The 56119-nt window shown below is 67.5% G+C and carries 54 protein-coding genes, 1 tRNA gene and 1 pseudogene (2 of these 56 running past the window's edge); 26 read left to right on the top strand and 30 right to left on the bottom strand.

What is annotated here, in order from left to right:
- On the bottom strand, positions 1 to 529 hold the 5' portion of the coding sequence (locus tag DFR72_RS17215; protein WP_090066216.1) for a MarR family winged helix-turn-helix transcriptional regulator. 23 nt of this gene lie to the left of the window's left edge; 529 of the gene's 552 nt are visible here — the first part of the coding sequence; it begins with the start codon at positions 527 to 529; its stop codon lies beyond the left edge, outside the window.
- Between the two features lie 556 nt (positions 530 to 1085).
- Here DFR72_RS17215 and DFR72_RS17210 point away from each other — a divergent pair.
- Positions 1086 to 2066, top strand: a complete 981-nt coding sequence (locus DFR72_RS17210; RefSeq protein WP_090066351.1) for a cation diffusion facilitator family transporter — start codon at positions 1086 to 1088, stop codon at positions 2064 to 2066.
- 98 nt (positions 2067 to 2164) lie between these two features.
- On the opposite strand, the gene dcd is transcribed toward DFR72_RS17210, so the two are convergent.
- Complete coding sequence (gene dcd, locus DFR72_RS17205; RefSeq protein ID WP_090066217.1) at positions 2165 to 2746, bottom strand: dCTP deaminase; 582 nt, start codon at positions 2744 to 2746, stop codon at positions 2165 to 2167.
- 72 nt (positions 2747 to 2818) lie between these two features.
- On the opposite strand from dcd, the gene DFR72_RS17200 reads away from it, so the two are divergent.
- The 5 genes from DFR72_RS17200 (at position 2819) to DFR72_RS17180 (ending at position 5353) form a co-directional block, all read left to right on the top strand.
- Positions 2819 to 2889, top strand: a tRNA-Gly gene (locus tag DFR72_RS17200).
- 95 nt (positions 2890 to 2984) lie between these two features.
- Complete coding sequence (locus tag DFR72_RS17195) at positions 2985 to 3416, top strand: PH domain-containing protein (protein WP_114773697.1); 432 nt, start codon at positions 2985 to 2987, stop codon at positions 3414 to 3416.
- Between the two features lie 351 nt (positions 3417 to 3767).
- Positions 3768 to 4406, top strand: a complete 639-nt coding sequence (locus tag DFR72_RS17190) for a hypothetical protein (RefSeq protein ID WP_143086723.1) — start codon at positions 3768 to 3770, stop codon at positions 4404 to 4406.
- Complete coding sequence (locus DFR72_RS17185; protein WP_245983082.1) at positions 4406 to 4822, top strand: roadblock/LC7 domain-containing protein; 417 nt, start codon at positions 4406 to 4408, stop codon at positions 4820 to 4822. Before DFR72_RS17190 ends, DFR72_RS17185 begins: the two co-directional genes overlap by 1 nt.
- 159 nt (positions 4823 to 4981) lie before the next feature.
- Positions 4982 to 5353, top strand: a complete 372-nt coding sequence (locus tag DFR72_RS17180; protein WP_170176301.1) for a hypothetical protein — start codon at positions 4982 to 4984, stop codon at positions 5351 to 5353.
- An 85-nt stretch (positions 5354 to 5438) separates the two neighbouring features.
- Here the strand turns inward: DFR72_RS17180 and DFR72_RS17175 are convergent, their stop codons facing one another.
- Positions 5439 to 5855 carry a hypothetical protein gene (locus DFR72_RS17175; RefSeq protein ID WP_090066222.1) on the bottom strand — a complete coding sequence of 139 codons (417 nt, stop codon included), beginning with the start codon at positions 5853 to 5855 and terminating at the stop codon, positions 5439 to 5441.
- A gap of 117 nt (positions 5856 to 5972) precedes the next feature.
- Here DFR72_RS17175 and DFR72_RS17170 point away from each other — a divergent pair, with 117 nt between their 5' ends.
- Positions 5973 to 6335, top strand: a complete 363-nt coding sequence (locus DFR72_RS17170) for a hypothetical protein (protein ID WP_143086724.1) — start codon at positions 5973 to 5975, stop codon at positions 6333 to 6335.
- On the opposite strand, the gene DFR72_RS17165 is transcribed toward DFR72_RS17170, so the two are convergent.
- Positions 6295 to 7803, bottom strand: coding sequence for a sodium:solute symporter family protein (locus DFR72_RS17165; protein WP_090066224.1), 1509 nt, complete (start codon positions 7801 to 7803; stop codon positions 6295 to 6297). The two genes, DFR72_RS17170 and DFR72_RS17165, sit on opposite strands and share 41 nt — an antisense overlap.
- A gap of 242 nt (positions 7804 to 8045) precedes the next feature.
- On the opposite strand from DFR72_RS17165, the gene DFR72_RS17160 reads away from it, so the two are divergent.
- The gene (locus tag DFR72_RS17160; protein ID WP_090066352.1) at positions 8046 to 8684 is read left to right on the top strand and encodes a LuxR C-terminal-related transcriptional regulator; all 639 of its coding nucleotides are present in this window, start codon (positions 8046 to 8048) and stop codon (positions 8682 to 8684) included.
- Here DFR72_RS17160 and DFR72_RS17155 read toward each other — a convergent pair.
- Positions 8646 to 9221 (bottom strand): TetR/AcrR family transcriptional regulator, encoded by a 576-nt coding sequence (locus DFR72_RS17155; RefSeq protein ID WP_211335451.1) that lies wholly within the window; start codon positions 9219 to 9221, stop codon positions 8646 to 8648. The genes DFR72_RS17160 and DFR72_RS17155 overlap by 39 nt on opposite strands.
- Before the next feature lie 81 nt (positions 9222 to 9302).
- Here DFR72_RS17155 and DFR72_RS17150 point away from each other — a divergent pair, with 81 nt between their 5' ends.
- Together DFR72_RS17150 and DFR72_RS17145 are read left to right on the top strand one after the other, a co-directional pair.
- Positions 9303 to 10337, top strand: coding sequence for an FAD-dependent oxidoreductase (locus DFR72_RS17150; protein WP_090066226.1), 1035 nt, complete (start codon positions 9303 to 9305; stop codon positions 10335 to 10337).
- Between the two features lie 151 nt (positions 10338 to 10488).
- Positions 10489 to 12324 (top strand): acyl-CoA dehydrogenase, encoded by a 1836-nt coding sequence (locus DFR72_RS17145; protein ID WP_090066227.1) that lies wholly within the window; start codon positions 10489 to 10491, stop codon positions 12322 to 12324.
- 68 nt (positions 12325 to 12392) lie between these two features.
- Here the strand turns inward: DFR72_RS17145 and DFR72_RS17140 are convergent.
- Positions 12393 to 13424, bottom strand: a pseudogene (locus DFR72_RS17140) (Cmx/CmrA family chloramphenicol efflux MFS transporter); the annotation flags it as partial.
- 172 nt (positions 13425 to 13596) lie between these two features.
- Between DFR72_RS17140 and DFR72_RS17135 the strand changes: the two are divergent.
- Positions 13597 to 14043, top strand: a complete 447-nt coding sequence (locus DFR72_RS17135) for a hypothetical protein (RefSeq protein ID WP_090066229.1) — start codon at positions 13597 to 13599, stop codon at positions 14041 to 14043.
- On the opposite strand, the gene DFR72_RS17130 is transcribed toward DFR72_RS17135, so the two are convergent.
- The 6 genes from DFR72_RS17130 to DFR72_RS17105 form a co-directional block, all read right to left on the bottom strand.
- The gene (locus DFR72_RS17130; protein ID WP_245983081.1) at positions 14033 to 14824 is read right to left on the bottom strand and encodes a DUF1206 domain-containing protein; all 792 of its coding nucleotides are present in this window, start codon (positions 14822 to 14824) and stop codon (positions 14033 to 14035) included. The two genes, DFR72_RS17135 and DFR72_RS17130, sit on opposite strands and share 11 nt — an antisense overlap.
- Positions 14825 to 14870: 46 nt before the next feature.
- Complete coding sequence (locus DFR72_RS17125; protein WP_425459897.1) at positions 14871 to 16658, bottom strand: VanW family protein; 1788 nt, start codon at positions 16656 to 16658, stop codon at positions 14871 to 14873.
- A 283-nt stretch (positions 16659 to 16941) separates the two neighbouring features.
- Entirely contained in the window at positions 16942 to 17235 is a 294-nt protein-coding gene (locus tag DFR72_RS17120; RefSeq protein WP_084401587.1) for a GroES family chaperonin, read from the bottom strand.
- Between the two features lie 36 nt (positions 17236 to 17271).
- The gene (locus DFR72_RS17115; RefSeq protein WP_090066231.1) at positions 17272 to 19131 is read right to left on the bottom strand and encodes an NHL domain-containing thioredoxin family protein; all 1860 of its coding nucleotides are present in this window, start codon (positions 19129 to 19131) and stop codon (positions 17272 to 17274) included.
- Entirely contained in the window at positions 19131 to 19556 is a 426-nt protein-coding gene (locus tag DFR72_RS17110) for a DUF4259 domain-containing protein (RefSeq protein ID WP_211335450.1), read from the bottom strand. Before DFR72_RS17110 ends, DFR72_RS17115 begins: the two co-directional genes overlap by 1 nt.
- A gap of 12 nt (positions 19557 to 19568) precedes the next feature.
- On the bottom strand, positions 19569 to 20093 hold the full coding sequence (locus tag DFR72_RS17105) for a hypothetical protein (RefSeq protein WP_090066232.1): 525 nt from the start codon (positions 20091 to 20093) through the stop codon (positions 19569 to 19571).
- Positions 20094 to 20251: 158 nt separating this feature from the next.
- On the opposite strand from DFR72_RS17105, the gene DFR72_RS17100 reads away from it, so the two are divergent.
- On the top strand, positions 20252 to 21304 hold the full coding sequence (locus tag DFR72_RS17100) for an NAD(P)-binding domain-containing protein (protein WP_090066233.1): 1053 nt from the start codon (positions 20252 to 20254) through the stop codon (positions 21302 to 21304).
- On the opposite strand, the gene DFR72_RS17095 is transcribed toward DFR72_RS17100, so the two are convergent.
- Entirely contained in the window at positions 21301 to 21969 is a 669-nt protein-coding gene (locus DFR72_RS17095; protein ID WP_090066234.1) for a dienelactone hydrolase family protein, read from the bottom strand. The genes DFR72_RS17100 and DFR72_RS17095 overlap by 4 nt on opposite strands.
- A gap of 27 nt (positions 21970 to 21996) precedes the next feature.
- Positions 21997 to 22914: an SDR family oxidoreductase gene (locus DFR72_RS17090; RefSeq protein WP_090066235.1), complete on the bottom strand. Its 918-nt coding sequence runs from the start codon at positions 22912 to 22914 to the stop codon at positions 21997 to 21999.
- Positions 22915 to 23011: 97 nt separating this feature from the next.
- Between DFR72_RS17090 and DFR72_RS17085 the strand changes: the two genes are divergently transcribed.
- Positions 23012 to 23674 carry a TetR/AcrR family transcriptional regulator gene (locus DFR72_RS17085; RefSeq protein WP_211335449.1) on the top strand — a complete coding sequence of 221 codons (663 nt, stop codon included), beginning with the start codon at positions 23012 to 23014 and terminating at the stop codon, positions 23672 to 23674.
- Positions 23675 to 23695: 21 nt separating this feature from the next.
- On the top strand, positions 23696 to 24469 hold the full coding sequence (locus tag DFR72_RS17080) for an HAD family hydrolase (protein ID WP_211335448.1): 774 nt from the start codon (positions 23696 to 23698) through the stop codon (positions 24467 to 24469).
- Positions 24470 to 24501: 32 nt separating this feature from the next.
- Here the strand turns inward: DFR72_RS17080 and DFR72_RS17075 are convergent, their stop codons facing one another.
- The 5 genes from DFR72_RS17075 to DFR72_RS17060 form a co-directional block, all read right to left on the bottom strand.
- A complete protein-coding gene (locus tag DFR72_RS17075; RefSeq protein ID WP_090066237.1) occupies positions 24502 to 24846 on the bottom strand; it encodes an NTP pyrophosphohydrolase in 345 nt (114 codons plus the stop codon).
- A gap of 14 nt (positions 24847 to 24860) precedes the next feature.
- Positions 24861 to 26231: a S28 family serine protease gene (locus DFR72_RS17070; RefSeq protein ID WP_245983077.1), complete on the bottom strand. Its 1371-nt coding sequence runs from the start codon at positions 26229 to 26231 to the stop codon at positions 24861 to 24863.
- A gap of 52 nt (positions 26232 to 26283) precedes the next feature.
- Positions 26284 to 27135, bottom strand: a complete 852-nt coding sequence (locus DFR72_RS17065; protein ID WP_211335447.1) for an NAD(P)-dependent oxidoreductase — start codon at positions 27133 to 27135, stop codon at positions 26284 to 26286.
- A gap of 231 nt (positions 27136 to 27366) precedes the next feature.
- Positions 27367 to 27513, bottom strand: coding sequence for a hypothetical protein (locus DFR72_RS45570; protein WP_169746017.1), 147 nt, complete (start codon positions 27511 to 27513; stop codon positions 27367 to 27369).
- 159 nt (positions 27514 to 27672) lie between these two features.
- Complete coding sequence (locus tag DFR72_RS17060; RefSeq protein WP_090066239.1) at positions 27673 to 28866, bottom strand: ATP-binding protein; 1194 nt, start codon at positions 28864 to 28866, stop codon at positions 27673 to 27675.
- A gap of 154 nt (positions 28867 to 29020) precedes the next feature.
- On the opposite strand from DFR72_RS17060, the gene DFR72_RS17055 reads away from it, so the two are divergent.
- The gene (locus tag DFR72_RS17055) at positions 29021 to 29635 is read left to right on the top strand and encodes an SIMPL domain-containing protein (protein WP_090066357.1); all 615 of its coding nucleotides are present in this window, start codon (positions 29021 to 29023) and stop codon (positions 29633 to 29635) included.
- Here the strand turns inward: DFR72_RS17055 and DFR72_RS17050 are convergent.
- Complete coding sequence (locus DFR72_RS17050) at positions 29632 to 29892, bottom strand: hypothetical protein (protein WP_114773695.1); 261 nt, start codon at positions 29890 to 29892, stop codon at positions 29632 to 29634. The two genes, DFR72_RS17055 and DFR72_RS17050, sit on opposite strands and share 4 nt — an antisense overlap.
- A gap of 79 nt (positions 29893 to 29971) precedes the next feature.
- Complete coding sequence (locus DFR72_RS17045) at positions 29972 to 31177, bottom strand: acetyl-CoA C-acetyltransferase (RefSeq protein ID WP_090066241.1); 1206 nt, start codon at positions 31175 to 31177, stop codon at positions 29972 to 29974.
- A 53-nt stretch (positions 31178 to 31230) separates the two neighbouring features.
- Here DFR72_RS17045 and DFR72_RS17040 point away from each other — a divergent pair, with 53 nt between their 5' ends.
- Positions 31231 to 32466: a 3-oxoacyl-ACP reductase gene (locus DFR72_RS17040; protein WP_090066242.1), complete on the top strand. Its 1236-nt coding sequence runs from the start codon at positions 31231 to 31233 to the stop codon at positions 32464 to 32466.
- Positions 32466 to 33227 (top strand): MaoC family dehydratase, encoded by a 762-nt coding sequence (locus DFR72_RS17035; RefSeq protein WP_090066243.1) that lies wholly within the window; start codon positions 32466 to 32468, stop codon positions 33225 to 33227. Before DFR72_RS17040 ends, DFR72_RS17035 begins: the two co-directional genes overlap by 1 nt.
- Here DFR72_RS17035 and DFR72_RS17030 read toward each other — a convergent pair.
- Positions 33216 to 33851, bottom strand: coding sequence for a TetR/AcrR family transcriptional regulator (locus tag DFR72_RS17030; RefSeq protein ID WP_090066358.1), 636 nt, complete (start codon positions 33849 to 33851; stop codon positions 33216 to 33218). The two genes, DFR72_RS17035 and DFR72_RS17030, sit on opposite strands and share 12 nt — an antisense overlap.
- 103 nt (positions 33852 to 33954) lie before the next feature.
- Between DFR72_RS17030 and DFR72_RS17025 the strand changes: the two genes are divergently transcribed.
- Positions 33955 to 34584, top strand: a complete 630-nt coding sequence (locus tag DFR72_RS17025; protein ID WP_090066244.1) for an SCP2 sterol-binding domain-containing protein — start codon at positions 33955 to 33957, stop codon at positions 34582 to 34584.
- Between the two features lie 10 nt (positions 34585 to 34594).
- Positions 34595 to 35809 (top strand): acyl-CoA dehydrogenase family protein, encoded by a 1215-nt coding sequence (locus tag DFR72_RS17020; protein WP_090066245.1) that lies wholly within the window; start codon positions 34595 to 34597, stop codon positions 35807 to 35809.
- A 125-nt stretch (positions 35810 to 35934) separates the two neighbouring features.
- Here the strand turns inward: DFR72_RS17020 and DFR72_RS44990 are convergent, their stop codons facing one another.
- From DFR72_RS44990 to DFR72_RS17010, 4 genes are all read right to left on the bottom strand, one after another.
- Complete coding sequence (locus DFR72_RS44990) at positions 35935 to 38481, bottom strand: nucleoside triphosphate pyrophosphohydrolase (protein ID WP_143086725.1); 2547 nt, start codon at positions 38479 to 38481, stop codon at positions 35935 to 35937.
- Positions 38482 to 38516: 35 nt separating this feature from the next.
- On the bottom strand, positions 38517 to 39158 hold the full coding sequence (locus DFR72_RS44985) for a hypothetical protein (RefSeq protein WP_143086726.1): 642 nt from the start codon (positions 39156 to 39158) through the stop codon (positions 38517 to 38519).
- 1447 nt (positions 39159 to 40605) lie between these two features.
- Positions 40606 to 40932 carry a hypothetical protein gene (locus DFR72_RS17015; protein WP_143086727.1) on the bottom strand — a complete coding sequence of 109 codons (327 nt, stop codon included), beginning with the start codon at positions 40930 to 40932 and terminating at the stop codon, positions 40606 to 40608.
- 69 nt (positions 40933 to 41001) lie between these two features.
- Positions 41002 to 41922 (bottom strand): helix-turn-helix domain-containing protein, encoded by a 921-nt coding sequence (locus tag DFR72_RS17010; RefSeq protein WP_090066247.1) that lies wholly within the window; start codon positions 41920 to 41922, stop codon positions 41002 to 41004.
- A gap of 187 nt (positions 41923 to 42109) precedes the next feature.
- On the opposite strand from DFR72_RS17010, the gene DFR72_RS17005 reads away from it, so the two are divergent.
- Positions 42110 to 42631, top strand: a complete 522-nt coding sequence (locus tag DFR72_RS17005; RefSeq protein WP_090066248.1) for a hypothetical protein — start codon at positions 42110 to 42112, stop codon at positions 42629 to 42631.
- A 61-nt stretch (positions 42632 to 42692) separates the two neighbouring features.
- On the opposite strand, the gene DFR72_RS17000 is transcribed toward DFR72_RS17005, so the two are convergent.
- From DFR72_RS17000 to pdhA, 3 genes are read right to left on the bottom strand one after another with little or no spacing between them, the layout of a single operon-like run.
- Entirely contained in the window at positions 42693 to 44072 is a 1380-nt protein-coding gene (locus DFR72_RS17000) for a dihydrolipoamide acetyltransferase family protein (RefSeq protein WP_090066249.1), read from the bottom strand.
- Positions 44073 to 44086: 14 nt separating this feature from the next.
- On the bottom strand, positions 44087 to 45112 hold the full coding sequence (locus DFR72_RS16995; RefSeq protein ID WP_090066250.1) for an alpha-ketoacid dehydrogenase subunit beta: 1026 nt from the start codon (positions 45110 to 45112) through the stop codon (positions 44087 to 44089).
- Positions 45112 to 46308, bottom strand: a complete 1197-nt coding sequence (gene pdhA, locus DFR72_RS16990; protein ID WP_090066251.1) for a pyruvate dehydrogenase (acetyl-transferring) E1 component subunit alpha — start codon at positions 46306 to 46308, stop codon at positions 45112 to 45114. Before pdhA ends, DFR72_RS16995 begins: the two co-directional genes overlap by 1 nt.
- 354 nt (positions 46309 to 46662) lie before the next feature.
- Here pdhA and DFR72_RS16985 point away from each other — a divergent pair, with 354 nt between their 5' ends.
- Positions 46663 to 48081 carry a M20/M25/M40 family metallo-hydrolase gene (locus tag DFR72_RS16985; protein ID WP_090066252.1) on the top strand — a complete coding sequence of 473 codons (1419 nt, stop codon included), beginning with the start codon at positions 46663 to 46665 and terminating at the stop codon, positions 48079 to 48081.
- Here DFR72_RS16985 and DFR72_RS16980 read toward each other — a convergent pair.
- Complete coding sequence (locus tag DFR72_RS16980; protein WP_090066253.1) at positions 48032 to 50092, bottom strand: hypothetical protein; 2061 nt, start codon at positions 50090 to 50092, stop codon at positions 48032 to 48034. The two genes, DFR72_RS16985 and DFR72_RS16980, sit on opposite strands and share 50 nt — an antisense overlap.
- Before the next feature lie 147 nt (positions 50093 to 50239).
- Here DFR72_RS16980 and DFR72_RS16975 point away from each other — a divergent pair, with 147 nt between their 5' ends.
- The 5 genes from DFR72_RS16975 to DFR72_RS16955 all read left to right on the top strand — a co-directional run.
- Positions 50240 to 52894: an MGH1-like glycoside hydrolase domain-containing protein gene (locus tag DFR72_RS16975; protein ID WP_090066254.1), complete on the top strand. Its 2655-nt coding sequence runs from the start codon at positions 50240 to 50242 to the stop codon at positions 52892 to 52894.
- A 241-nt stretch (positions 52895 to 53135) separates the two neighbouring features.
- Positions 53136 to 53954, top strand: coding sequence for a transporter substrate-binding domain-containing protein (locus tag DFR72_RS16970; protein WP_090066255.1), 819 nt, complete (start codon positions 53136 to 53138; stop codon positions 53952 to 53954).
- Between the two features lie 72 nt (positions 53955 to 54026).
- On the top strand, positions 54027 to 54824 hold the full coding sequence (locus DFR72_RS16965; protein ID WP_090066256.1) for an amino acid ABC transporter permease: 798 nt from the start codon (positions 54027 to 54029) through the stop codon (positions 54822 to 54824).
- On the top strand, positions 54821 to 55588 hold the full coding sequence (locus tag DFR72_RS16960) for an amino acid ABC transporter ATP-binding protein (RefSeq protein WP_090066257.1): 768 nt from the start codon (positions 54821 to 54823) through the stop codon (positions 55586 to 55588). The genes DFR72_RS16965 and DFR72_RS16960 overlap by 4 nt, the downstream gene beginning before the upstream one ends.
- 30 nt (positions 55589 to 55618) lie before the next feature.
- Positions 55619 to 56119: the 5' portion of a hypothetical protein gene (locus DFR72_RS16955; RefSeq protein WP_245983074.1), read on the top strand. It continues 1608 nt past the right edge of the window; only the first 501 of its 2109 coding nucleotides appear in the window; it begins with the start codon at positions 55619 to 55621; its stop codon lies off the right edge, out of view.

Below are 56119 nucleotides of genomic sequence, written 5' to 3'. Positions count from 1 at the left end.
GCCTCGTACGACGGTGAGCCGGACCGAGTTCGCCGGACAGCACCTCCATCACCTGCCGCAACAGGTCGCGCAGGTGCTCCAGGTCGGCACCGGGCAGCACCGTGAAGAGGTCGCGCTCCCGTTCCGCCTGACCCGCGACGATCCGCAGGAAGACCTCGCGACCCGCGTCGGTCAGCGTCGCGGGCAACGAGCGGCGGTCGCTCGGGTCGAGCGCGCGGACCACGAGGCCCGCCTTCTCCAGCCGGTCGAGGCGGCTCGTGATCGTGGTGGCCGGGCTCAGGGTGCCGTTCGCGAGTTGCTTGGGCGTGAGCCGGTGCGGCGGCCCGATCCAGAAGAGCCGGGCGAGGATCTCGTAGTCCGCGCGGTTCAGCCCGTGCGGCGCGGCGATCTCCGCGGCGAGGAAGTCGAGGTACTTGCTGATCTGGTGCACCCGGTCGACCACGCCTTCGACCACCGGATCGATCGCCGGAACCATGGCCCTCCACGACTCGACCTCGGCATCGGTGTCGTCCGCACCACGCTCGCCCATTCCGCGATGTTAGTTCCGTCAGCCGAGGACGGTGACGTACCCGTGGGCGACGCTGCTCCCTGGGCTGGAGTCACCCACGACACGTTGCCGGCACCGCCAGTGGCGGCTCGCCCGCCTGACCAACGCCGTCCTCGTTGACGTCGAACCAGATCTCGCCGTTGATGGTGCTGGCCGCTCGGCCAACGCCGGCGAACCGGCGAGCAGAACGGACACGACCACGACGAGACCGACGGTGAACTTGCGCATTTCTCCCCCAGAGACCCGATGTCCGCAAGCTCTCCCCGAGCTCGCGGAACCCGGGTCGCACGAGCGGGCCGGCCGGTCGCCGCGGTGATCCAACTGTGATTTCCCTTGGCACAGGACGGAAACGCAGAACGGCCCGCGTCTCTCCCGGACGCGGGCCGTTCCGTCTTACCCCCTGGTGATCAGCGTCCCCCCGGTGCGGATCCCGCCTGTAAGACACCTCAGACGCGCTCGATGTTGCCCCCGCCGCCGGATGTCACTCGAATGCAGTAGTGAACGGGTGCTCCGCGCCGTGCGGCCTAGGCTGATCGACATGAGCGAGAAGCCGCAGAGCTCGGGCGAAAGCAACTTGACCGTCGTCCTCGCACTGCTGGTCAACCTGGCCATCGCGGTCATGAAAGCCGTCGCGGGCGTTTTGACCGGATCGGCCGCGATCCTCTCCGAAGCCGCGCACTCGGTGGCCGACACGTTCACCGAGGCGCTCCTGCTGACGGCCCTGCGCCGTTCGGACCGGCCGGCTGACCGCCGCCACCCGTTCGGCTACGGCAAGGAGCGCTACTTCTGGTCGTTGCTCGCCGCGGTCTCGATCTTCGCCTCGGGCGCGATGTTCGCGTTCTACGAGGGCTTCCGCACGGTTTTCGGTGAGCCGGAAGAACAGACCCGGCCGCTGGTCGGCTACGTCGTGCTGGGCCTGGCGTTCGTCCTGGAATCCATCTCGTGGACGCAGGCGTTCCGGCAGGTCCGTTCCGAGTCCGCCGCGCACGGCCGCGGGTTCTGGGACTTCCTGCGCGTCTCCGACGACCCGACCGTGAAGACCGTGTTCCTGGAGGACTCGGCCGCACTGATCGGCCTGGTGCTGGCGTTCGCGGGCCTCGGCCTGCACCAGCTGACCGGCTCGTCGGTGTGGGACGGCGTCGCGTCGCTGGCGATCGGCGTGCTGCTCGCGACGGTGGCCTACGTGCTGGCGCGCACCAACCGCGGCCTGCTGATCGGGCAGCAGGCAGACCCCGTGGTGGTCAAGGCGATCTGGCGCCGGCTGAGCGAGGTGCCCGAGGTCGACGCCGTCGTGGACGTCCTGACGATGTCGATCGGCACAGACCGCGTGCTGCTGTGCGCGCGACTCGACTTCGACGACGCGCTGACCGCGCATCAGCTGGAAGACGCGTGCGTGCGCATCTCCTCGGAGCTGCGCACCCAGTTCACCGACCTGGACGAGATCTTCCTCGAACCCGTCCCGCGCACCGATCCCGACCTGCGCCGGCGGGTGCTGGAGCGGTACGGCGACCTGAGCTAGTGGCGTGGCCCGGAAGGCCGGCTGGGTGATTCACGCTCAGCAGGGCACCTCGCGGCGTCTGACCGCGAATTCGCCCGGCTACCTTCCGAGCCACACCACTAGCGGCGCGTGTCGGTCTGGTGGAAGTTCAGGTAGGCGCGGCTCGGCGTCGGCCCGCGCTGGCCCTGGTACCGGCTGCCGGCCTGCTTCGAGCCGTACGGGTGCTCCGCCGGGCTCGACAGCTTGAACAGGCACAGCTGCCCGATCTTCATGCCGGGGTGCAGCGTGATGGGCAGGTTCGCGACGTTCGACAGCTCCAGCGTGATGTGGCCGGAGAAGCCGGGGTCGATGAAGCCCGCGGTGGAGTGCGTGAGCAGACCGAGCCTGCCCAGGCTGGACTTGCCCTCGAGCCGACCGGCGAGGTCGTCCGGCAGCGTCACCATCTCGTAGGTCGACCCGAGCACGAACTCGCCGGGGTGCAGCACGAACCGCTCGCCCTCCGGCGTCTCGACCAGGCTCGTCAGCTCGTCCTGCTGCTGTGCGGGGTCGATGTGGGTGTACTTGGTGTTGTTGAAGACCCGGAAGAACCGGTCCAGCCGCACGTCGAAGCTCGACGGCTGGAGCATCTCGGCGTCGAAGGGGTCGAGGACGAGACGGCCTGACTCGACCTCTTTGCGCAGATCCTGGTCACTCAGCAGCACCCGGACAGGCTAACCGAAGCGGGCGCACCGCTGGTTCCCGCGCTGTGTATGATCGGCGGCGAGCTTGCTCACGCGGGTGTAGTTCATTGGTAGAACGACAGCTTCCCAAGCTGTAGAGGCGGGTTCGATTCCCGTCACCCGCTCGAATCCGAAGCCGGTGCGGCCTGCGTTTTCCGCAGGCCGCACCGGCTTCGGTGTTTTTCTCCTGCCGCACATGCCGCGCCACTAGCCTGCGGCCATGGGGGAGAACATCACATTCGTCAGGCAAGGGGCGCGCTGGTTCATCACGATCATGCTGGTACTGGGCGTGGTGGTGGTGCCTTGGCGGCTCGCAGCCAACTTCGGTGACTCGCTGTGGGTCACCATGGCCGGCAGCGTCTACGTCGTGGTCGCGCTGCTCGGCATCTGGCAGGCGTGGCGCATGTGCGTGACGCTCACGCCGGAGAAGATCATCGTGCGCAACCCGGGGCGCGACCACCACATCACCTGGGACCGGGTCGCCGACGTCGAACGCGAGAACGTCTTCGGCGTGCAGCGCGTCAGCGTTGTGCTGACCGACGGCTCGAGCGTGCCCTGCGCGATCTACAACGGCATTTCGCTGAGCAACGCACCACTCGGTGAGGACTTGGTCGAAGCGGTTCAGCAGCGCATCAGGTCGGTCGAGCGATAGTTCGCGCGATTCATCTATCGCGAATGAAACGCTTGCCGTCTCAATTGGAATGCTTCACTCGATCAGGTGACGCTTGGCATGGGTTGGCAGTGCCGGAAGGTAAGAAGTAGCCCTGGCGGTCGCTCTTTCGATTCGAGTTCCGCACTCGATCGGATGATCAGTTCGCCAGATAGTCCCGCTCTGTAAGTCCGAATTAACCCGGAGTCACCCCTGAGACGCGACAATCGAGCCGCATTCGACGTCCTCGCGCAAGCCCTGGCGCGGTGTCACGCGGATCGAGTCACCGGCACGTTGCGCATTGTGGGCAATGCGGGCGGACTGTTCCATTTCCGCGACGGTGTGGTGATCTCGGTGGAAAGTCCCGGCTCACCCGGAGCGGAGATGGTGCTGCTGAGTTCGGGCCGGATCGAGGAAGGGGACTGGACCGCGGCTCTGGTGGAGAGCGTCGAGACGCGATCCCTGCAGGCGGCTCTCGTCGCCCGCGGGATCGGCGCCACCGAGCTCCAGGGCCTGGTGATGGCCGCCATGCAGGACGGGGCGTTCGCCACGGCCGTCGGTGAGATCGAGCGATACGTCGTCGACGAGTGCATCGATCCGCCGCTGCTACCTGCGGCGCAAGGCGTCGCGCCGGATGTGCTGCTGGACGGGACCGCCCGAAGGCTGGACGCGATCGCCGCGTTGTCCCTGTCGCCGTACCGGGACTGCGTGGTGCCCGCCCACGAGGCGGAGCCGGCCGGTCTGACGGCGGAACGACGGGAGATCGTCGCGCACGCCACCGGGCGGCGCACCGCGCGGGACCTGGCGTTCGCGCTCGGCCGGGGTCTTCACCCGGTCACCGTCGAGATCGCCCGGATGATCGAGGACGGACTGCTGGAGATCGCCCCGCCAGAGACGTCGTTCCGATGTTCGCACTGGGGGCTGGCTGCACTGCGTCCACGGACGCAGGCCGGACCTGATTTCGAAATCTCCCTGAGGTCGTCGGAGGTGTGATGTTTGTCCTGAGCGGTTCGACATTTCCGATTCTGAAAGGGAGTGAATTGGACTACGACGCTCTGAGCGCCGAACTGCGAAAGCTTCGAGAAAACGTCGCCGGAGTGACCGACACGGTCATCGCCGCGTCCGACGGAATCCCCATCGTCGCCGACGTGGCGAAGAACATCGACCCCGCCCACATCTCCGCGCTGGCCGCCGCCGATCTCGGAATCGCACGTCAGGCGGCGGAGGTGATCGGCCTGGGCACGCTCAGCCAGACCGTCGTGTTCGGCAGCGAGGGCTACATGGCCGTGTACGCCATCGGCCGGCTGTCATTGATGGTCGTGCTCGGGGACAAAGGACTGAACCTCGGCCGTCTTCTGCACGAGACCCGGCCCGTCATCGAGCGAGTCGGCGTGATCCTTTCCTCGTAGCAGCACCAGTGCGAAAAAGGGTCGCAGCCCATGTCCACGCTCGGTTCACGGCTCTCGTCAATGATGTCTTCCTTCTGGAGACATTTCCGCACACGACCGAGTCTCGGCGATTCGGATGCGCCGCCTCGATCACCAGTAGACATAGGGAAGTGGAGTTTGATGAACATCGATACCGCGCTGAAGGAAGCCATGTCCATCTCCGGCGCTGTCGGTGTCGCACTGGTCGACTACGACAGCGGGATGTCGCTCGGCACGAGCGGCGGAGGTGACTGGCTGAACCTGGAGATCGCAGCGGCCGGGAACACCGAGGTCATTCGCTCGAAGCTCCGGGTGATGCAGTCGCTCGGACTCAGCGACAGCATCGAGGACATCCTGATCACGCTGCACCGGCAGTACCACCTGATCCGGTTGATGGGCGGCGTGAAGAACAGGGGTTCGCTCTTCCTGTACCTGGTGCTGGAAAGGGACAACGCGAACCTCGCGCTGGCCCGGCACCAACTCAAGCGCATCGAAGCCGACCTGATCGTCTAGGTCGGGTCAACGCCGCAGAAATGCTTTGGGGCCTTCTCGCGCGAGAAGGCCCCAAAGCATTTCTGAGTCAATCGTCTTGGGAGCGTCAGTCGACCGGCAGGCCCCACGGCCGGCGGTCGAGTTCCGCCCAGCCGCCACCGCGTGCGAGAGCAGCGCGCACACCGGCCACGTGGTCAGCGAACGATGCCAAGTCCCCGTGCAGCAGTTCGGCGCGCTCGACGTCCAACGGGTGCGTGTCGTCGTGCCACAGGTCGACCGCGAACGACGCGACGAACGACATCGACTGCAAGAGCTGCAACAGGGCGATGGAAGGCCGCGGGGTCTCCGACAGGTAGGAGAGGCGGATCTCCTCGCACACGGCAAGCAGCGACCGCACCTGGCGGATGGCGTCGGCCGGCGTGCCGTCCCACGACGGGTCCGGCCACACGCGGTCGCTCAGCTCCAGCCAGAGCCGCCAGCCCGTCGCGAGTTCCGCGTCGTCTGCGGGAGACCACTTACCCATGCACCCACTGTGCATGCGCGAGCGGGAAGAGTCTCGTGACGATGACGCACGCCACGGCAACCGATGCGCCACACGTACGTCCTGTAGCGCATGACGCCTTCCTGGCAAGGGCAAAGCGTGAAGAGCCTCGCACGAGGGCTCGCTCTGGGTGTGGTCCTCACGATGCTTGCCCTCCCCGCGCTCAGGTACGAGATCGCCGACCACGCCAACCTGCTGACGCGCGTGCTGGCCTACGGCTTCCTGCTCGTGCCGTTCGCGGTCGTCACGGTGCTGCGCAGCGAGTACCCGGTCACGCACACGACCGGGCTGGTCACGGGTGCGACGGTGGTGCTGGCGGCCACGGCGCAGACCTACACCGGTACGCCGATGCCCTACGTGTGGCTCGCGGCGGCGACCCTGTTCGGGTGCGCCGCCGCGAGGATCATGAGGAACGAACGGCTTACGCCTTCACCCGCTCCGGCTCCGGCTCGTCGGAGTTGAGCGAGTCGAGCAGGACGTCGCGCTCGGTGGAGGGCTCCTTCTTCAGGAAGCCGATGGACAGGTAGAGCACCAGCGAGAGCAGCAGCGGCCACGACACGAGCACGCCCTTGGTGACCCAGGCGGCCTTGCTCAGCTGCTCGATGTACAGGAACGCCCACATGCCCAGGCCGCCGACGACCGAGGCGATCGCCGCCGTCGAGCCGACCTTGCGGAACCACGGCAGCAGGCCGAGCATCAACGGGATCGCGATCGGGCCCATCGTGGCGGCGACCAGGTCGACCACCACCTTGAGCACGAAGCCCTGGCCTCCGGACGCGATCGCGATGATCATGCTGATGCCGATGAAGGAGAACGTCGTTATCCGGGCCAGCTTCAGCTGGTTGTCCGCGGAGAACGTCTTCACCTTCTTCCACAGGTGGGGCAGCATGTCGCGGTTGATGACCGCGGCGATGACGTTCGCGTCCGACGACACCATGGCCATGGTGTGCGAGAAGAAGCCGGCCAGGACCAGGCCGATCATGCCCGCGGGCAGCATCTGCTTGCCCATCTCGATGTACGCGTTCTCCGCCTGCGCTCCCTCGAGGCCCGGCACGATCAGCGGCGCGGCCCACATCGGGAAGAACAGCACGAGCGGCCACACGAGCCACAGCGCGGACGAGAGCAGCGCGGACCGCTTGGCCGCGAAGCCGGACGGCGCGGCCATGTAGCGCTGCGCCAGGTTCCACATGCCGCCGTTGTACTCGAGCGTCTTGATCAGGAAGAGCGCCATGAGGAACGTCGACGTGTACGGGCCCGCCAGCGGGTCGCTGTGGCTGTCCGGGAGCTTGTCCCAGATCGTCACGGGGAAGTCCCAGCCGAGGGTGCCGGCGACGGCGAACAGCATCGCGAAGCCCGCGGCGGCCTGGATGATGAACTGGCCGAAGTCGGTGAGCGCGTCGGCCCAGAGGCCGCCGAGCACGGAGTAGATCATCGTGACCAGGCCGATGATGATGATGCCCCAGGTGATCGGGACACCCGCGAAGCCGCGCAGCAGGATCGAGACGGCCGCCCACTTGGCGGCGATGTCGACGACCTTGAGCAAAGCACCCGCGTAGGCCATGACCTGCTGGGTGGGCACGTTGTAGCGCTTCGCCAGGTACTCGAGCGGCGACTTGACGTCGTGCTTCGAGCGCAACCGGTTCCAGCGCGGCGCGAACAGGAAGGCACCGATGCCGACGCCGATGCCGATCGTCAGCGACCACCACACGTAGACGGTCAGTCCGAGCCGGTACGCCTCAGAGGCGAACGCGACGAACATGACCGCGCTGTAGCCCGACATGTGGTGCGAGATGCCGGACAACCACCACGGCATCCTGCCGCCTGCCGTGAAGAAGTCGGCGATGTTGTGGACTCGCCCGCGCGACCAGAGTCCGATCCCGACCATCACGAAGAAATAGCCGACAACCACGATCCAATCGAGGGTGCCCATGTGACCTCCTTGCGTGCACACACGTGTGCCCGCGAGAGCACCAGGCCTCATGGCGGCGGAACCTGGCACATCCGCACGGGATATGTGACGTAGGTCTTACGAGACTGTTGCAGGGGGATGGAAGACCTTCGGCCGTCTTGAATCACATTCGTGACCCTTGTTCATCCACGTGAACCGACTATTCCGCGTCACACGTCCGAGGGAACGACGTCTCTCCTCCGAATGCACGAACGGAGGTGCTGATGCTCCCGCCCGGCCGGCCTGCCCCCGGCGTCGCGCTGATCGATCCCGTGCCGCTCTACCGCGAAGGCCTGTCCGCCCTGATCAGACGGACTCCCGGCCTGCGCTGGCTCGGTGCGACCGGCGACCTGCACGCTGCCGTTCGCCTGCGTGAACGACTGCGTCCCGACGTGCTGCTCATCGACTCCGTGCTCGACCCGGTCGGCCATCTGGCCCGGCTGCTCGCCGAACGCGACCCGGCACTGCTGGTCATCGGACTGGTCCGGGACGCGCACTCGCACGCGAACTACGTGACGACCGCGTTGGAGGCGGGAGTCCGTGGCGTCGTGCCGCGCAGCGCCCAGCCCGAGCAGATAGTGCGGGTGATCGCCGAGACGATCCGCTCGCGCGGGTACGTGCACCCCGACCTGCGCCCGAAGGACCGGCCGACGCTGTCCAAGCGCGAGTACGAGGTGCTCACGCTCATCGCGGACGGCCTGGAGAACCAGCAGGTCGCGAACGAGTTGATCGTGTCCGTCGAGACCGTGCGAACCCACGTCAAGGGCATCCTGCGCAAGCTCAGCGCACGCGATCGGACGCACGCGGTGTCGCTCGCCTACCGGTCAGGCCTGCTGATCGGCCGCCCAGCCGTGCTCGAGTAACCCGAACACCTCGTCGGCCGCCCGTTCGCGGTCGGGCCGATCGAAGATCACGTCCCGCGCCTCCAGGGCGAACCGGGCCAGTGCCGCGCACCTGACGTCGTCCGCCGGTGCGCCGATCTCCTCCGCGATGGCTTCGGCCAGCGCGCCCTGGTGCCGCGTCCACATCCGGTGCCCGTAGTCGCGCAACGCGGACGTCTCCAGCACCAGCCGCTGGAAGACCTCGAACTGCGGGTGGTCGGCGTGCCCTCGCGCCGCCTGCACGAAGTGGTCGCGCAACGCCATCGGGATCGACCGGCCCTCGCGGTTGCGCACGGCCGCGACCAGCGCCGACTCCTGCTGCTCGTCCTCGTCGAAGAGCAGCGCCTCCTTGCTGGGGAAGTGCTTGAACAACGTCGTCACCGACACGTCCGCGGTGTCGGCGATCTCCTTCACGCCCACGGCGTCGAACCCGCGCTCGATGAACAGCCTCGTCGCCGCGTCGGAGATCGACTGACGGGTCTGCTGCTTCTTCCGCTCGCGGCGGCCGAGCTCGGTCACCCGCAGATCGTACCGCAAGAGTTGAGTCGGTTCAAAAGTGTATCGATTGCACTTTTGTAGTCGATACGCTTTCATGGAGCCATGACCTCACCACGCATCGCCATCGCAGGGGCCGGCATCGGCGGCCTCACCTGTGCCCGCGTCCTCCAGCTGCACGGCTTCGAGAACGTCACCGTCTTCGAGCGGGAGAGCTCGCCGGAGGCCCGCCAGCAGGGCGGCACCATCGACCTGCACGCCGACAGCGGCCAGGAGGCCGTGCGCGCCGCCGGACTGTTCGAGCAGTGGCGCGCGCTCGCCCGTTTCGAGGGCCAGGAGCAGCGCAAGGTCGACCACGCCACGGCCGCGTTGATCGAGCACGAACCGGCGGAGGGCGACTTCCGGCCGGAGATCGACCGCGGCCAGCTGCGCCGGCTCCTGCTCGACTCGCTCACGCCCGGAACCGTCGCGTGGGGTCGGGGCATCGACTCGGCGAAACCAGGCGAGGTCACGTTCCTGAACGGCTCCACGTCCACGTTCGACCTGGTCGTCGGGGCGGACGGCGCCTGGTCGCGGGTCCGTCAGGCCTTGTCGCCGGCCATGCCGCTGTACACCGGCGTGATGTTCGTCGAGACGCGGCACGACAACGACGAACGGCTGCTCGACCTCACCGGTCAGGGCACGATGGTCGCCGACGGCGAAGGCCTGATGATCTGGTCACAGCGCAACAGCGGCGATCACATCCGCGCGTACGCGTGCATGCGCGCGCGTGAAGATTGGAAGCCCTCCAACGCCGACCTGATGGAGCTCTACGCGGGCTGGCACCCGTCGCTGCTGGCGTTCCTCGAAGGCGAGCTGTTCTACCGCCCGCTGTACTCGCTGCCGGTGCCCCACACCTGGGAGCACACGCCCGGCGTGACGCTGCTCGGCGACGCCGCCCACCTGCAGCCGCCACTGGGCGTCGGGGCGAACCTCGCCATGCAGGACGCCGCCGAACTGGCGCTCGCGATCGCCGCGGACGGTGTCCGAGACGGGGTGCGGGCCTACGAATCTGTCATGGTGCCCCGCTCGGTGAGCTTCGCCGAACGGACGAACCCTGCGCTGCTCGAGATGGTCCCCGAACGCCCGGTACGCATCTGACCGGCCCTCATGTCCGATTCAGGTCACTCGGAGGACTGTCTGGTTCGCCACCAGTGGGTGGTCGGCCTTGCCGGGGTTACTGTCGAGTAATACTCTGTTGTTACCGGTCAGTAGGCGACCCCGCCGCGACCCTGAGGAGTGAGCTGACGAGATGGGCCACTACAAGAGCAACGTCCGGGATCTCGAGTTCAACCTGTTCGAGGTCTTCAACGTGCAGGACCACCTCGGCACGGGGCCGTTCGAGCAGTCCGACGAGGACACTGCGCGCAGCGTGCTGGCCGAGGTGAAGAACCTCGCGGAGGGTGTCCTCGGAGACTCCTTCGTCGACGCCGACCGCAACCCGCCGGTGTTCGACCCGGCGACGCACTCGGCCACCCTGCCGGAGTCGCTGAAGAAGTCGTACCAGGCGGTGTGGGACGGCGAGTGGTACCGCCTGTTCCTGCCGAACGAGCTGGGCGGCTTCGGCACCCCGCCCTCGGTCACGTGGGCCGCCTCCGAGCTGCTGCTCGGCGCGAACCCGGCCGTCTACATGTACCTGGCTGGTCCGAGCTTCGCGACGGTCGTCTACAACAACGGCACCGAGCGCGACAAGCAGTGGGCTCAGCTGATGATCGACCGCGGCTGGGGCGCCACGATGGTGCTGACCGAGCCGGACGCCGGTTCCGACGTCGGCGCCGGCCGCACCAAGGCCTTCAAGCAGGAGGACGGCTCCTGGCACATCGACGGCGTGAAGCGCTTCATCACGTCCGCCGACCAGGACCTGACCGAGAACATCATGCACATGGTGCTCGCGCGTCCCGAGGGCGAAGGCGTCGAGGCGAGGCCCGGCACCAAGGGCCTGTCGCTCTTCCTGGTGCCGAAGTTCCACTTCGACCCGGAGACCGGTGAGCTGGGCGAGCGCAACGGCGCCTTCGTCACCAACGTCGAGCACAAGATGGGCCTCAAGGCGTCCACCACGTGCGAGCTGACGTTCGGCCAGCACGGCGTGCCCGCCAAGGGCTGGCTGCTGGGCGAGGTGCACGACGGCATCGCGCAGATGTTCGACGTCATCGAGTACGCCCGCATGATGGTCGGCACGAAGGCCATCGCGACGCTGTCGACCGGTTACCTGAACGCGCTGTCCTACGCCAAGGAGCGCGTGCAGAGCGCCGACCTGACGCGCATGACGGACAAGACCGCGCCCCGCGTCACCATCACCAACCACCCCGACGTCCGCCGCAGCCTGATGCTGCAGAAGGCGTACGCCGAGGGCCTGCGCGCCGTGTACCTGTACACCGCGACGCAGCAGGACAAGGTGATGCTCGGCGGCGACGACGCCAAGCTGGCGGCCCAGGTCAACGACCTGCTGCTGCCGATCGTCAAGGGCGTCGGCTCGGAGCGCGCGTACGAGCAGCTGGCGCAGTCGCTGCAGACGCTGGGCGGCTCGGGCTTCCTGCAGGAGTACCCGATCGAGCAGTACATCCGCGACGCGAAGATCGACTCGCTGTACGAGGGCACCACGGCCATCCAGTCGCTGGACTTCTTCTTCCGGAAGATCATCCGTGACAAGGGCCAGGCGCTCACGTTCATCAACGGCGAGATCCAGAAGTTCCTCGACAACGAGGGCGGCAACGGTCGCCTGAAGGAGGAGCGGGCGCTGCTCAAGCAGGGTCTCGAAGACCTGCAGGGCATGCTCGGCGCGCTGGTCGGCTTCCTGACCACCTCGCAGGAGGACGTCCGCAACCTCTACAAGGTCGGCCAGAACTCGGTCCGCCTGCTGATGACCGCGGGCGACGTCCTCGTCGGCTGGCTGCTGCTGCGCCAGGCCGAGGTCGCGCTGGAGAAGCTCGGTGGCACGCCGTCCGCCAAGGACAAGGCGTTCTACGAGGGCAAGATCGCGGTGGCGTCGTTCTTCGCGAAGACCGTGCTGCCGGAGCTCACCGCCCGTCGCAAGATCGCGGAGTCCACGGACAACGCGCTGATGGACATCGACGAGAGCGTTTTCTGAGCGTTCTCAAGGGACTACGGGTCCTCGCACCTCCTGCCCGAGGTGCGAGGACCCGTTTTTCATTGCGCTGCAAGGAGGAGCGGTCCGGCCACCGCGCCGAGGTTGAGCGCCGTGGTGGCGTAGGAACCGGCCATCGTCGGCGCTCCTGCCGCGTGGTGCAGCACCCTCGCGATCAACGTGCTGCCCACCGCGAACGACAGCACGCCGAGCACGAACACCAAGGGCAGCAAGACGATCGGCTCGCGGCCGAGCACGTCGAGGCCGAACCACCCGGCGAGCACCAGCACTCCGCCGATCGCGACGACAGGGCGTGCGGCGGAGCCGGACAGTCGTCCACCGATGTTGACCCCGGCGAACGAGCCGGCGCCGAACAACACCAGCACGACCGGCACCCACCACTCGCCCAGCCCGGCGACGTCGGTGACGACCGGGGCCAGGAACGTGAAGTGGCCGAACGTCACCGCGTTCACCAGCACCGCGAGCGCGATCACCAGCACCAGCCGCGGTTTCCGGAGCTGAGCCAACTCGGGTCGCAACGCGGCAGCGGTGTGCTCCCGCCGGGACGGAATCCCTTTGAGGACACCGGCTGCGGCCGGCACGCAGAGCACCGCGACGGCGAGGAACGTGGCGCGCCAGCCGAGTGCGGTGCCGAGCAGCGATCCTCCCGGTACACCGGCGATCATGGCGACCGTCGTGCCGGACAGCAGCACGGCGAGCGCCCGTCCACGCTGGTGTGGCGGCACCAACGCCGTGGTGGCCGTCAGGGCCACGGCGAGGAAGCCGGCGTTCGCGAGCGCGGCGACCACCCTGGTCCCGAGCAACACGGCGAAGCTCCCGGTGACGGCGCCGATCACGTGTGCCGTGAGGAAGACGGCGACGAACGCGAACAGGCTCAGCCTCGGTGGCCAATTGCGGGCCAGAGCGGCCATCAACGGCGCGCCGACGACCATGCCGGCCGCGAAGGCCGAAGTGAGCAGGCCGGCGGCACCCACGGACACGTGGAAGTCGGCGGCGACGGCGGGCAGCAGCCCGGCGAGCATGAACTCAGAGGTGCCCATGGCGAACACGGCCAGGGCGAGCAGGTACAGCGAAAAAGGCACGGAGGAGCTCCGAGGGACGAAGGGTTTACCGGGGCTGACGGTTAGACCGCAGACCCGACCCTGGATGCCTCAGGACTCGACATGACCGGCACCGTAGCGCGATCACCTCACACGATGCAGCTTGATTTCGTTGTCAGTTGACAGCCGCTCGTTCGGAATCAAAGATTGGCCGGTGTTCCTGAACCTGCTGCTGTCGCTCGCGATCGTCGGCGTCGTGGCGCTCGCGACGATCGTCCTGCGACGCCTCAAGAACCGGCAGGTGCGCCAGGACGCGCTGTGGTTCGGGTACGAGCAGCACATGAACGAGCTGCGCGAGGCGTCGCCGGAAGCGGAGATGGCGAGGGTCGCGCAGGTGTACCAGCGGGCGAAGAGCGGCACCAAGGCCGCGATCGTGTGGGAACGCACGGGGGCCGAGCAGGACTCGTGGTTCGAGGGGTCGAACCCGAGTCCCGGTGACCTCCTGCTGCTGCGCGGCAGCGCCGGCTGGGGGCCGGACTCCGCGAGTCCCAACGTCTTCTACGTGGCGCCGGGGCAGGTGCTGTCGTCGATGACGGTGGGGGCGCAGGCGGCCGCGGCCCGGCATCGGCACAGGCTCGCGGCCACCGGCGTCACTCCTTGATCGCTCGCGCGGCGGCGAAGCAGTAGACGCCGAACGCGCCGATGCCGATCGCCACCGCGGACAGCAGGAACATGCCGTAAGGCTGTGCTGCCAACGTTTTCAGGGCCTTGTCCATGCCACCGGACTGCTGGGGGTCGGCGTTGATCGCGGCGAGTCCGACGAGAACGCCGATCACGCCGTACGCGGTGCCCTTGCCGATCCAGCCGATCCGGCCGACCGGCTCGATCCACTTCGGGGCCTTGCCCATGTCGAGGTCCTTCTCGAAGGACTTCTTGATGCCCTTGTAGATGATCACACCGGCGATCCAGAGGATGCCGATCGCGATGGCACCGACGATGAACTGGCCGCCGGGCCACGAGAGCACCTGCGCCGTGAGTTCTTTCTGCTGCTGGTTCTGGTCACCAGAGCCACCAGAGCCCGTCGCGTACTTGAAGGCACCCAGCGCGATACCGGTCGCCGTGATGGCGCGGGCCGCGGACCCGATGCGCTTGGAGATCCGCTTCCGCTTCTTCCCGATGTACGTGTAGCCCACGAACGCGAGAAGCAGCTGCCACAGCGCGAAGAACACGAGCCCGATGCCGAGTGTCCACAGCAACCACTCGCCGCCCTGAGCGATGTCGCTGATCGCGCCCTTCGAGTCGGCCTGTTCGGAGCTACCGAACGCGACCTGGATCGCGAGCCACGCCACCAGGACGTGCACGACCCCGTACATCACCATTCCCGCCCGCCCCAGGGTCTGGACGGCGGGATGTCTTCGCGCCTCTTGCGCAACAGTGGCCACGAACGGATGAATACCCGCGCGTGGCCACTGCCAATCTGAAAGATGCTCAGCCGCCGGGCGGTGGCGGCTCACAGATGATCTTGAACTGCGGGTCGTAGCGGACCGTGCGCGACTCGTTGCGCGTCTGGCCCGTGCGGCGGTCCGTGATCGTGCGGGTGTCCGTCACCGAGAAGCCGGGGGAGCCGTTGCTAGCGGAGCACGGGGTCTTGTTGACCTTCTTCTCCTGCGGCTGCGTGGGGTTGAAGTCGCCGCTGGTCGAGCCGGTGACGTCGTAGTTCTTGGTGCCCCAGAGCTTGATCGTGATCGAGGAGCCCGTCCAGATGGTCTGGATGGCGACGCCCGTGTCGTCCGGGTTCGTGAAGGCGATGTCGATCAGGCTGTTGCCCGCGCCGTCCATGAACACGGTGGCCTCGCGGCCCTTCGGGTACCGCGTGATCCAGTAGCTGTGCTCCTTGTGGCCCGCGTCCTTCATGCCCGCGTAGTAGTACGCGTTGTAGAGCGTGGTCGCGAACTGCGAGATACCGCCACCGACCGCCATGCCGGGGATGCCGTTCTCGATGATGCCCGCCTCGACGTAGCCCTGCGCGGTACCGCGCGGACCGGTGTACTTGTTGAGGCTGAACGTCTCCTTGGGCTTCACGATCGCGCCGTTGACCTTCTCGGCCACGACCCGGATGTTGACGCCCGACGCCGGGGCGAAGCCACCGGTCGAGAACTCGCCGATGACCTCCTTGATGCCCATCTTGTTCGCCTGCTCGGTGGTGACCTTCGCGGGCGTGTGCTTGTACTCGAACTTGACCTCGCGCGCGTCCGTCTTCTTCAGCGTGTCGAAGTAGGGCTGGAGGTTCTTGTCCCAGTCGAGGTCGAGGCCGTCCACCGACGGCTTGACCGTCGGCTTGCCGCCCTCGAAGACGATCTCCGCGTCCTTGCCCTGCTTGACCGTGTCCTTGAGCTGCGGCGCGGTCACCTCGGCGAGCTTGTCCTTGTTCGGCGTGACGTTCAGCGCGCCACCCTCACCGGGAGCGAAGGCCAGCGTGGTGCCGATCTGCTCAGGCGTGAGCGTCGCGTCCTTGCCCTCGCCCTTGATCACGACGGGACCGGACACCGCGGTCTTCACGACCTCGTTGAGCGCCTTCTCGACGCCCTCCTTGGTCGTCTTGACCGGGGTGAAGTCCATCGGGACCTCGACCGGGTTGCCCGACGCCCAGTTCGCGACGACCGCGCCCACTGCGTCTTCGGCCTTGAGCTTCTGGCCGTCGTGCGGCTCGACGGCGACGGGATTCGCGCCCTCGAACTTGATGGTGCCCTCGATCGGCTCGTGATCGAGCTTGGGGCGCAGGGCCTCCAGCGCGCCGGAGACCTTCGCGTCGTCGGCCTTCGTCGCGACACCGACCTCGCGGCTGGTGAAGAACGAGGTGACGCGCGTGAACGGGCTGAGCGGCTGGCTGCCGGCACGCTCGATCGTGCTGTTCCAGTCGAGCTCCAGACCCGCCGCCTTGGGGTCGAGCTCGGACGTGACGTCGCCGGCCTTGAGCGCGACGGGCTTGTCCAGGCGCGGGCCGATCTCGTCGCGCAGCTTCTTCTCGGCCTCGTCGTGGCTCATGCCACCGACGTCGACGCCCGCCACCGTCACACCGCGCGGCACGTTGCCGCTGGAGACGAGCATGTCGAGGCCGTAGAGCAGACCGAAGGCGCCGACCACGGCCGCGGCCACGATCAACGCCTTCTTCTTCGTGTTCTTCGGCGGGACCTCGTCCTCGCCGGGTTCGATCATCACGGGCCCGTAGACGCCGGAGTCCTCCGGCTGCGGCTCGGGCGGCGCCACCGGCTTCATGTACTCCGTGGCGTCCTCGCCGGCCGGGAACCCGACACCGGGCACAGCCGCGGTGACGGTCGGCTCGTTCGAGTCCGGCTCCTCAGACGGCCAAGCCTCGGTCGAGGCGTCCACCTGGACCGGTGCGATCTTGGTCGTCTGCTCCGAGGACGTGCCGCCGGGACCCACCGGAGGCATCGCTCTCGTCTTGTCAGCGTCGTACGGCACAGCTCTCCCCGTTGCCCTGTCTCTCCTGAGGTGGCATATGTGTGCAGCTATCAGGCGTCGATCACGAACCGGCGGCTCATAGGTACAGACCAGTACCGTGCTCGGTGAGCTCCGTCGCAACCGCGTGCAGATCGCGTTCCCTCATCACGAGATACGTGGTGCCGTGCACCTCGACCTCAAGCTGATCTTCCGGGTTGAACATCACCCGGTCCCCGACCTTCACGTGGCGCACGCTGGTACCGACTCCGAACACATCACCCCACGCCAACCGCTTCGCCATCTGGGCCGTAGCGGGGATCACGATGCCTCCGCTGGAACGCCGCTCGCCGTCCTCGGGCGAGATGCGGACCATCACACGGTCGTACAGCATCTGGATCTCGAGCTTGACATCAGGCACCAGCAGAGTCTACGTGCCTTGTGGACCGTCCTCGTCCATGCCGCCCATCAGCAGCGGCAGACGGGTAGGTGCATCGGCAACAACTCGAACTGGGACACCCCAGTCCTGCCTGGTCAGACGGCACACCGGGTGTTCGTCGGCAGGATCGTCACTGCAACTGGCCGCCTGCGCTACGACGTGCAGAACGCCGTTCGTGACCTGATCGTTGATCCGCAACGCCCGTACCAGTTCGGTGCCGACGCCCGCGCCCTCGAGGATCAGCTCAGGGGGTGAACTGGTGATCTCCAAACGGGTGGACGGTCCGTACCTTTCGTCCAGTTTCGTCCCGGTCGGCGGCGTGAAGACGACCGCGAGCTCGAACTCGCCCGGCCCGATGTCAGTGGAGGGCCGCTTGACCTCGTGGGCCGCGCCGTCGATCTTCGTGGCGGACGCCGCGAACCGTTCGAGCCGGTGGGCGGCGCTCGCGACGACGACGAGCTCACCGTCGACGAGGAGCGCGTCCGACGGCTCGGCGATGTCCGTGGCGATGGTGGTCAGCGCGTTCGTCGCGGGGTCGAAACGCCTGATCGCGTTGTTGTAGGTGTCGCTGATGACGACCGAGTGGTCGGCGAGGACCGTGACGCCCAGCGGGTGCTGCAGCAGTGCCTCGTCCGCGTCGCCGTCCTTGTGCCCGAACGCGAACAGCCCCTTGCCGACGACGGTGTGGACCTCGCCGTTCTCGAGGTAGCGCAACGCACTCGTCTCGGAGTCGACCATCCACAGCCGGTCGCCGTCCGCCGCGAGCCCGGAGGTCTGCGCGAAGAAGGCCCCTTCGGCCGGACCGTCGTTGATGCCCTCGACGGTGGTGCCGGCCAGCCGCCTGACGGTGCCGCTCCCGGGGTCGAAGAAGCTCAGCGTGTGGTTGCCGGCCATCGCGATCGCGACACCGCCGTTCCACCACGCCACGTCCCACGGGCTCGTCAGATCGATCTTGTCGGCCGGCCCGTCGGTCTCACCGTCACGCCACTGCTCACCGGTGCCCGCGAGCGTCGTGACCTCGCCCGTCTCGAGGTCGAGGCCGCGCAGGAGGTGGTTGACCGTGTCGGCGACGACGACCTGGTTGGTGCCGGGGACGAGGGCGAGGCCCGCGGGCTCGGAGAAGGTGGGGCTCAGGCCGTCCCGCCGGCCGCGCTCGCCGGTGCCGATGCGGCGGAGGACGGTCTCGCCGTCCACTTCGAGCTCCACGATGCTGTGGTGGGCCGAGTCGCTGACGAGGATCGTGCCGCTCGGCGTCACGAGGGCCTTGGCGGGGAAGCGGAGCGTGGTGTCCTCCGGCTCCGGCGCCTGGTACGGACCCCGGCCGCGGTGCAGCGTGCCCTTGGCGTCGTGCTCCTCGACCAGTTCCGCGATGATGGTCCTCAGCGCCTCGACATGGCCCTCACCAGCGGCGACGTGCACGACGTAACCCTCGGGGTCGACCAGGGTCAGCGTCGGCCACGCCTTCACGGCGTAGTTCTGCCACGTCGTGAGCTCCGGATCGTCCAGGACCGGGTGGTGCACCCCGTACCGCTCGACGGCGGCCTTGAGCGCCTCGGGGTCGGCCTCGTGCACGAACTTCGGCGAGTGCACGCCGATCGTGACCAGGACGTCCTCGAACTCCTCCTCCAGCGGGCGCAGTTCGTCGAGGACGTGCAGGCAGTTGATGCAGCAGAACGTCCAGAAGTCGAGCAGCACGATCTTGCCGCGCAGGTCCTTGAGGCTGACCGTGGTGTCACCGGTGTTCAGCCAGCCGCGTCCTACCAGCTCAGGGGCTCGGACACGGGCACGGCGCTTCACTGTCGTCACGGCCGTATCCAACACTGTGGACGGTCGCGCTGTTCCGGCGTCCATCAGGTGAGAAGGACGGCCTTGAGGTCGGTGACGCCCTTCCGGAACAGCGGGCCGTGACCGGCTTCGTCCCACAGTTCGACCAGTTCCGACTCCGGTGCGAGCACGCGGTCCAGCGCCTGGACGGCGAGCGGCCGCAGGTCCGGCGAGAAGACCGGCAGCGGCTTCTTCGGCCCGTACGCCGTGGTGACCGGCGTACCGCCCGGACACTGCGCGGCGATCAGGGCGGCCGAGGCCAGGACCGCGCACGCTTCGTCGCTGTCGAGGTACTCCTCGGTCTCGATCGTGCGGGTCAGCGCGGTGCGGATGATGTTCTCGCGCTCGCTTTCGAGTGCGTCGTCCAGTGAGCCGGAGAAGTCCGCGGCGCTGTCGTTGTCGAAGTGTCCGATGTCCCAGGTACCCATGCCGGTGATCATGGCAGCGAGCACCGACAAAAACGCTCAGGGCAGTTTCAGGCCCGGCTTCTCGCCCTCGTCGAACACCGGCGCCACGGAGATGACCGCCTCGGACAGGTCCACCTCGCCGCCGGTGAACCGGGCGCCGCGGAACGAGACCTCGCCGCCGCTCACCACCATCCCGTCGAACGAGATCCAGCCGGTCGGGAACCGGGCCAGGCTCAGGAAGAACTTGCCGGACGGCACCTGGACGCCGGAGCAGTCGGCTGAGCGCAGGACCGCGCGGACCAGGTCCTCGGACTCGGCGTCGAGGTACCACTCCGACTCCAGCGCCGGTTCGTACGGGATGCGCAGGTAGGCGCAGAGCACGTCGATGCAGACCTGGCGTTGCGCGCTCCACTCGTCGGCCAGGGCGGCGAGGGCGTGGACGCCGTCGAGGCGGACCGTCGGCGACTCGTTGCCGATCTGGTTGCAGGCGGCGCCGAAGCGTTCGTTGCGCAGCTTGGTCTGTTCGCGGGTCTCGGCGGACTCGCTGATGCGTTGTCTGCGGTAGGCGACCACCAGCGCCACGACGCTGCCGAGCCCGCCACCACGGTCAGGGCGACCTTGACGATGTGCCTCTTGATCGACCAGGGCAGGCCGGAATCCACGGAGTGGACGTTAGTTGACGCGAACCCGCCGGTAGCCCTCATCATGGGACGCGGACCGCCCGCCTGAACCTTTTCGCCGTGATCGGCGTAGAGGACGCCGGGAGGTGCGTGATGGTGGAGTACCTGGTGATCGGTGCGGGTCCGGCGGGCTTGCAGATGGGACGCTTTCTGCACCGTGCAGGCCGCGAGTACCTGATCGTCGAGCAGGAACCGGAGCCGGCGAGCTTCTTCCGGACGTTTCCGCGGCACCGCGTGCTCTCGACGGACGACAACTCGTTGTTCGAGGGTGCGCCGTTCGCGCGCTACAGCAAGCGGTCCTTTCCCGACGCGAACGACCTGGTGCGGTATCTGGAGGACTTCGCGCGGCCGTTGAACATCCGCTACGGCACGCCGGTCAGCGACCTGGGGCGGTACGAGGCGCGGCACGTCATCGTCGCGACCGGCAAGAAGCCTCATGTGCCGGGCGTTCCCGGCTTCGAGCACGCCGAGACGTACGCGAGCGCGAGCACCGATCCGACCGAGTACGCGGGCAGGCGCGTGCTGATCGTCGGGCGGGGGCCCAGCGCGTTCGAGACGGCCGACAACATCGCTTCCACGGCACGGCTCACGCACACCGTCGGGCGGTCCGTGCAGCGGATCGTCAAGGAGGGCAACGAGTTCGTCGCGACGATCGACGGCACCGGGGAGCTGCGGTACGACAAGGTCGTCGTGTGCGCCGGGTTCCGCAGGGACACCGCGCTGGACGGTCCCGGCGTGCACGTGCTCGGCGGCGACTCGATCAAGGCGATCCGGCACGCAGCCAGGGCGTTGCACCGGTCGCTGGAGGCCGAGCACCACGGGGTGCCGTGGCCGCACCGCCGGTTGCGCAGCCGGCCGGACGCGCTGGCGGCCACGATCGCCACGCGGGCGAGCGAGATCCCGGACGGACTGGCGGACGTCGTTGTGACGCAAGGACAACACGCGCTGCTCTACGACGAGATGCCCACCACCGAACGGAACGGGTTCGTCGTCACGAGCACGCAGGTGAGGCACTACCGGCGCAACGAGCTGATCGCGGTCGAGCGCCGGTTGCACCGCAAGCCGCTGGAGAGGTTCTTCTCGCAGCAGCTCGCGGTGCCGTGCATTTCCTAGACGGGCAGAGTGCGCGCGAGGAACTTCGCGGAGACGTCCCACGCGCGGTCCGCGGCGTCCTTGTCGTACCAGGGGCCCAGGTGGTTGAGGAACGCGTGGCCCGCGGCCTCCAGGTGGATCTCGGCGCCCTCGTGCGACGGCACCGCGTCCACGACCTTCTGGTAGTCGGTGATGAACGCGTCCTCGCTGCCGAAGACGAACTGGATCGGGCACGACACCTGGTCGAGCGTGCCGATCTGGTCCGGCACGCCCGAGCCGTAGAACGAGACGGCGGTGTCCGGGTCGGAGGCGGTGGCCGCGGCGTAGGCCAGGGTGCCGCCGAGGCAGAAGCCGAGCACGCCGACGCCGCCGGTCACCTCGGGCAGTCCGCGCAGGTACTGCACGGACTTGACGACGTCCTGCACGGCGAGCGGGAAGTCGAGGTTGCCGACGACCTCCATCGACTTCGCGATGCCCGCCTCGTCGTGCTCGCCGACCCAGCCCGGCTGGAAGCGGTGGAAGAGCTCGGGCACGGCCACGACGTAGCCGAGCGCGGCGAGCTTCTCCGCGATACCGCGCAGGTACCCGTCCAGGCCGAAGATCTCCTGGATCAGCACGATGCCGGGGCCGGAACCGGACTCCGGGAGCCAAACCGGCAACGGCATGTCGTCAACTCGATGGGTCATGCACCGATCTTGCCCGAATTCCTCCGGTCACCGGCCCACGACCTCCACCGACGTACCGGTGAGGCGTTCGGCCTCGGCCCACAGACGCGTTGCCAGCGCCTTGTCCCTGGCGGCCCGCGGCATCGAGGCGGGCCTGGTCGGGCCGACGAGCGCCCAGCGCGGCCCGTAGTAGCCACCGGCGACCGCTGAGGGGTCGGCCACCGCATGCAGGAGCGGTTCGGTGCCCTGCTCGACCCCCTGCGAGGGAATGACCCGGTACCCCACCGACTCGAGGAAACCGGGCTTGCCACCGTTCAGGCGCGGGCCCGAGGTCATCAGGTTGGTGCGGGTGTAGCCGGGGTGCGCGCCGACCGAGAGCAGCGGCCAGTCGTTCTCGGCCGCGAGGTCCGCCAGACGCACCATCAGCAGCAGGTCGGCCAGCTTGGAGTGCGCGTAGGCCAGCGTGGGGCTGTACCGGCGGCGGGACTGCAGGTCGTCGAAGTCGATCCGCCCGCGGTACGCGGCACCGCTGCTCATCGTCACGACCCTCGGCGCGGGCGCCGCCAGCAGCAGCGGCAGCAGGCGGACGGTCAGGGCGAACGGGCCGAGGAAGTTGCTGGCGAGTTGGAGCTCGAAGCCGTCGACGGTCTCGGTCCGCGCGGGCACGTTCATCACGCCGGCGTTGTTGACCAGGACGTCCAGCGGCTCGCCCTCGGCGATCAGCTCCTCGGCGAACGTCCGCACCGATGCCTGGTCGGCCAGGTCGAGCCGCCGGACCTCCAGCCTGGCCCCGGGATGTGCGGCGAGGATCTCCGCCTCGGCCTGCCGGCCTTTGGCCTCGGTGCGCACCGCGAGGACGACATGGGCCCCGGCTCCCGCCAGCCGCTTGGCCGCCTCCTTGCCGGTGCCGCTGTTCGCACCGGTGACGACGATGCGCTTTCCGTGCTGGTCAGGAACCTGGTACATCGGAACCCCTCATTAAGGACTGACGGTCTCTTATGCCTCCAATATAAAGGACCATCGGTATCTTAGTAAAGTACCGCTGGTCTGTAACATGCGTGACATGAGCTTCCAGCGGGCGCGCACGGACGAGCAGCGCAACGAACGGCGGCGGCAGATCCTCGCCGCCGCGGCCGCGATGCTCACCGAGATGCCGGTCGCCGAACTGACCCTCACCGCGCTCAGCCGCCGGGTCTGCCTGGCCAAGGCCAACGTCCTGCGCTACTTCGAGTCGCGGGAGGCGGTGCTGCTGGCGCTGCTGGAGGCGGAGATCGCGGACTGGATCGCGGAACTGGAGTCCACGACGTTCCCCGGCGGCGGCACCGTCCGGGAACGCGGAGACCGGCTGGCAGACCTCCTGGCCACCTCGCTGGTGCGCCGCCCCGCGCTGTGCGACCTGATCAGCGCCCAGTCCACCGTGCTGGAGCACAACATCTCCGCCGAGACCGCGCTCCAGCACAAGCGCGCCGTCCACGGGTACCTCGAGGCGCTCGTCCGGTTCGCCGGAACGCACCTCCCCGAACTGGGCGACGAGGACACCGCCGCCCTGATGCGGACGGTCATGCTGGTCGCGGTCGCCGCCTGGCCGGCCAGCCGCCCCCCGCAGGCGGTCCTCGACGCCTACGCCGCCGATCCGGCCCTGGCCGTGATGTGCGTCGACTTCACCGACGTCGTGCGCCGCGCCGTCGAGGTGACGGCTTCCGGACTTCTCGCCCGCGGCCGGTAGTCCCTGCCCGATAATCAGCCGATGATCAGGTTGATCGCGACCGACCTCGACGGCACGTTGCTGCAACCGGGCGGGGTGCTGAGCGATCGCACCCGCGCCACGCTCCACGCCGTCGACGCGGACGTCGTGGTCGTCACGGCGCGACCACCGCGGTTCGTGCAGGACCTGGAGCTGACCGGCACGGCGATCTGCTCCAACGGCGCGATGATCTACGACCTGACGAACCGCGAGGTCACGCACGCGCAGACGGTGCCGCTCGACGTCGTGCGGAAGGTGTCCGAGGCGTTGGCCGAGGTGATACCGAACGTCGGCATCGCGGTCGAGACCGGCCTGGAAGTGTTGTCGGAACCGGGTTTCCAGGGCTTCGGGCCGAAGAATCCACACAGGACGCTGGAGCTGCTCGACCACGTCTTCGAGGAGGCGCACCAGGTCGTGCAGATGCTCGCCTGGGCACCGGACGCCGAGGTCGACCACATGATGGAGATCGCCAGGGAGGCCGTCGGGCAGCACGTCTCGGTCACGCACTCGGGCGGGCTCGGCCTGCTGGAGATCAGCCCGCCGGGCGTCTCGAAGGCCGCCACGCTCGAATCCCTGTGCAACACCAGGGGAATCGGCAAGCACGAGGTCGTCGCGTTCGGTGACATGCCGAACGACCTGTCGGTGCTCGGGTGGGCCGGCACGGCGTACGCGATGGGCAACGCGCACCCGCTCGTGAAGCAGGCCTGCACCAACCACGCGCCGCCGAACACCGAGGACGGCGTGGCGCAGATCCTCGAGAGCCTCTTCAGGCTCTAGTGCCTGTGTCGAAGTCTGGTTCGATACAGGCACTAGCTGCGCGGCACCGAGGTGGGACCTGCCACCTCGGCACCCAGCGCCATCACCCGCTGCCGCAACTCGCGGTCGGCGGTCACCACCGTCACCGGACGGCCGGCGCCCTCGGCGCGCACGACCTCGACGATCGTGTCGTCACCGTCGCCGGGCGCGGAGACCACGCGGACGTCGTCGACGGACGAAACGTTGCGCGCCTTGCCTTCCACGACCAGGACGACTTCCTCGTCACGGCCGCGCAGGGCGTCGCGGAGGCGTTCGGCCGCGCCCGCTCTGTCGCGCCACCACCCGTCGGGGACCGATCCCACGACGTTGGCTGCGTCGACCACGAGCAACGGCTTCACGCCTCCAGCGTGCCTCAGCCCCGGCGCGCCCGCAGCGCGTCCAGCGAGTCCGGGCCCTCGTCGACGGCAAGTGCCGCAACGGGAGCGGACGAAACGCCGGCCCAGCGCAGGACGGCGGCCGTCGCGGCGGCGCGTTCCTGCTCGGGCAGCTTCGCGATGTTCGCGCCGTGGTTGCCACCGGGCACCGTGAACGACAGCGAGTCGCGCGTGCCCCGGCCGAGGCGGAACGGTTCCGCGCTCCACGGGTCGTTCTGGCCGTTCACGAACAGCAGCCGCGAACCCTGGTGGCGGACCCACGAGTCCACGTCCCGCATCGCCGAGCGGTCGAACCGCGGGAACCTGATGTCCGGCGAGACCATCGAGCGCGGCACCGAGGAACCGGGGTGGCGCAGCAGGTCGCGCACGGCCGTCTCGTCCGCTTCCGGCCAGCCGAGCTGCGTGCCCGCCTGGTAGTAGTACGCCGTGTAGGGCGCGACGCCGGCGTCGGTGTAGAAGTCCCAGCCCACGGTCGTGTCGATGAAGTTCCAGAGGTCGTCGACCGAGGCACCCGCACCGGGGACCAGCGCGCACTGCGCCTGCGTGCCGTACTGCCAGAACGTGAACGGCGTGTCGAGCACGAGGATCTCCAGCGCCTTGTGCGCGCTGCCGAACTGCTTGTACGTGTAGCCCCTGGCCTCCAGCCGCGAGACGAACTCGTCGCGGTGCTGCAGGACCTGCCGCTGCACGCCTTCCAGGCGGCGGTTGCACGCCGGGTCGTCGCCGACCTCGCGGATGAACTCGCCGTAGACGTCGCGGTCGTTCACCACGTCGTTCGGCGCCACGTACGCGATGGTCGCGTCGACGTCGCGCGGGAAGAACCGGCGGTGGTAGATCGACGTCATGCCGCCCTTGCTGGCACCCGTCGACAGCCACTTCGCGCCGTAGATCTTCTTGAACGCGCCGACGATCCGGTGGTGGTCGCTGGCGGCCTGCCAGATGTTCAGGTCGTCCCAGTCGGCCGGAGCGGGCCGCGACGGCGTGAAGAACCGCTGCTCGACGCTGATCTGGTTGCCGTCGACGAGCCGGGCGGGCTCGGACGGGCTGATCGTCCCGGACAGGTTGTAGCCGCTGGTGTGCAGCACCATCGGCTTCGACTCCGCCTTGTGCAGCAACGAGAAGCGCTGCTCGAACTTCAGGCCGCGCGGCTTGCGGTGGTCCGCGGGCTGCTGGATGCCGAGGACGAACGTCCGCGCGGTGCCGGACGTCCCTTCGCTGATGATCCGCACGCCGGGGATGCCGGCGATGCGGTCCTTGATGTCGGGAGCGGCGGACACGACTGCGGCGGTGGCCACGACCTGCGCCGATGCCAGGCCGAACGCCAGCAGGGAGCGTGCGAGTCTGTTCACCAGGCCAAACTATTGAGCCCGCACGTCCGCCGGACCGGCCGATCGTCGGGCTTTACCGGTAGCTGGCGTAGTAAGACGCGGCCATGTCCTCGTCGCCGTGTCCCTTGGTGACAGCGCGGTTCAGCCTTGCGCTCGCCGCCTGCGCGACGTCGAGGTGCACGTTGGCACGCACCGCGGCCTCGTTCACCAGCAACGCGTCCTTCAGCGCGTTCTGCACGGTGAACGCGGGCGGGAAGGACCGCTCGATGATCGCGTTGCCCTTCGTCTGCAGGTACGCGCAGTCCATCGCACCACCGGACACGGCATCGAGGAAGAGCTTCGGGTCGATCCCGGACGCCTCCGCGAGCGACACGGCCTCGCCGACGGCGGCGGTCAGCGCGAGCACCCAACTGTTCGCGACGAGCTTCAGCTTCGACGACGCCCCGGCCTCACCGACCCACATCGTGCGGGCACCGATCACGTCGAACACGGGCTGCACGCGCTCGCGCAGTTCATCGGCACCGGACGCGAGCACGACGAGCTTGCCCTCGGCGGCGGGCTTCGTGCTGCCGAGCACGGGCGCGTCGACGAACTCCAGGCCGAGCGACCGCGCCAGGGCGATGTGGTCCTCGGTGTACGAGACGCCGACGGTGGACGCCTGGATCCACACGGCGTCGTGTGACAGGGAGGGCGCGGCGTCCTGCATGGCCGCGGTGACCGCGGCGCCGTCGTTCAGGACCGTCAGCACGATCTCGGCACCCTCGACGGCCTCAGCGGGGCTGTCGGCGACGGTGGCGCCCTTCGCGGCGAGTGGTTCGGCCTTGGCGCGCGTGCGGTTCCAGACCCGGACGGTGTGTCCGGCCGCGGCGAGGTTGGCTGCGATGGGGGCACCCATGAGGCCGGTGCCGAGCACGGCGATCTCCATGGCCCCCAGCAAACAAGAAACCTCGCGGTGCTGCCAGGTCGGGGGTCCGACAGCACCGCGAGGTCAACAGTGACATCGGCGGACCGACGTGCGCTGTTACAACGCCATCATACTGTGGCGTGGATCACGTTTAACAGAATGAATGAAACCCCTGGAGCGCGGGAGGTGCTCCAGGGGTTCCCGTTTGGGGAGGCACTCGCGACGGGGCGCCGCGCGAGTGCCGGGTCTTGGTCAGCGGAGGGTGGTGACCTGAGCCTGGGCGATGGCCATCAGCTCGTGACGCATGGACGGGGTGGTCGCCATGTCGATCGCGCGAGCCACGGCCTTCCGGTTACGCGCCTCGGCACGGCGGGCGCGGAGCTTCGCTGCGAAGTTCATCTGGGTCTGCACTTCCCTCTGTGAGGTCTGTTCGGTTGGTAACCCAAGTATGCACCTACACAGGCGTGAAAGCACGCGATTGTCCGGTGAGTTGGGGCACATGCCGATGAATCATCGGCTGGCAACGTGAACGGCCGGACAACGGCGGGGTGCCCCAGGTCACTCCTCGCGGCCGAGCAGGAACCGTCCGAAGTGCGGCACGGTGAAGGCGATCTGACCCCGTTCCGCGCTGTAGACCAGGCCTTTCTTGATGAGCGAGTCCCGCGCGGGCGACAGCGACGAGGGCTTGCGACCCAGGTGGTCGGCCACCTGGGCGGTGTTGACGCCCGCATCCTTTCCGTCGGTCAACTCGGCCATTGACCGGAGATACTCGCGTTCAGCGGGTGTTGCACGCTCGTATCGGGAGCCGAAGAAGCCCACCGCCAGCTCCGCGTCGGCCTCCGGAGCGGCCACGGAGACGTCCGTGGCGGTGATCGGATCGGCCGGAGCGGCGTCCCAGGCGGCCTTGCCGTACGCCTGGATGAAGTACGGGTAGCCGCCGGACGCGTCGAACAACGCGTCGAGCGCCTCGTCGGTGATCCCCGCGTCCTCGCGTTCGACGGGGGCGAGTACGGCGCGGTCGGCGTCCTCGCGGCTGAGCCGGTCGATGCGGACGTAGCGGAAGAGTCGCTCCGAGTACGACTTGCTCGCGCTCAGCACCGCGGGCAGGTGCGGCAGGCCGGCGCCGACGACCACCAGTGGCGCGCCGATCTGCGACAGCTCGTGGCACGCCGCGCACAACGCGCTGATGTCGTCCGGCTTGAGGTCCTGCATCTCGTCGATGAGCAGCGCGACGCCCGTGCCGACGTCCTGCGCCAGCTCGGCGACGTCGGTGAACAGCTCGACCAGGTCGATCTCGATGTCACCGGAGTCGGCCCGCCCGGACGCCGCGGGCACGTCGATGCCGGGCTGCCAGCGGTCGCGCAGCTTGGCGCCGTCGGGAGCGGCCCTGAGCGCGAACGCCTTCAGGACGCCGAGGATCGCCTCGACCCGGTCCGGCGCGCGGTGGCGGACCGCGAGATCCCGGATCGCCCGGTGCAGCGCCGCCGACAGGGGCCTCCTGAGGTCGGCGTCGGGCCTGGCCTCGACCTTGCCCGCGCCCCAGCCGCGCTTCACGGCCATCGACCGCAACTCGCCGAGCAGCACGGTCTTGCCGACGCCGCGCAGCCCCGTCAGCACGAGGCTGCGTTCGGGACGGCCGCGCGCCACGCGTTCGAGCACCACCTCGAACGCGCCGACCTCCTTCTCCCGGCCGGCGAGCTCAGGAGGCCGCTGGCCTGCACCGGGAGCGAACGGGTTGCGCACCGGGTCCATGGCTCGCACCGTATCCGCGTTTCTAGCGGCGCCTCTAGAGACGCGCAGACGAACCTCGAAGTGGGGCCGGATGCCGCTGTATTCGTTTATCTAGTGATTGAGCAATAGAGACCAATAGTTGCGGATGAACCACCGTGCCGGTTGGCTGGCCCACGTGGCTGAAGTCGTGACGAAGGGGACGGGCGAGGTCGAGCGCACTGCCGACCGCGCACAGGTGGACGTGACGTTCGAGGCTCTCGGCGCCGAGCGCTCCGAGGCGGTGAGCACGCTCAACCAGCGCATTTCGGCCGTCGAGCCGCTGCTCGAGGAGTTCGAGGTGCGGTCGCGGCAGCTGTCCGTGCACGACAACTGGGACAACAACCAGCGCGTCGGCAGCCGCGCGTCCCAGCAGTACGTGATCTGGGTGAAGAACCTGGACCGCCTCGACGCGCTGCTGGCCGAACTCGTGCAGGCGGAACCGTCCTGGATCAACGGCCCGTCGTGGACGCTCGTCGACGACACCGAGGCGATCCGTGAGGCGCAACGGGAAGCCGTCGCGGACGCGCTGCGACGCGCCGAGGGCTACGCGACGGCGTTGGGGCGGCGGCTCGGGCCGTTGCTGCGGATCGGCGACACCGAGGGAGGCGCGCACTACCAGCCGCGCATGATGAGCGGCGCCGCGTCGTTCGAGATGGCCGGGCCCGCCGGGATGGTCGACCAGCTGAACCTGAAGGCGCAGCAGATCACCGTGTCGGCGTCGTGCACGGCCGCCTGGTCGCTGCTGGACTAGTTCCCGTCGAGCGACTCCATCGCGTGGTGCACGGCAACGGCATCGCGGTCGTCCGGACGCGCCTTGAGCCAGTTCTTGAGCCACTCGACCCGGCGCCTGGCCGCCGCTGCCAGCGTCAGCGTGATGTAGGCGCGGCGCTCCCACTCGTGCGCCGACCGCATCGCGTCGGCGGCCGGTCTCCACTCGTCGCGGAGCGTGCCGACGAGAGCGCGCGCCAGCACCGGATCTTTCTCGGGATCGACCTGCAGATCACACATTCCCCCACCCCCAGTGTCGCAGCGCTGCGACACTGTGAGTGTGCATGAGGGACTGTCGACTTCGGCAAGCCTAAGTGCGTCACCGTTCCAGAATCGCCGTGATCCCTTGACCTCCGGCGGCGCAAATGGACACGAAACCGCGTCCACTTCCCCGCTGGTGCAACAGCTTCGCCAGCGTCGCCACGATGCGGGCGCCGGTGGCGGCGAACGGGTGGCCTGCCGCGAGCGACGAGCCGTTGACGTTCAGCTTGGACCTGTCGACCTCGCCGAGTTCCTTCTCCCAGGCCTTGAGCGTGGCGAGCACCTGTGACGCGAACGCCTCGTGCACCTCGTAGAAGTCGAAGTCCTGCAGCGTGAGGCCCGCCTTGTCGAGCATGCGCGGTGCGGCGTGCACGGGTGCCATGAGCAAGCCCTCATCGCCGTGCACGTAGTCGACGGCGGCGGTCTCGGCGAACGTCAGGTAGGCGAGGACCGGGAGCTTGCGTTCGGCGGCCCACTCCTCGGTGGCGAGCAGGACCGCGGAGGCGCCGTCGGAGAGCGGGGTCGAGTTGCCGGCGGTCATCGTGTCGCCGAAGACGGGCTTGAGCTTCGCGAGCTTCTCGGCGCTGCTGTCCGGGCGGAGGTTCTGGTCGCGGGTCAGGCCGAGGTACGGGGTGACGAGGTCGTCGAAGAAGCCCTCGTCGTAGGCGCGGGCGAGGTTGCGGTGGCTGCGCGCGGTCAGTTCGTCCTGGTCCTCGCGCGTGATCTCGTACCGCGCGGCCGTGATGGCCGCGTGCTCGCCCATCGACATGCCGGTGCGCGGTTCGCCGTTGCGCGGCAGGTGCGGCACGACGTGGCCGGGACGCAGCTTCGTCAGCAGGCTGACCTTGCGGGTGCGGTTGAACTCCAGCAGGAGCTTGCGGAAGTTCTCGTTCACGCCGATAGGGGCGTCGCTGGTGGTGTCGACGCCACCCGCGATGCCCGCCTCGATCTGACCGAGCGCGATCTTGTTGGCCACGGCGATGATCGCCTGCAGGCCGGTGCCGCACGCCTGCTGGAGGTCGTACGCGGGGGTCTCCGGGCTGAGCCTGCTGCCCAGCACCGACTCGCGGACGAGGTTGAAGTCGCGCGAGTGCTTGAGCACCGCTCCCGCGACCACCTCGCCGAGCCGCTCGCCCTGCAGGCCGAAGCGGCTGACCAGGCCGTCCAGCACCGCCGTGAACATGTCCTGGTTCGACGCGGTGGCGTACGGGCCGTTCGAGCGGGCGAACGGGATGCGGTTGCCGCCGATGATCGCTACTCGCATACCGCCATACTACCTACTAGCGGGTAGACTTACTAGCGAGTAGGTTGTGTGACGTGGACAGGTACCAGAAGTTCGCAACGTCGGGGCTGGGGCGCCAGCTCGTGCGCAGGCTCGGCCTGCCGAACCCCCATCCACTCCGCCGCGACGCCGCGCTCGCCACACCGGCGCTGGTCGGCGGCGCTTCCCGACTGCCCTTCCTGAAGCAGCTGGAAACAGGCCCCGCCCCGTACGGCGCGCTGGTGTTCGACGCGTCGGAGATCGCGTCCGTCACGGACCTGCGGCAGCTGCACGACTTCTTCCACCCCGCGATCACGCAGCTCGGGCCGTGCGGACGGGTGGTCGTCATCGGGCGGTCGCCGGACTCCGTGGCACAACGGGCCATCGAGGGGTTTGTGCGATCGGTCGGCAAGGAGCTGCGCCGTGGAGGCACGGCGAATCTGGTCTACGTGGCCGACGGCGCGGAGGACGGTGCCGAGTCGACGCTGCGGTTCCTGCTGTCGGGGCGGTCCGCGTACGTGTCCGGGCAGGTCGTCCAGGTGTCCGGCAACTCGCCGACCGGCACGCTGGACGGCAAGGTCGCGCTGGTCACGGGTGCTTCGCGGGGCATCGGCGAGGCGATCGCCACGGCTCTGGGACGCGATGGCGCGCACGTGGTCTGCCTCGACGTGCCCGCCGCCGGGGCCGAGCTGTCGAAGGTCGCGAACGCCGTCGGCGGGTCGGCGTTGCAGCTCGACATCACCGGCGATCCCGCGCGGCTGACCTCGTACCTGCTGGAACGGCACGGTGGCGTCGACGTCGTCGTGCACAACGCGGGCATCACGCGCGACAAGACGTTGGCGCGCATGGACTCCTCGCTGTGGGACTCGGTGCTGGAGGTCAACCTCGCCTGCCAGGAGCGGATCAACGACGCGCTGCTGGACGGCGACGTGCTGCGCACCGGCGGGCGGATCGTCGGGGTGTCGTCGATCGCCGGCATCGCGGGCAACGTCGGCCAGACCAACTACGCCACGTCCAAGGCCGGCGTGATCGGGATGGTGCGAACGCTCGCGCCCGTGCTGGCCGCTCGCGGGGCCACGATCAACGCCGTCGCACCCGGTTTCATCGAGACGAAGATGACCGCGGCGGTGCCGTTCGCGACGCGTGAGGTCGGACGGCGGATGAACAGCCTGTCGCAGGGCGGGCTGCCCGCCGACGTCGCGGAGACCGTGGCGTGGTTCGCGTCGCCGGGATCCGGTGGCGTCAACGGGAACGTCGTGCGGGTGTGCGGCCAGATGCTCCTGGGGGCCTGATGCTGCTGCGTGCCGCCCTGACGTCGTTCCGGCGCGGGGAAACGCTTGCCGCCCAACCGGTTTCGGCCACGGTCGACGTGTCGCTGAAGCACCTGGCGGCGTACAACGCGGTGTGCGGGTTCGGGTTGCGCGACGCGTTGCCGTTGACCTACCCGCACGTGCTGGGCTTTCCGTTGCAGATGAGGCTGATGTCCGGCGCCGGGTTCCCCTTCCCGTTGCCAGGCCTCGTGCACGTCGCGAACCGGATCACGCAGTCGCGTCCGCTGACGTTGGACGAGCCCTTGGAGATCACGGTGTCCGCGCGCGATCTGCGGCCCCACCCGCAGGGCACCCAGGTCGACGTGGTGACGTCGGTTTCCGGTGTCTGGCAGGGAGTTTCGACCTACCTGCGACGCACCGGCGGCTCGTCGGGACAGAGCGACGAACTGCGGCGGCCGGTCGGGTCCGCCGTGTGGCGGGTGCCCGCCGACGTCGGACGGCGCTACGGCGCGGCGTCGGGCGACCGCAACCCGATCCACCTGCACCCGTTGAGCGCCAAGCTGTTCGGGTTCCCGCGCGCGATCGCCCACGGGATGTGGACGAAGGCCCGTTGTGTGGCCGCGCTGGAGGGGCGGCTTCCCGAGGCCGTGACGGTGGACGTCCGGTTCAAGAAGCCACTGCTCATCCCCGGTCGCGTCGAGTTCTCGGCCACCGAGGATGCTGACGGCTGGGAGTTCGCCGTGTGGGGCAAGGGGCCCCACCTGGTCGGCTCAACGACGTGACGGCGGATGCCACACGTTGCCGTCGACCAGGTCGCCGAAGCCCATCCAGACGAGGTTCATGAGGCGGGCAGCGACGACGCCGGCGGGTTCCTCGGGGTGGTCGAGCCACCAGTCCGCGAGCGACTCACCGGCCCCGACCAGCGCGGCGGCCAGCGACTCCGCCTCCAGCTTGGTCGCCGGCGCCTTCGTGGACTGGGTGAGCAGCGCCGCGACAAGTGACACCGCACGGGCGCGCATGTCCATGAGCTCGACCGCGAACGGCCCACCCTGACTGGACGCCTGCCGGTGCAGCACCATCCAGCTCGCCCGGTTCTCGCCGACGAACCCGAAGAACGCCCGCAGGCCGCTCCACAGCTGCACGTCCGGTTCCTGGTCGGGCTCGACGCCCGTCGCGATGGCCTCCATCATGCGGGTGGCCTCGCGCCGGATGCACGTCGCGAACAGCTCCTCCTTCGAGCCGAGGTAGGCGTAGAGCATCGGCTTGGAAATGCCCGCGACCTCGGAGATCTCGTCCATGGAAGCCGAGTGGAAGCCGAGCCGCGAGAATACGTCGACGGCGGCATCCATGATCTGCCGCTCACGCACGGCGCGTGGCAAGCGCTTGGCTCGACCTTCTGTGCGCATCTTCACCCCTCGGTTCGAAGCGGCAAGATTATCGGATCGGCTTGCCGCCCTATCTACTCACCAGTAGTCTTACTCGCGAGTAGGTACCAGGAGGTGTTTGTCCATGACGCTCGACCTCAGCACCGAGGCGATCGCGAAGCTCAGCCCGGCCGAGCTGATCAGCACGTTGCAGCAGATCTCGCCGGACGACCCGGCGCTGGCCGAGGTGGACATCGACGTCATCGCCCGCGGCATCGACCCCAAGAAGCTCGGCAAGGACGACTTCGCGGCGTTGCTGAACGCCCTGGGCGCGCTGGCCGACGGCGGCGCCGACCTCGACCTGTCGAAGATGGACCCGTCCAACTTCGCCCGCATCATCTCGCGCGCCTCGAAGGACCAGATCGAGGCCGTCGTCGCCGATCCCGCGCTGCGCGTGCGCGTGCTGGACGAGGTGTTCCGCCGCATGGAGGTCCACTTCCGCTCGGACCGGGCCGGTGCGACCAAGGCCGTCGTGCACTTCCACGTGCTGGAAGACGTCTACGAGGCCATCATCGAGAACGCCGAGTGCACCATCAACAAGGGCGTGACGCGCGAGGCCCGTGCCATCGTGACGCTGACGCCCGCCGACTTCCTGAAGCTCGCGACCGGCAACGCCTCCGCGCCCGTGCTGTTCATGACGGGCAAGCTGAAGGTCAAGGGCGACCTGGGGTTCGCGGCCGGGTTCATGAGCCTGTTCAACATCCCGAAGGCTTAGGAGACTTCTTGTGGGTGGCTTCTCGCTCGAGCTGAACGAAGACCAGACCGACCTGCGCGACTGGGTGCACGGCTTCGCTCGTGACGTGATCAGGCCGGCGGCCTCCGAGTGGGACGAGCGCGAGGAGACGCCGTGGCCGGTGATCCAGGAGGCGGCGAAGATCGGCCTCTACGGTTTCGAGGCCCTCGCGACCTGGTTCGCCGACCCGATCGGCCTCTCGCTGCCCATCGCGACCGAGGAACTCTTCTGGGGCGACGCCGGAATCGCGCTGGCCCTGATGGGCACCGGCCTCGCCGTGGCGGGGATCTTCGCGTCCGGTGAGCCGGAACAGCTGGCCGAGTGGGTGCCGGAGTGCTTCGGCGACGAGAGCGACCCGAAGCTGGCCGCGTTCTGCGCCTCCGAACCCCAGGCGGGCTCCGACGTGGCCGGCTACCGGACTCGCGCGCGTTACGACGAGGCCACCGACGAGTGGGTGATCAACGGCCAGAAGGCCTGGGCCACCAACGGCGGCATCGCGAACGTCCACGTCGTGACCGCCGTGCTGGACCCGTCGCTGGGCTCCCGCGGCCAGGCCGGTTTCATCATCCCGCCGGGCACCCCGGGCCTGTCGTCCCCCGGCAAGATCAAGAAGCACGGCATGCGCGCCTCCCACACGGCCGACGTGTTCTTCGACGACGTCCGCGTACCCGGCCGCTGCGTCCTCGGCGGCCGCGAACGCGTCGAAGCACGCCTCGCCCGCGCCCGCGAAGGCCAGAAGTCCGGCGGCCAGGCAGCGATGGCCACCTTCGAGACCACGCGCCCGACCGTGGGCGCCATGGCCGTGGGCGTCGCCCGCGCCGCCTACGAGTACTCCCTCGACTACGCGAAGGACCGCGAGGCGTTCGGGCGCAAGATCATCGAGAACCAGTCGATCGCGTTCGACCTCGCGAACATGCGGATGGAGATCGACGCCGCCCGGCTGCTCGTGTGGCGCGCGGCCTGGATGGGCCGCAACAACGTGCCGTTCACCGCGGGCGAGGGGTCGATGTCCAAGCTCAAGGCGTCCGAGGTGTCGGTGTGGGCGACCGAGCGGGCGATCCACATCCTCGGTGGGGCCGGGTACACCCGCGAGCACCCCGTCGAGCGGATGCACCGGGACTCGAAGATCTTCACCATCTTCGAGGGGACCTCGGAGATCCAGCGGTTGGTCGTGTCGCGGGCGATCTCCGGGATGCAGATCAGATAGCTGGTGACGGGCGCCTCCGTGTCGCCCGCTTCCCACGTAACGCCTCGACCACGGCAACACACCTCACATTGGCGCGAAGACCCACTCCTCCTGCCGCATCGGAAATCCTGAGGTGTCCCACAGGTTCATTCATCAAGGTCTAACCTGAGCTGCTCCACGGGGGGCGATTCAATCTCACCCAAGAACGCGATCTTGATCGACTTCTCTCCGTACGAAACTGCGATAGTCGACGAAATACCGTCGATTCGAAATTCGTAAATTGGAGAAAGTCTACTCAGCCGCACCGGCGGCACTATTGGCACCTCAACAACCCGGTTCGACCTGAGGACGGGAAGATTGCCCTCGAACTGACCTGCGTCACCATACTCAGGAAATAGAGAACTCTGCTCGATTCTTGGACCAGAGGACGTCTTCCTGTTTTCCTCACCCAACCGCGAACGGCCCACAACGGGGCGATCCTGAGTACTGACAAGAAAAATACCCTTCTCAAAACCACCTCGTCTGGCACGCTTGGCCGCAGCTACCGAGATTACATTTTCCAAGTCTGTACCCAAAGTCGAGCACATCCCATACAACACCTCCAGCACATCAGCCATCTCTCCAACAAGAGAGGGCAGCCCTCTCGCGGACCGCACTTCCAAGGCCTCTTCTATCAGCTTTTGTTTTAACAGGTCTAGCGCAAATTCCGGTGGCGCCTCACGCGTTTCTACATCCTCCCCGCGCGACTCGATTATCTCCGGTATCTGATCACGGACGAGCTTCCCGAAACGCAACACGCGTCCCGGGTCGTCTGACATCAAATCCCGGCAAGTGACGTTGACCCCGGCTCTACGAAGTATGTAGTACGGATGCGAGAGCGGGCTTCCATTCAGCACCACAATAAGCCCGAATCGTTGTGCAACACTGGCGAGCAACGAGACGAAGCCTTTGTCGCGAATCAGGTCAGAATTCGGGATAACCTCGATGCAACACCCTGGTTCTATCTCCCCATGGTTTGCCAGCAACTCCACGCGACGCAATTCTTCTCGGCTGCGGACAACATTTTCGATGACGCGCCCGTCTATACTGGGAGTCAGCTCCATATTCAGATCATTAGTGTGATGGAACCAAGGAAGGCAATCAGGGTGACCGCTGTTGGGGCGGATACCCAAGAACCACATTGCGTGCGTCGGACAGTTCTCTCTCACCGCCAGAGCGAAGGTACCATGAGCGATCCTCGCGAGTTGCGCGTCAGTGGCAGATGACTTCCAGTCCCAAGGCGCACCTGCACGCTTCGGAAACCAATCGCCGTCAGGCCCGACATCCAGGTAGCCCTCCTTGTATCGAATACTTCTCTTAGCTACCTCTCCTGTTGAAGACTGCACTTCGAACGAGTCATGACTTCCCCAGGCAAGACCTTCAGGAACTCCCCATGTCGAGTCTATTCGAACTCGATCTGTAGTCGGGTCCGCATAAGCCCACGCGCACGCCTGAGCAGGAATGAAGCGATGAAGAAGAACCCGCCATGACGCGGGGTCCACCCTTTCGGACTCCATGCGTTCGACAACGTCCGAAAAAAATCCCTCGAGCACTTCAACCGACAAGACCGTGCTGGTGCGTGGCAGCATGAATTGCGCGTCGCCATCAATGTCTGTGCGAGCAACCACGCCACCCTTTACCATGATCCCAAGGTCGCGCCTCAATAATTCGAGGAATCCAGTATCGTTTGTCTTCGAAGAAACAAGATCCGAACCGTGTATGACATAGAGTGTCGCCGTAGGGAGTCCAAGTTCTGCGTACTCCCGCTGAACAAGCAACTTTTGCGAGGTGGGCTCTGCATCGCTTGCCAGTCCGACCACTTCAAACCTGGAAGAAGCCGCAAGAGGCGGGCTCGAAGCCCAGGCACTCGCCGGAGCAGCTCCTTCGATGGCGACTTCTGGGTCGAGCTGAACCAAGAACAGGATCTCATCTGCCCAGATCCATTCGAGGTGGAGCCTTCGACTCGCCTGTGAGTAGTATCGCGCAACGCGCCACAGATTTTCAAAGAGCAGCGACTCATCAGGAGCCACGAGTGGCATCTGATCGTCGGCCACGCCCGGTTTCGGCGTAAAACGCTCTAGCAGCTGGCGACCTTTTACATTTGCCTCACACAGCCAGATATCATTCCTTCTCGCCACTCGACGCTCATTTGAGAGATGACCTTCCGCTGACGCTACCAGCATTGGTTGAATAACGACCGCGATCGCACGGTGCTCACCAGATCGCGTCGCCTCCTCCCAAATTTTAATCAAGGTCGCGCGCACACTCGCTGGATCATCCGCACATTCAATCGAGGTCAGCAAGCCCCGCATATCGATGCCTTCATCGGGACCACTCGTCCGAAGCAGAAACCTCCCCCTATACCGAATCCCCCTGCGCTCACACGCTCCACGAAGATCCTCAGAAAACTTGAATACAAGCTGGTCAGGCAGGCATTCGACCAACAGATCAACAGCCTGATCGAGGAGATTTCGCGAGGCGATCGAAGAGAAATCTTCATGAAGTGATCTGTGCAGAAATATACTTGGAGGACGCCAGAGAGCTGGCATCACGGACAGGCCAGCTGCTTTCTGCCCGTAGTCTTCCGAATTTACTTCTTGCGCCTGGGAGTCCAAAGAGTACTTATACATACCAGCACTTGGGTCATTTTTCATGGCTCGCCTTCGACCCCACTCTCGTAAATATCGCCTCACGAACCATTTTGCCGCTGCTCGTCACCTTCTTTTTTCGCCACTCCTCTTGAGTCGCCGAAAAGGTTGCGGGCTAGTTCAGCGAGCTTGGCGACGACGGAGTCAGAAAAATAGCCGACCAGGAAAGCCAGGCCAACAACAGTGCGGCCGTCCTTAAAGAAGGCAGCGTTGAGTACTGCCAGAAGGCCACTTTCTATGAGCAATACGACCGCGAATGCGAGTCCCGCAGAAAGATGCGGAGTAAAAAGTCTCCACAATCGCCTGTCTTGATGCCAGGTGCCGTGGGCAACAGAGTGATACAGCCATTTCACTGAAAAGAGGCATCCACCGAGCATGCCTCCCAGCCAAGCGTACGCATAATGGGCGATCGTCTTGAAGACGGCCTCGTCGAGACCTAAGGTGAGGCTTCGCGTGACGACAATCAGCATTCCGATCGGCGCTGCAGTCAGGATTACTGCAACATATATCGACTCAACGGCAATGGACCTTCGAGCTATCTTGTCCTGGTATCTACTTAAGTATTGCCCTGGCTGACGGCCATCCGTCAGATCCTGAGGAGCAAAGCCATGTTCGGCAGTAGGTGCCTCAGGTTGCGCATCCGACGTTTCACCTGGATCAGGTTCCGAGAGAGACGAAGCCACTGTGTGCTCTCCCTGTCGCCTCAAGTAGTCGCAAAACAGTATTATTTGAGGTGGTCAGCCTGCTGTCGCGACGCCAGAAAGGTTCGCCGAGATCAAGCTCCTGAGCAATCAGCTGCCTAAAGAACTGACTGGGAATATTCTTGCCATGCGCAGCGTAGCGCTGACCACCTGGTTCACGCAGGTAAAGATACGACTCACCGGGAGCGCACTTCATTCGCGCTTCCGCAACAGAGTCCACTGACTCCCAGAGCAAGCTTGGAGCGCGCTCGACAGCGAGCCGGCGCAAATCTAGGGAAACCGGGACCAAATGAAGATGAGCGTGGTCGATTGAACAGCCGACTGCGGAGCCACGAAAAGTCGCACCATGTTCAAACTCGTACACTGGCGACTTGTACACACTCGAAACGCTACGGCTGAGGTCTGCGCAAAATTCTTCAAAATTTCGCACCTCATCACTGCCCAATTCACCCAAGTTGAGATGGTGACGACGTGGCAACGCCAAGACCCAGCCTTCTACCAAGGCACCCAAGGATGCCCAACTCACGAACGAGTCGGTCTGGGTGAGCGGTGTGTCTACCAGGCGTGACGGGTTGTAGGCAGGTTCCGACTGCTCGCAGAAGTGACAAGACTGCACACGTCCCCCTTCCATCTAGGGTGAGAGCCGTCAGCTTACGACCATGCAGCGGTGACGGCAGCTATATACGCGCCACGAACATCGCAGGATCTAGCTGCGGTCAAGCCTTCGCCGCTCAGAGGCGTGCAGGCAGACAAGTCGACGTCGCCTTGGACAGGACCGCGCGTCACCTGGCTCTGCGTCGACGGGCTGGGCTTCACGCCGTGTCCACGCGTCTCTCGCCCCTGCTGCTCCGTTTAACGTCTCCAACCGCTGCTTCGTCGATGCCCTTGCGAAGGCCGCGCTGCTGCATGCAATGTCCCAGACTGCTGGGATGTGTGATCCACCTTCAGTCACACCAGGTGTCGCGGACGTAACGAAGCGGTCGCTTTGACTAACACCGTGTTCCGCTGCGCTGATCAACTCCGGTAGGTCGGCGTTATGGGGATCGTGGCGTTCTTGAACGTGTTACTGATAGCCGCCGCAGCCCCTTGCCTGAGCCGCGAGCAGTGTCCGTCGTGTCTGCACGTAGAGTCCAAAAGCGACTCGGCGAGCTACCTGCCGGAGGACGTGTAGGTGACCGCGGGTCAGCGCCGCGTTGGTCGGGAGGGGCTGCATTCGCCTGACGTCTCGTGCATGCGTTGCGGGGTGGTGTCGTGAAGGGGCTGAAGTGATGGGCCGCCGTTGCGTCCGCGTGATCATCGTCGTGTCGGGGCGGCTATGGCGTGGCGTTGCTGCCGACGTGGGCGACGTGCTGGCAGCCATCGCGTTCGCATTTGGGCCGGGTTCAACGTCGGGTTCGCTGGGATCCGCCCGCAGGATCGAGGAGAGCCGTCAGAGCGGCAGCGTCAGGACCGCGCCCACGCGCTTGAGCTCGCGGCTGTGGACGGCCAGCAGCACCGTGTCCTGCGGGCGGCGGAAGTGCAGCACCACGAAGTTCGGGTGCGGCGGGTCCTGGTCGACGATCTGCTCGACACGGCCCTCGTCGTTGCTGAAGACGATCCGCTCGTCCCAGATGATCTTGGTGGGGCCGAAGAACAGCTCGCCCTCCTGCCATTCACCGTCCAGGAAGACGTCGCCGTCGCCGCGCGTGTGGTCGTCGCCGGACGGGCCGAACGCCTCGCCGAGCACGCCCCCGAGAATTTCGAACAGAGCAGACATGACGTTTCCCCCTTCGTTGCCACGGAAACGAGCTGGGCGCCCAGCTGGTTCCCGCAGGATCTCAGAGGTCTAGCCGAACGGCTGGCCGGCTTCGCGCAGCCAGGCGCGCTCGCGCGAGTGGTCCGGCATGGCGGGCCAGCCGTTGATCCTCGCGATCAGGACCCAGTACCGCTCGGCACGCGGGTCCGCGAAGTCGGAGAGCTCGCGCAGCCGTTCGACGAGGCTGTCGTCGTTCGGCAGGCCCAATGCCTCCGCCCAGTTGGCGTTCACGCGCTCCACGACCTCGCGGGCCTCTGCGGACTCCGGCGTGATGCCCGCGTCGAGAGCCTCACGCGCCTGGGCGATCGCGAAGTTGAACGCCTCCATCTGACCGTCCCCTGGCGGGCTCATGTCCGCCCCGGCCCGGCGCTGTTCCTCGTGCTGCTGGGACATCCGCTTGACCGTCGCGCGGAAGTCCGGGTCCTGCACGAGCTTCGCGAGCTCGACCCACGCCTCCAGCTGCTCGGTCGACGGGTCGTCCGGCAGCTCGATCCGCACGGATCGCATGTGCTGCTCGAACTGCGGATCCAGCTCGTAGGGCCCGAACACCTCCTCGAAGAAGTCGTCGAGGATGCGCTGGCGCTCCTCGTCCGACATGCGTGCCAACTCGTTCATCAGTTCCATCTCCCCTCCCTTGGCGACGGCGCGCAGGACGGCGCGGCGCAACCGCAACGTCTTCATCTGCGCGTCGATCGCGTCTGCGTGTGCACGCGCCACGTCGGTCACCGACACCTCACGGGCCAGCACGCGGCCCGCGGTCGGCAGGTCGACGCCCAGGTCCCTGAGCGTGCGGACGAGTTTCAGCCTCGCCAGCGCGTCGGTGTCGTAGGTGCGGTAGCCGCCGGTGGTCCTGTCCGTGGGCGGGATGAGGCCCGAGTCGGAGTAGAACCTGATGGTGCGGACGGTGAGTCCGGTCATCCTGGCGAGCTCGCCGATCTGGTAGCGCGTCACGGGGACAACTCTGCAGTCTCCAGTTGCTGGAGAGTCAACCTGTTAGACCGAACGGGTTAGTGACGGAGTCGCGTGAGCTGTGAAACCGTAGGCCGCGTCGGTATCGCCTGGGGGCAAACATCGATTCACGACCTTCGTCGAAGGTCTGTTCGGTGCGCGCCGACCTGATCGTTCTCTGGGGGAACACATGCGCGGGTTTTCGCGTGCACTGAAAGTCGCCATCGGTGGCGCAGCTCTGCTCGGCGCCCTGGGCGCACCGGCGAGTGCCGCGGAGGCGGCGCCGGCTCCGGTGATCTGCTTCAGCGGCCACGTCCAGGACGTCGGCTGGCAGCCCTTGAACTGCGACAACGACGGTGACTGGGCCTTCGCGGGTTCGACCGGCCTCAACTTCAGACTCGAGGCGATCCGTGTCACCGCCTACAACACGGGCGGCTTGACCTGCGTCCGGGCACACGTCCAGGACGAAGGCTGGCGCGACCAGGTCTGCTTGCCGGACGGCCTGTCCGCCGAGGTCGGCACGACCGGCAAGAACCGGAGGATCGAGGCTCTCTCGTTCAGCAACGGCGCACGGAGCCTGTGCGTCGAGGGCCACGTGCAGGACGTCGGGTGGACGGGCGAGAGCTGCAAGCCCGCGGGCGAGCTCAACGTCGTCGGCACCACGGGTGCAGGCCTGCGACTGGAAGCCGTCAGGGCCACCGTTCAGCAGTAGAGCAAAAAGGTCGTGAGTGCTTTCCGTTGCCACAGCAACGGAAAGCACTCACGACCGGCTTTCAGTACGTCATCGCGATGCCCGGCTCGGCCAGCAGCGCGCCGACGTCGGCCAGGAACTGCGAACCCTGCTGCCCGTCGACCACGCGGTGGTCGAAGGAGAGCGCGAGCTGGCAGATCTTGCGGATCTTGATCTCGCCGTCGACCACCCACGGCATGTCGCGGATCGCGCCCAGCGCGAGGATCGCGGACTCGCCGGGGTTGAGGATCGGCGTGCCGGTGTCGACGCCGAAGACGCCGACGTTGGTGATCGTGATGGTGCCGTTCATCATGTCGGCCGGCGACGTCTTGCCCTCACGGGCGACCGTGGCGAGCTCGTCGAGCGCGATCGCCAGTTCCTTCAACGACATCCGGTCGGCGTCGCGGACCTTCGGCACCACCAGGCCGCGCGGCGTCGCCGCCGCGATGCCCAGGTGGACGTAGTCCTTGTAGACGATCTCGTTCGCCGCCGCGTCCCACGTCGCGTTGACGTCCGGCGTGCGGCGGGCCGCGAGGATGATCGCCTTCGCGCAGAACGCGAGGGGCGTCAGCTTCACGCCGCGGAACTCCGGCGCGTTCTTCAGGCGTGCGCGCAGTTCCATCATCGGCGTCACGTCGACCGTCAGGAACTCGGTGACGTGCGGTGCGGTGAACGCGCTGTCCACCATCGCCTGCGCGGTCGCCTTGCGGACGCCCTTGATGGGCACCCGGCGTTCGCGCGAGCCGTTGTCCACAACGGACTGCGCGGGAGCGGCAGCCGGTGCGGAGACAGCGGTTTCGACGTCCTCACGGGTGATCACGCCGCCGGGGCCGGAGCCCGTGAGCGCGTGCAGGTCGACGCCGAGGTCCTTGGCCAGCTTGCGCACCGGCGGCTTGGCCAGCGGCACGTACCCGCCGGGAGCCTGCACCGGAGCTGCGACCACGACCGGAGCCGGGGGTGCCACGACCGGAGCCGGCGCGGGCGGGGCCACGACGGCTGCGGCCGGTGCTGCGGCGGGCGCGTCCTTGCGGGCGCGACGCTTGGCCGTACCGGACTTCGGGCCGTAGCCGACGAGCGTCGCGATGCGCCCGCCCGGCATCTCCTCGCCGATCTTGCCGGACGAGGCGCCGTTCGACTCCGCCGCGACCGGAGCCGGGGCAGGTGCGGCCGCGCCACCGGGGTCGGTGTCGATCGTGATGATCGGGACGCCGACCTCGACGGTCTGACCGGGCTCCGCGAGGAGCTCGGTCACGACGCCGGCCCACGGGCACGGCAGCTCGACGGCGGCCTTGGCCGTCTCGATCTCGACGATGATCTGGTTGACCTTGACGGTGTCACCGGGCTTAACGTGCCAGGTGAGGATCTCGGCCTCGGTCAGCCCCTCTGCCGTGTCGGGCAGGGGGAATTGCTTGTACTGCGGCATTTCCGGTTGTCCCCTTACCAGGCGAGAGAGCGGTCGACGGCGTGCAGCACCCGGTCGAGGTCGGGGAGGAACTCCTCCTCGAGCTTCGAGGGCGGGTACGGGGTGTCGAAACCGGTCACCCGCAGCACCGGTGCCTGCAGGGAGTAGAAGCACTCCTGCTGGACCTTCGCTGCAATCTCGCTGCTGATCGAGGACTCGGACGGCGCCTCGGACACGACGATCAGGCGACCGGTGCGGCGCACCGAGTCGTAGACCGGCGCGAGGTCCAGCGGCGACAGCGTGCGGAGGTCGATGACCTCCAGGGAGGTGCCGTCCTCCGCTGCCGCGTTGGCCGCGTCCAGCGACGTCCTGACCATCGGGCCGTACGCGACCAGCGTCGCGTCCGTGCCGGAGCGCAGCACGCGCGACTCGAACAGCTTGCCGGGCTGGGCCGTGGTGTCGACCTCGCCCTTCTCGTAGTAACGGCGCTTGGGCTCGAAGAACAGCACCGGGTCGTCGCTGTCGATCGCCTGCTGGATCATCCAGTACGCGTCGGCCGGGTTCGAGCACGAGACGACCTTGAGGCCGGCGGTGTGCGCGAAGTACGACTCGGGCGACTCCGAGTGGTGCTCGACCGCACCGATGCCGCCACCGAACGGCACGCGGATCACGATGGGCAGCTTGATCTTGCCCTGGGTGCGGTAGTGCAGCTTCGCGACCTGCGACACGATCTGGTCGAAGCCCGGGAAGATGAAGCCGTCGAACTGGATCTCGCACACCGGGCGGTAGCCGCGGATCGCGAGGCCCACGGCGGTGCCGATGATGCCGGACTCCGCGAGCGGCGTGTCGAGCACGCGCTGCTCACCGAAGTCCTTCTGCAGGCCGTCGGTGATTCGGAAGACGCCACCGAGCTTGCCGATGTCCTCGCCCATCATGATGACCTTGGGGTTGGCCTCCATGGCCGCCCGCAAGCCCATGTTGAGCGCCTTGGAGATCGTGAGCGTCTGCACCGGGGACGCCGGAGCAGCAGCCGAGGAACGGTCCATGGTCGGAGCAGCCATCAGTGCTCACCTCCAGCAAAACCCGAGACGTAGTCGAGGAATTCGTCGCGCTGCGCTTCGAGGTTGTGGTTCCCCTCGGCGTAGACGTTGCTGAAGATCCGTTCAGCGGGCGGGTCGGGCATGTTCGTGCAGAACTCCCGCAGCTCCTCGCCCAGCTTGTCGGCGTCGGCCTCGACGCCCTCGAAGAACTCGTGGTCGGCCCACTGCTGGCGGACCAGGTAGACCTTCACGCGCTCGATCGGGTCCTTGAGCTTCCACATCTCGAGCTCGTCCGACAGCCGGTAGCGCGTCGGGTCGTCGGAGGTGGTGTGCGCGTCCATCCGGTAGGTGAACGCCTCGATCAGGATCGGGCCGTTGCCGTGGCGGCACTCGTCCAGCGCCCACTTCGTCACGGCGAGCGTCGCGAGGACGTCGTTGCCGTCGACGCGGATGCCGGGGAAGCCGTAGCCGCGGGCGCGCTGGTACAGCGGCAGGCGCGACTGGCGCTCGGTGGGCTCGGAGATGGCCCACTGGTTGTTCTGGCAGAAGAAGACGAGAGGTGCGTCGTAGACCGCGGCCCACACGAAGCCCTCGTGCACGTCACCCTGGCTGGTCGCGCCGTCGCCGAAGAAGCACATGGTGGCTTCTCCCTCGTCGTCGCCGACCTTGCCGTCGAACTTCTGGCCCATCGCGTAGCCGGCCGCGTTGAGGACCTGGTTGCCGATGACGATCGTGTACGGGTGGAAGCGCTTCTCGACCGGGTCCCAGGTGCCCTGGTCGGTCCCGCGGAAGATGCCGAGCAGCTCCGTCGGGTTGATCCCGCGCGTCCACGCGATGCCGTGCTCGCGGTAGCTCGGGAACGCCATGTCGGTCTGGCGCATCGCACGGCCGGCACCGATCTGCGCGGCCTCCTGGCCGAGCAGCGGCACCCAGATGCCGAGCTGGCCCTTGCGCTGCAGGGCGTTCGCCTCGCGGTCGACCCGGCGGATCAGGACCATGTCGCGGTACAGACCGCGCAGTTCCTCCGGCGTGATGTCGATGTCGAAGTCCGGGTGCTGGACCCGCTCACCCTCCGGGGTGAGCAGCTGCACCAGGTCGGCACCGCCCTCGTCTGTCGCTCGCAAGCCTGCGATCACCTGTTCCGCTGTCGGTTTTGCGGCAGTGGCGGCCGGCGCTGCATCCGGCTCAGGGTGCGTCCATTGCTCAGGGGACGACATGCGCCTTCTCCTCTGTCTTCTCCGACCGCCTGATCGCTCGTGACGACCTCGTGCGGCGACGTCGGCGGTCGCCGCCAACCCTGTGGGGCCGGAGGCAGCCGTCGACGGTGACGGTGGCTTACGACCACATCCTGACACGGCCTCACCCGAGTTGGTGAGACCCGTCCCACTTCGTAACACACGAGTCAACGTTCTGATCAGCGACAACAGTCGGAGGTTCGACCTTTTGTCCTCCGACTAGGCCGTCCGATCACCGGACGCCGATGTCCCGGTTACCGATCGTTAACTTAGCTGCGGGTCTCCGAGTAGAGGCTACGGACGCGAGCGGAGGCGGAGTCGTGACAGGATCGAGAGGTGGACCGCTCACTTGTGACCAGCACCGTCAGGACGCTCTGGGACGACGACATCGTCCCGAGCCTGTCTCAGCTCGTCGCCGTGCCGGCGATCTCGCCCGCGTTCGACCCCGCCTGGGAAGAGCACGGCGAACTGGCCGCCGCGATCGAGCACGTGCGCCTCTGGATCGAGTCACGTGCGATTCCGGGAGCGGTGCTGGAAGTCGTCCAACTGGCGGGACGTACGCCGCTTCTGGTGGTCGACGTGCCCGCGTCCGGTAACTCGTCCGACGACACGGTGTTGCTCTACGGCCATCTCGACAAGCAGCCGCCGGTGGGCGGCTGGAGCGAGGGCCTCGGTCCGTGGACCCCGGTTCTGCGTGACGGACGTCTCTACGGCCGTGGCGCGGCCGATGACGGTTACTCCGGATATGCCGCAATCGCCGCTATCGAGGCCGTGCGCGCCGCCGGCGGTTCGCACGCCCGTTGTGTCGTGCTGCTGGAGACCGGCGAGGAGTCCGGTTCGCCCGACCTTCCCGCCTACCTGGAGCACCTGTCCTCACGGTTGGGCCGCGTGTCGCTCGTCGTCTGCCTGGACTCGGGCGGCTCCGACTACGACCGCATGTGGCTGACGACGTCACTGCGCGGGCTCGTGCAGGTCACGGCCACCGTGCGGGTGCTCGACGGCGGCCTGCACTCCGGCATGGCGTCCGGCATCGTGCCGTCGTCGTTCCGGATCGCACGGGTGCTGCTGGACCGGCTGGAGGACTCGGAGACCGGTGAGGTCCTCGTGCCGGAGATGCACGTCGAGATCCCGGCGGGCCGGCTGGCCGAGGTCCGCGAGGCCGTCGAGGCCGCACCGGGCGCCCTGTGGGGTGCGGTGCCGCGCGTCGGTGACCTGCGGCCGATGTCCGACGACGAGGTCGAGCTGGCGCTGAACTCCGGCTGGCGGCCGACCCTGTCCGTCACCGGCGCCGAGGGCCTGCCCCTGCCGGACGACGCGGGCAACGTGCTGCGCCCGTTCACGACGCTGGTGCTGTCGTTCCGCCTGCCGCCGACGGCCGACGCCGCCGTTGCGCTGGAAGCGGTCAAGCAGAAGCTCACCACCGACGTGCCCTACGGCGCGACCGTGGAGCTCTCACGGGTCGAGTTCGCCGACGGCTGGAACGCGCCTGAGCTGGCACCTTGGTTGTCCGCCGTGCTGGACGACGCCGGCAAGGACGTGTTCGGCGCGCCATGGCGGACTGTGTCGCTGGGTGGCTCGATCCCGTTCATGGGCCTGCTGCACGAGGCCTACCCGGACGCGCAGTTCGTGGTGACCGGAGCGATCGGACCGGACTCCAACTGCCACGTGCCCGACGAGTGGCTGCACCTGGCGCACGCGGCCCGGGTCACCGAGGCGATCGCCCTGGTGCTCGACGCGCAGTCGAAGCAGAGCTGAACTCCTCGAGCAGGGCCAGGCCTGTGGCCGGGTTGCTCCCCGCGTAGCGGCGCGCTCTCGCGAGTGCGTCGACCTGCGCGGGGACGACCTCGGTCAGGTCGTCGGCGAAGTAGTCGCGGACGACGGCGAGGAACGCGATCCGTGCCGCCGCCCTGTCCGCGAGATCACCGATCGCGGTGTGCTCCGAGGTGTAGGAGGCCTGCACCCGTTCGCGCAGGACGTGCAGGTCCGGGTCCGGATCGGCGAGCACTCGCAGCAGTTTCGTCACGCCGTCGCGATCGTCCAGCGCCGTCAGCGCGTCGCTCGTCGTCTTGCACACCCGGTCCAGCTCGTCGGCGACGAGCTTCTCGGCCACGGCCGCCAGCGACGTGCCCCGCACCTGCCGGACGATCGCGCGGGCCGAGCGGGTGAGCTGGCGGGCGAGTCCCCCGGAGAACGTGAAGGCGAGCGCCACGAACACCTCGGGCAGCCCGTCGACCGACCTGCTGATCAGGCCGCGGGCGAGCTGGAAGTCCAGGTAGTCGACCCTGACGACCTCGTCGAACGAGCTGTCGAAGACGCTGCGCAGCCCCATGCCCGCGAGCTCGAAGTCGTGCTGGGCCTCGGTGGACACCGACATCAGGTAGTAGCAGCCGGGCACGTCGAACACGGCCTTGATCTCGTTGAGGAACCTGCGGGCGGGCTCGCCCGCACCGATGCGGTCGATCTCGTCGATGGCGATCACCACGCGCACCGGGTCCAGCGTGCGGGCCACGGCGCCGACGAACCCGCGGAAGTCGTCCACCACCTCGGGATACGTCGGCGGACGGCCGGTCAGGCTGCTCGCGCGCTTGTGGGCGAGCTCCGCACCGCGGAAGCCGAACTTCCCGCTGGTCTCACCGGTGAGGGTCTGGACGTACGCGATGTCGCGGAGACCCCGCTGCGCCGACCTGGCCAGCCGCCGCCGTTCGTCGTGCCGGACCCGCCGGCGAAGCGGGACGGCCTTGGGAGCGGCCTCGCGCAGATGGGCGAGCACCGCGTGGCAGGCCTGCGCGTAGAGGTGCAGCACGAACTCGCGCGGGACGTAGTCGACCGGTGCCGCGACCAGCACACTCAGGTCGGCGGCCTGGCCCTGCCGGCGGTAGGCGCCCTGGCAGAACGCCCTCAGCAGGTTGGTCTTGCCGGAACCGCGCGGGCCGGCGAGCGCGAAGCTGCCGCCGTCGAGGGTGTCGACCAGCTCGGCCAGCTCCCTGCCCGCCGGCACCGGTTGGTGGCTGATCAGCGACCCACCCCGGTGCAGGTTCCGCGCGTCGCCGAACGCGAGCTCGGTGCCGGGCACGATCCGAGTGCCGCCCAGCTCGGCGCGCAGTGCGGGCAGCACGCCGTCGTTCAGCATCGCCGACCGCCATTCTCCGAGCGCCTGCTCCGCCGCGGCGGACCTGGCGGCGAGCATCGCCGGTGGCAAGAGTGCGTTGAGGGCTTCGGTCAGGTGGCCCACGCCCCAGACGGCCAGGGCCCCGAGCGGCACGGTGGCGAACAGCGCGAACCAGGGGCCCACGGTCAGCGCGACGAGGTTCGCGCCGACCACGGCGAGGGTGATGCAGCCCAGCCCCAGGACTCCCCAGAACCACGCGACCGTCCTTCCGATCACGGTCAGGTACGACACCCCGAGCACCACCACGGCGATTCCGGCGGCGATCGCCGTGTTCCGGACAACGGGCAGCGCGGGGTTGCCGTTGACCCCGTGCTTGAACAACAGCGCCGCGAGCAGGCACTCGGTCACCGGAATCACGATGAGCAGCAGACACCGCCACAGGAACGGGTGCTTCACCGTGGCACGAGCCAGAGCGCGCGTGGATCCGACCCTGAGCTCCGCGTAGCGGTCGTGGTGAGCACGCGCCGAAGCGACGATCCACGGCTTGGCCTCCCGCAGCACGGCCCGCAGCGCCTCGGGATCACCGGGCGGTTCCCCGTGCCCGCCCGGCCGCAGCGCCGCCTCGACGGCCTGCTCGAAGACCTCGTCCTCGGTCACCCCCGCATCGTGCGCTCGTTCGGACGCGATCGAAATGCGCCGATCAGGTCACACCCGGTCTCCGTTCCAGCCGAGGTTTAGTGAGGTAGGACTCAGACCACACCCGGGCCCGACCGGCCGTCCTACCTGGTGTCCCACACTGGGGCGATGGGCGAACAAGCGGAGCGGGCGCGTCTCGCGGAGTCGGAGACACCGACCTCGCCGTGGCGGCTGTGGGGGCCGTACCTCTCCGGTCGCCAGTGGGGCACGGTCCGCGAGGACTACTCGCCCGAGGGTGACGCGTGGGCGTCGTTCCCGTTCGACCACGCCCGTGCTCGCGCCTACCGGTGGGGCGAGGACGGCATCGCCGGCATCTGCGACGTGCACGGGTTCATGAACTTCGCCGTCGCCCTGTGGAATGGCAAGGACCCGATCCTCAAGGAGCGGTACTTCGGCCTCACCAACGAAGAGGGCAACCACGGTGAGGACGCCAAGGAGCACTGGTGGGTGACCGACGGGACGCCCACCCACTCCTGGATGCAGGTGGTCTACCGGTATCCGCAGCGCGAGTTCCCCTACGACCGGCTGCGGGAGATGGCGCGCCACGCCGGCCGGGAGAACCGCGAGCCCGAGCTGAGCGACACCGGGGTGCTCGACGAGAACCGGTTCTTCGACGTCCAGGTCACCTACTCGAAGGCCGAGACGGACGACATCTGCATCGAGATCAGCGCTACGAACCACGGGCCCGAGGACGCGCCGTTGCACCTCCTGCCGCAGCTGTGGTTCCGCAACACGTGGGCGTGGGGCCGGGACCAGCGGCCGTGTCAGCTCGTTGCGAGCACCACGGCCGGACGCAAGGTCACGGCTGACCACGGCAACCTCGGCCGGTACACGCTGCACCTGGACGACTCGCCGTCGATGCTCATGACGGACAACGAGACCAACGAGGTGTCGCTCTTCGGGGCCGAGCGCAACCCGTCGCCGTGGACCAAGGACGGCATCTGCGACTACGTGGTGCGCGGCAGCACGAGCAGCTGTCAGGTCGTGGGACCGGACGACGCCGGGGTGGCGGGCACCAAGTTCGCGGCCTGGTACTCGTTCGACCCCGTGGAGCCCGGCGAGACGGTGACGGTCCGGCTGCGGCTCGTCGGCGGCGACGGGCACCTGGACCCGTTCGGGCCGAGCTTCGAAGAGACCGTGCAGCGGCGGAAGATCGAGGCCGACGAGTTCCACGACGCCATCGCGCCGCAGGCCAGGCCCGAGGAGAAGCACGTGCTGCGGCGCGCGCTCGCGGGTCTCATGTGGACGAAGCAGCACTACCGGTTCCGCACCCGCGACTGGCTCGACGGCGACCCGACGAAGCCGGAGGCGCCCAGTTCCAGACGCACGCCCGAGGCGCGCAACGTGCACTGGCGGCACCTCGACGTCGCCGACGTGATCTCGATGCCGGACGAGTGGGAGTACCCGTGGTTCGCGGCGTGGGACCTCGCGTTCCACACCATCCCGTTCACGCTGGTCGACCCCGCGTTCGCGAAGGAGCAGCTGCTGCTGTTCTGCCGCGAGTGGATGATGCACCCGAACGGCCAGATCCCCGCCTACGAGTGGGAGTTCGGCGACGTCAACCCGCCGGTGCACGCGTGGGCGGCGTTGCAGGTCTACCGCGCGGACGGCAGCAGGGACCGCGGGTTCCTCGCCAAGATCTTCCACAAGCTGCTGCTCAACTTCTCCTGGTGGGTCAACCGCAAGGACGCCGGCGGCAGCTACCTGTTCGAGGGCGGGTTCCTCGGCATGGACAACATCGGGCCGGTCAACCGGTCCGAGCCGATGCTGGGCGAGTGGCGGCTGGAGCAGTCCGACGCCACGTCGTGGATGGCCGCGTACAGCCTGCACCTCATGCAGATCGCGCTGGAACTGGCGCGCGACGACGAGTCCTACGAGGACGTCGCGACGAAGTTCGTCGAGCACTTCCTGTCGATCGCGGAGGCGTTCACGCACTTCGGGTCGCACGGCGGCGGCATCTGGCACGACGAGGACGGTTTCTGCTACGACCGCGTCTCGCGGCGCCGCCCGGACGGTGAGGTCGAGTCCGAGCCGGTGCGCGTGCGGTCGATGGTCGGCCTGATCCCGTTGCTGGCCAGCGCTGTTCTCGAACCGTGGGTGCTCAGCGACCTGCACGGGTTCACGAGCCGCTTGGAGCACCTGCTCAAGAGACGGCCCGAGCTGCGGCAGTTCATCGACTTCCACTACGAGCGCGGTGCGTTCGTGTCGTTGCTCGACGAGCAGAAGCTCAAGCGCGTGCTGCACCGGATGCTCGACGAGCAGGAGTTCCTGTCTCCGCACGGGATCCGCAGCCTCTCCGCAGCCCACCGCGAGGGCCTGGAGGTCAAGGTCGCGGGCCAGGACCACCGCATGGGCTACGAGCCGGGCGAGTCGCACACGCCGATGTTCGGCGGCAACTCGAACTGGCGCGGCCCGGTCTGGCTGCCCACCAACGCGCTGCTGGTGGAGGCGCTGCGCACGGTCTGCGCGTTCCACGACGGCATGTTCCAGGTCGAGATGCCGACGCACTCAGGGCGCTGGGTCACCGCGGGCCAGGTCGCGGACGAGCTGAGCGACCGGCTCGTCGGGCTCTTCCTGCCCGACCACGACGGGCGCAGGCCGTCGGACGGCAAGCGGATCGAGGCCACCGAGTCACCTCTTTGGCGCAGCCACGTCACCTTCAGCGAGTACTTCGACGGGGACACGGGTGAGGGCCTGGGGGCCACCCACCAGACCGGCTGGACCGCTCTGGTGGCGGGTCTGCTGACCGAAAGAACACGCTGACCAGCGCCGTCGTGATCAAATCCTGATCAAGGACACGCTCGCAGATGGTTATCATTCGTGCGCAATACGTGAAGACGTTGTGTGATCTGGGCTAAATCACGCAAGATTCTGTGCCCAGAAGACCGATTTGACGCAAAATCATTGCAAGGGAGTGGCCTGTAACACCCACGTGCTGTCCACCGCGTCACCCGAGTGGCAGGATCCCGTTCACTCGTCCGCGACAGTTACGAGGAGTGACGCAGTGGCTCGTCGATCCAGGCACGTGCTCGCCCTACTGCCCGCAGCGGCCCTTGCGCTGACCGCGCTCGCCGGATGCGCGACGAGCACGAACAGCGGCGGTGGCACCACCGACGGTGGGATCAAGCTTGTCAAGGAAGGCAAGCTCGTCACCTGCACCCACCTGTCCTACAAGCCGTTCCAGTACACCGAAGGTGACAAGACCGTCGGCTTCGACGTCGACCTGGTCGACCTGATCGCCGAGGAACTGAAGGTCAAGCAGGAGATCTTCGACACCCAGTTCGAGACGATCACGTCCGGCGCGAGCTTCAACGCGAACCAGTGCGACCTCGCCGCCGCCGGTATGACGATCAAGGAAGAGCGCAAGCAGGCGATCGACTTCTCCGACCCGTACTTCGAGGCCTCGCAGGCTCTGCTGGTCAAGAAGGACTCGCCGATCAAGGCGCTGGCGGACCTCAAGGGCAAGAAGATCGGTGTCCAGCAGGACACCACCGGTGAGATCTACGCGAACGACAACAAGGCCGCCAACGGCTACGAGGTCATCCAGTTCGAGGACCTCCCGCTGATGGAGACCGCCGTGCGCACCGGTGCCGTCGACGCCGCCATCAACGACAACGGCGTGCTCCTCGACTACGTCAAGGAGTTCCCGGACACCGCCGTCTCCGCCGAGTTCGACACGAACGAGCAGTACGGCATCGGCATCAAGAAGGGCAACACCGCGCTGGCCGCCAAGGTCAACGAGGTCCTGAAGAAGGCCAAGGACAGCGGCAAGTACGACGAGATCTACGAGAAGTGGTTCGGCAAGAAGCCGGAGAAGAAGTAGCGATCTGAGCTGACGGGGCGGCGGACGACGCCGCCCCGTTCGCGTCCGAACCACATCCGCTAGGAGTCGTACATGGCGCTGTCCAAGCGCAAGCGGGCCGAGTACTTCCGGTACTCGCAGTACACGCTGCTCGTCGTCGTCGCCCTGGTGATCGCGTTCCTCGCCGACTGGGAGCAGATCCGCACGGCGTTCTTCAACTTCAAGACGATGGGGGACATGTTCCCCAACGTCATCACCATCGCGTTGAAGAACACCCTCATCTACACCGCACTCGGCTTCGCGTTCGGCCTCGCGCTCGGGCTCGTCCTCGCGTTGATGAAGCTCTCGTCGATCGCGCCGTACCGCTGGATCGCGACGATCTACATCGAGTTCTTCCGCGGCATCCCGGCTCTGCTGGTGTTCATCGGCCTCGCGTTCGGTGTGCCGCTCGCGTTCCAGATCCAGTTCGACATCTACTCCACGGTCATGCTGGCGCTCGGCATCGTCGGTGCCGCCTACATGGCCGAGACCATCCGCGCCGGCATCCAGGCCGTGCCCAAGGGGCAGGTCGAGGCCGCGCGCTCGCTGGGCATGTCCCAGGGCCGCGCGATGATCACCATCGTGATCCCGCAGGCCTTCCGGATCATCCTGCCGCCGCTCACCAACGAGCTGATCCTGCTGACCAAGGACTCCTCGCTGATCTACATCATCGGACTGGCCCGCGACCAGTACGAGCTGACGAAGTTCGGGCGGGAGACGCTGAGCCGCAGCCCGTCGCTCACCCCGATCCTCGTCGTCGGTCTGTGCTACCTGATCATCACGTTGCCTCTCGGGTACCTGTCGAGGTACCTGGAGCGCCGCTCCGGCGGGAAGAAGGTGTCCGTCCTGTGAGCGAGATTTCCGTTGAGATCACCGGGCTGAAGAAGTCGTTCGGCTCGTTGGACGTCCTCAAGGGCATCGACGTCACGGTCAACCGCGGTGACGTGGTCTGCATCATCGGCCCGTCGGGTTCCGGCAAGTCGACGCTGCTGCGCTGCGTGAACCTGCTGGAGGAGCCGAACGGCGGCAAGATCGTCGTCAACGGTTCCGAGCTGACCGACCCGGACGTCGACATCGACCGGGAGCGCACGAAGATCGGCATGGTCTTCCAGTCGTTCAACCTGTTCTCGCACCTGAACGTCCTCGCCAACCTGACCGTCGCGCAGCGCAAGGTGCTCAAGCGCGGCGAGAAGGAGGCGCAGGAGGTCGCCCTGCGCAACCTCGACCGGGTCGGGCTGAAGGAGAAGGCCAACGCGATGCCCGCGCAGCTCTCCGGTGGCCAGCAGCAGCGCGTGGCGATCGCCCGCGCGTTGTCGATGGACCCCGAGGTGATGCTGTTCGACGAGCCGACCTCCGCGCTCGACCCCGAGCTCGTCGGTGACGTGCTGGGCGTGATGCGCCAGCTCGCCGACGAGGGCATGACGATGCTGGTCGTGACGCACGAGATGCAGTTCGCCCGCGAGGTCGCCGACAAGGTGATCTTCATGGACGGCGGCTACATCGTCGAGGAGGGCCCGGCGGCCGAGGTGATCGGCAACCCGCAGGAGGAGCGCACCCAGGAGTTCCTGGCCCGCGTGCTCGACCCGACGCACCAAGGCCCGCGCGACCCGGCCTAGCCCGTGTCCCGCACGGGCTAGCCTGGTCTGGTGGCGAGGGGGAAAGTCGCCGCGGCGGAAGTGCTGCGGGGGCTCTTGGGGGAGAACGACAACTCTGGTGGCGGCGGGTGGAGGTTGCCTCGGCGGAAGCCGAGCACCCCACCCGTCATCCGCGTGGTGGACCGGGTGGTCACCGACGTGCTCGACCTGCGCGCGGTCGAGGTGCCCTACGTGCTGGAGTTCGAGCGCTGCCAGTTCGAGGCGGCGCCGGACCTGCGGCAGGCGAACCTGGCGGGCATCTCGTTCACCGACTGCGACCTGCCCGGTCTCGAAGCGCGCAACCTGAGCAGCGGCAACGACGTGTCGCTGCTCGACTGCCGCGTCTCGGGGCTGACCGACTTCACCGACGCCGAGATCGCGGGCTCGGTCCTGTTGCGGGACACCAGGTTCAGCGTGCCGGGCGGGCTGTGCCTGCACGGTGACCGCCTGACGGTCGCGGGCGCGTTGCTCGGGTTCGGCATCGTCACCGAGGGCGAGGTGCGGCTCGCGGGC

The organism is Lentzea flaviverrucosa, assembly GCF_003350445.1.
In the GTDB taxonomy this organism is placed as follows: Bacteria; Actinomycetota; Actinomycetes; order Mycobacteriales; family Pseudonocardiaceae; genus Lentzea; species Lentzea californiensis.
The sequence above is the reverse complement of the archived record's forward strand: the minus strand, read 5'-3'. Positions and strand labels throughout refer to the sequence as shown.

What these genes read in the sequence shown, in the direction of transcription:
- DFR72_RS17210 (WP_090066351.1), top strand. Translation starts at nt 1,086, where the DNA reads ATGAGCGAGAAGCCGCAGAGCTCGGGCGAAAGCAACTTGACCGTCGTC.
- DFR72_RS17195 (WP_114773697.1), top strand. Translation starts at nt 2,985, where the DNA reads ATGGGGGAGAACATCACATTCGTCAGGCAAGGGGCGCGCTGGTTCATC.
- DFR72_RS17185 (WP_245983082.1), top strand. Translation starts at nt 4,406, where the DNA reads ATGTTTGTCCTGAGCGGTTCGACATTTCCGATTCTGAAAGGGAGTGAA.
- DFR72_RS17180 (WP_170176301.1), top strand. Translation starts at nt 4,982, where the DNA reads ATGAACATCGATACCGCGCTGAAGGAAGCCATGTCCATCTCCGGCGCT.
- DFR72_RS17175 (WP_090066222.1), bottom strand. Translation starts at nt 5,855, where the DNA reads ATGGGTAAGTGGTCTCCCGCAGACGACGCGGAACTCGCGACGGGCTGG.
- DFR72_RS17165 (WP_090066224.1), bottom strand. Translation starts at nt 7,803, where the DNA reads ATGGGCACCCTCGATTGGATCGTGGTTGTCGGCTATTTCTTCGTGATG.
- DFR72_RS17160 (WP_090066352.1), top strand. Translation starts at nt 8,046, where the DNA reads ATGCTCCCGCCCGGCCGGCCTGCCCCCGGCGTCGCGCTGATCGATCCC.
- DFR72_RS17150 (WP_090066226.1), top strand. Translation starts at nt 9,303, where the DNA reads ATGACCTCACCACGCATCGCCATCGCAGGGGCCGGCATCGGCGGCCTC.
- DFR72_RS17145 (WP_090066227.1), top strand. Translation starts at nt 10,489, where the DNA reads ATGGGCCACTACAAGAGCAACGTCCGGGATCTCGAGTTCAACCTGTTC.
- DFR72_RS17125 (WP_425459897.1), bottom strand. Translation starts at nt 16,658, where the DNA reads ATGAAGCCGGTGGCGCCGCCCGAGCCGCAGCCGGAGGACTCCGGCGTC.
- DFR72_RS17120 (WP_084401587.1), bottom strand. Translation starts at nt 17,235, where the DNA reads ATGCTGTACGACCGTGTGATGGTCCGCATCTCGCCCGAGGACGGCGAG.
- DFR72_RS17115 (WP_090066231.1), bottom strand. Translation starts at nt 19,131, where the DNA reads ATGGACGCCGGAACAGCGCGACCGTCCACAGTGTTGGATACGGCCGTG.
- DFR72_RS17095 (WP_090066234.1), bottom strand. Translation starts at nt 21,969, where the DNA reads ATGACCCATCGAGTTGACGACATGCCGTTGCCGGTTTGGCTCCCGGAG.
- DFR72_RS17090 (WP_090066235.1), bottom strand. Translation starts at nt 22,914, where the DNA reads ATGTACCAGGTTCCTGACCAGCACGGAAAGCGCATCGTCGTCACCGGT.
- DFR72_RS17085 (WP_211335449.1), top strand. Translation starts at nt 23,012, where the DNA reads ATGAGCTTCCAGCGGGCGCGCACGGACGAGCAGCGCAACGAACGGCGG.
- DFR72_RS17080 (WP_211335448.1), top strand. Translation starts at nt 23,696, where the DNA reads ATGATCAGGTTGATCGCGACCGACCTCGACGGCACGTTGCTGCAACCG.
- DFR72_RS17065 (WP_211335447.1), bottom strand. Translation starts at nt 27,135, where the DNA reads ATGGAGATCGCCGTGCTCGGCACCGGCCTCATGGGTGCCCCCATCGCA.
- DFR72_RS45570 (WP_169746017.1), bottom strand. Translation starts at nt 27,513, where the DNA reads ATGAACTTCGCAGCGAAGCTCCGCGCCCGCCGTGCCGAGGCGCGTAAC.
- DFR72_RS17060 (WP_090066239.1), bottom strand. Translation starts at nt 28,866, where the DNA reads ATGGACCCGGTGCGCAACCCGTTCGCTCCCGGTGCAGGCCAGCGGCCT.
- DFR72_RS17050 (WP_114773695.1), bottom strand. Translation starts at nt 29,892, where the DNA reads ATGTGTGATCTGCAGGTCGATCCCGAGAAAGATCCGGTGCTGGCGCGC.
- DFR72_RS17045 (WP_090066241.1), bottom strand. Translation starts at nt 31,177, where the DNA reads ATGCGAGTAGCGATCATCGGCGGCAACCGCATCCCGTTCGCCCGCTCG.
- DFR72_RS17035 (WP_090066243.1), top strand. Translation starts at nt 32,466, where the DNA reads ATGCTGCTGCGTGCCGCCCTGACGTCGTTCCGGCGCGGGGAAACGCTT.
- DFR72_RS17030 (WP_090066358.1), bottom strand. Translation starts at nt 33,851, where the DNA reads ATGCGCACAGAAGGTCGAGCCAAGCGCTTGCCACGCGCCGTGCGTGAG.
- DFR72_RS17025 (WP_090066244.1), top strand. Translation starts at nt 33,955, where the DNA reads ATGACGCTCGACCTCAGCACCGAGGCGATCGCGAAGCTCAGCCCGGCC.
- DFR72_RS44990 (WP_143086725.1), bottom strand. Translation starts at nt 38,481, where the DNA reads ATGAAAAATGACCCAAGTGCTGGTATGTATAAGTACTCTTTGGACTCC.
- DFR72_RS17015 (WP_143086727.1), bottom strand. Translation starts at nt 40,932, where the DNA reads ATGTCTGCTCTGTTCGAAATTCTCGGGGGCGTGCTCGGCGAGGCGTTC.
- DFR72_RS17005 (WP_090066248.1), top strand. Translation starts at nt 42,110, where the DNA reads ATGCGCGGGTTTTCGCGTGCACTGAAAGTCGCCATCGGTGGCGCAGCT.
- DFR72_RS17000 (WP_090066249.1), bottom strand. Translation starts at nt 44,072, where the DNA reads ATGCCGCAGTACAAGCAATTCCCCCTGCCCGACACGGCAGAGGGGCTG.
- DFR72_RS16995 (WP_090066250.1), bottom strand. Translation starts at nt 45,112, where the DNA reads ATGGCTGCTCCGACCATGGACCGTTCCTCGGCTGCTGCTCCGGCGTCC.
- pdhA (WP_090066251.1), bottom strand. Translation starts at nt 46,308, where the DNA reads ATGTCGTCCCCTGAGCAATGGACGCACCCTGAGCCGGATGCAGCGCCG.
- DFR72_RS16975 (WP_090066254.1), top strand. Translation starts at nt 50,240, where the DNA reads ATGGGCGAACAAGCGGAGCGGGCGCGTCTCGCGGAGTCGGAGACACCG.
- DFR72_RS16965 (WP_090066256.1), top strand. Translation starts at nt 54,027, where the DNA reads ATGGCGCTGTCCAAGCGCAAGCGGGCCGAGTACTTCCGGTACTCGCAG.